Below are 57671 nucleotides of genomic sequence, written 5' to 3'. Positions count from 1 at the left end.
GAACTGAAAAAAACGAGACTGGCTAAAGATAAAATGCCGGCAGGAATTGCCGAATTGAAAACACCTGCTGAAAAAGCCAATGCCATCTTTAATTATGTTCAAAAGACATTTACCTGGAATAAAGATAAAGGAATTTATACGGAAGACGGAATTAAAAAGCTTTTAGAAACCAAACAGGGAAATGCTGCAGAAATTAATCTTTATCTGGTCATGCTTTTGAGAGAAGCTGGCCTAAAAGCCGATCCGCTGGTTATTTCAACAGTAGATAACGGATTGATCAATCTGGCATCTCCTAATATAGCAAATATGAACTATGTACTGGCGGCTGTCAATATGGGCGATGGGTTTCACATTTATGATGCGACCTCTAAACAATCTTCAGTGGATCAGATTCCTTTGAAAAACTGGAACCAGTTTGGGATTTTAGTAGGAAAAGATAAAGTGGAGCAGATCCAGATGACCAATAATAAACCTGGAAGTACATTCCTTACAGTGAATGCAAAGATTAATGATGACGGAAGCATTTCCGGAACATATTCTGACAGAGATACAGGGGTTTTTGCCATGCTTGTTAAGGAAAGCTATGACGAAAATACTGAAAAGTATAAAAAACAGTATAATGAAAATTTCTCTATAGATTTCACGGGAATTGATTCAAAAGTTTTGGATAACGGCGAATTTGAGAGTACGATGAGCTTTTCTTCAAATAACCTGATTGACCGGGTAGGAAAGAAAATGATCATCAATCCAATGTTGTTTTTAAGTAAAAGTTCTAATGAGTTTGATCAGACGGAAGAAAGAAGGTATCCTATTGATTTTGGTGCTCCGACATCAAAAGTGAAAAAGATCACTCTTGAAATTCCTGAAGGCTATGTCATAGAAGAAATGCCTAAAAATAAAAGAATTGTAACTGAAGATAAGGAAATAGAATACAGTTATACTGCCGTACAAAATGGAAATAAGCTGGAAATTACCTCTGCTACTAAAGTGATAAGTCCGGATTATCCTAAAGAATATTATCCTGCTTTCAAACAGATCTGGGGAGTTGCATCCAAACATGAAAATCAGGTGATCAGTTTAATTAAGAAGTCCTAATTGTCTTTTTGTGACTTTTATTTACAAAAAAATATTAATTTTTTTCAAAAACCATTCATCTTTTGAATGGTTTTTGTATTCATATGAAAAATTATAAATTATGAAAAATACGACTGCTGTTTTAGCGTTATCTGCATTTTTCCTTTTTGCTGCCTGTAAAAAAACGGAAACAGTTGCGGCAACAGAAAAAGCAGAAAACAAACCATCCGGAGAAATGGTTGTAGATTCTGTTAAAATCAGTGATTCTACAAAAATAACAGATTCTATAAAAGTGGCCTTTATGGCTAAACTTTTGGTTTTTCCTTCATTAAAGGATAAAAAACTTCTGGACAGTATTTACTTTCAGGAAAAGAATATTAAGGATTTTTCTAAACAGGGGCTTCAGGCTTATCTGGAAAAAGAAAAACAGAACTACTTTTCTTCTGTAAAAAATGACAGCAAAGATTGGGCTTCAGATATTACGTACGCCCAGAACTGGTATTCAAGTTCCCATATGAATCTTATTTCGAATACTAACGGTTATATGCATATCCAATATACAGGAAGCGGATACGAAGGGGGAGCACATGATAATTACGGATTTTCAGAAAGAGTATTCGACCTTAAAAATAATAAAAAACTGGAATTGAAAGACATTACCTCAATGCCCGCAGGTAAGATTGGGGATATTCTGATGAAAAATGTTAATAAAATCAACAGCGGAACGACAGATGCAGAAGGAGAAGTGAAAAACTCAGAAATGCTGTTGGTTGATAAAATTCCTGCCACTAATAATTTCTATTTTGATCAGGATCGCCTGTATTTTCATTATAGCCCTTACGAAATCGCAGCTTTTGCTGCCGGAGATATTACAATTCCCGTTTCCTGGGAAGAATTAAAGGGGACCCTCAATACAGAATTTAAAGAAAGAATGAAAATTAAATAGATTAATGCTTCCGGATCAGGAAGCATTGTTTATTTTTGCAGTAATGGAAAATGTAGCTTTTATCATCAATCCTTTTTCGGCCAAAAAGAATTATCAGCCATTTCTGGATGAACTTAAAACTAAGGTAAATAACCCTTTGTATTATGTTTCAGAATCTATTCCCGGAACAGATGAGTTTATTCAGACTCATTTTGATAATGTAGATATCTTTGTAGCTATTGGGGGGGATGGAACCATCTCTACGGTCGCCCAAAATCTGATTTCTACAGATAAAATTCTGGCCATATTTCCGGCAGGTTCAGGAAATGGATTTTCCAATGAAACCCGTTTCAGTAAAAATCTGGATGAGCTTTTGCAGAAAATAAAAGCGAAAAAATCAAGAAAGATTGATACCTTCACTGTTAACGACAGACTTTCTATTAATGTTTCAGGTACCGGATTTGACGGTAAAGTCGTTAAAGAATTTGAGAAAACAAGCCGCGGATTTAAGAATTATATCAAAGTTTCTCTGAAAACATTCTTCAATTATAAACCCATTAAAGTAAAGTTTTTTGACGAGCAGTACCAGCAATACAATGGCAGATATCTTATGTTGAATATTGCCAATACCCGTCAATTTGGTAATAATGCCTACATCGCCCCTAAAGCGAGTAAAAGTGACGGACTGGTAGATATGGTTCTGGTGAAAAAATTTCCGCTTACCTATTCAGCACTATTTGCGTTCAGAATGTTTACCAAAAGACTGAAAGACGATGAATATGTTACTTATCTTCCGGTTTCTGAAATTTCATTTCAGGTAAATACAAAGAACTGGCATCTTGACGGAGAATTTAACAAAATAAAATCACCGGTCCACGTGAAAGTGCAACCGGCAAGTTTGAATATTTTAGTTTAAAGCTTTCTTCAACCTCGTTTTAATCTATTTCTGTATGATTCAGACTATACTGGAGCTGTTCTTTATCAAGTTGCTTTTCCCAGTTGGCAACCACTATTGTAGCTACGGCATTTCCTATCACATTGGTTAGCGCTCTGCATTCACTCATAAATTTATCTATTCCTAAAATCAGGGTCATTCCCGCAAGCGGAACTTCAGGAACTACAGCTAATGTTGCAGCCAGAGTAACAAATCCTGCACCGGTAACTCCGGCAGCACCTTTGGAACTTAGCATGGCTACAAATAAAAGCATCAGTTGCCTTTCCAGGGGAAGATGTATATTCAGCGCCTGAGCGATGAAAAGCGCGGCTAAAGTCATATAAATATTGGTTCCGTCCAAATTAAATGAATATCCGGTGGGGACTACCAGTCCGACAATTGCTTTAGAGCAACCTGCCTTTTCCAGTTTTTCCATCAGTCTCGGAAGAGCCGGCTCAGAAGAGCTTGTTCCCAATACCAGAAGCAATTCTTCTTTAATATAAAGAAGCAATTTGAAAATACTGAACCCGTTATACCATGCCACAGCTCCCAGAACTAATACAACAAACAGGATAGAGGTTATATAAAAGGTAAGTACCAGATAAATCAGATTCAGTACAGAATGAATGCCGTATTTTCCTATTGTGAATGCTATCGCTCCAAAAGCTCCTACAGGAGCAAGTTTCATTAATATATGTACAATCTTGAAAATCGGAGCAGATAAATCCTGAAGGAAATCTGTAATTCTTTGACTTTTTTCTTTGGTTAATACCAATGCTACTCCCGTTAAAATGGCAACGAGAAGTACCTGAAGAATATTATCTCCAACCAACGGACTGAATAAGGTTTCCGGAATAATATTCATAATAAACCCGGTAAGAGAGGTTTCATGAGCTTGTGCCTTATACTATGATACATCTCCTGAAAGACTAGAAGGGGCAATATTCAAACCATGACCAGGATGCAGGACATTGGCTACAATGAGCCCAATGATCAAGGCCAGTGTGGAAAATGTAAAAAAGTAAATCATTGCTTTGATGGCAATTCTCCCTACTTTTTTAAGGTCTGTCATGTGGGCAATTCCCAATGTCAGCGTAATAAAAATGACGGGAGCAATGATCATTTTAACCAGTTTAATGAATCCGTCTCCCAGTGGTTTCATCTTCTCTCCCAGTTCAGGGTAGAAGTTCCCCAAAAGAATACCTGCAATGATGGCAAGAAACACCTGAAAATATAGCTGTTGAAAGAGTTTTTTTGACTTCAAAAGAAATAATTTTTTGCATCGCGAAATTATGAAATTTTTCCAAATTCATGATAAAAATCATGAATTTGTAATGAAAGAGTTAAAGCTATTAAAAAAATAGGGTCCGGAAGGGAAAATCAGTACGCATCAAAAAAGGGCTAGAACATATTTCTAACCCTTTTTTTGATGAATGTTAAGTATCAATAATTATTCAACAGCAACTGAGTCATCACCACGACCGTCTGCTACAGCATGGATGTTTCCGTTTTCATCAAGAACAATCATTTCTGTTTTACCGATCTGTTTTACTTTTTCAATAACATAATTTTTACTTTTAAGTTCGGAAATGGTACTTTCCGGAAAGTTATTTTCAACACTAATGCTTTCCGGAAGCCATTGGTGGTGGAATTTTGGTGCATTGACCGATATATTGGCATTCAGTTTAAAATCCACAACATTTACGATAGATTGATATACTGAAGTCGGAATCGTTGTTCCTCCGGGAGTTCCCACGACCATAAAAGGTTTCCCGTTTTTAAGGATAATTGTCGGAGTCATGGAAGACAGCATTCTCTTATTAGGCTGAATAGAATTAGCTTCTCCCCCTACTGCTCCAAACATATTCGGAACTCCTGGTTTGATGGAGAAATCATCCATTTCATTATTTAAAAAGAATCCGGCTCCTGAAACAAGCACTTTACTTCCGTAATAGCCGTTAAGTGTTGTGGTTACAGAAGCGGCATTTCCATCCTTATCCAATACGGAAATATGGGTTGTCTGCATAGATTCTTTAGGCTGTTCAATAATTTTACCCACTTCTGAACTTGGCGTGGCTTTATCAAAACTAAAACTTTTCCATCTTCCTTTCAGGTAATCGTCAGAGATCAGATAGGATGTTTTATCCTGAATGAAATCAGGGTCACCCATGTATTCGGCTCTGTCTGCAAAGGCTCTTCTTTCTGCTTCAGCCATGATCTGAACAGCTTTTGTAGAGTTTTGCTGGTATTTCTCAAGATTTTCGAAACTAGCCATTCTGAGCATCTGGGCAAGAAGAACTCCACCGCTTGAAGGTAAAGGCATCGTTACCACATCGTTCCCTTTATAATCAAATTCAAGAGCCTTTCTCTCTGCGACTTTATAATTTTTAAGATCTTCAAGGGTGATGATTCCGTTGCCTCTTTTCATCTCAGCTACCAAAAGATCAGCTGTTTTCCCTTCATAAAAACCTTTAGCACCTAATTTCTGGATGAGTTTCAGCGTTTCAGCCAGGTCTTTTTGGATCAAAAGATCGCCGGCTTTCCATGGAGCATCTTTTACAAAAATGATAGAAGATTTATTGTGTTTCTGGAATTTTTCTCTCTGACTATTCAGCATTTCTGCTTCTTTATCTGTGATGGTAAATCCTTTTTCTGCCAGATCAATAGCAGGCTGAATAATCTTTTCCATTGGAAGCTTACCATATTTCAGGGTCGCAAAAAAACCGGCTACACTTCCGGGAATGCCCACTGCAAGTCTTCCGTTTTGAGAAAGATCTGTATCTGCTTTTCCTTTTTTATCAATGTACATGTCACGGGAAGCTTTTTTCGGAGCTGTTTCCCTGTAATCCAGTGTAAATTTTTCACCATTATTTTTTACGCCGACTAAAAATCCGCCGCCACCAATATTTCCTGCCTGTGGATAAACAACAGCAAGTGCGTATTGGGTTGCTGTAATAGCGTCGTAGGCATTACCGCCCATTTTTAAGATTTTCGCCCCCGCTTCACTGGCTAATGGGTGTGCAGAGACTACAACACCTTTCTTTTTTACCTGTACTTCCTTGATAATATTGATATCTGTGAACTGAGCCCAGCTGAGTTGAGCTGCCAACAGCATCGAAGCAATTAAAATCTTCTTCATACTAATTGTTTTTTCTTTAGAACAAAATTATTGATTTTTTGTGTAAATCATTGTCTGTAAGGTTGGAGATAAGGTGTTTTATCCGAAATAACTATGGATTTTGAGGATTGTTATTTCTTAAGTATATATTATAAAACAGTCATTCTGTGCTGTTTACCGGATTGTATGTATTGCTCTACCCGAATGATAGATTAAAAAGATCACTGATATTAGCACAGGATATCATCTTATGAATGCAGGTCCGGATTTTACAGATAAGTTTTGATCATAATGGCAGGCCTTTTTTTTAAATACACCTTTTTTATTATGGTTGACATGTTTTTTTTACTTTTGTAGAATTCTAAAAAAATCTGAAAAATGGAATCCTATACGGAAAGAATACTGATTACCGGTGCTTTGGGACAAATCGGCACCGAATTGACGAACAGACTTGTTGAAATTCACGGAGCGGAAAATGTTGTAGCTTCAGGTCTGGACAGATGGCAGGAAGGAATTACTTCTGCCGGGCATTATGAAAGAATGGATGTTACCAATACACAATTGGTGAGACAGATTATTCAGGACTACGATATCACAACTGTGTATCACCTGGCTTCTCTGTTGTCCGGAACTTCGGAAAAGCAACCTATTTTCGCATGGAAATTAAATCTGGAACCTCTGCTTCATTTTTGTGAAATGGCGAAGGAAGGACTTATTAAAAAGATCTTCTGGCCAAGTTCAATCGCTGTATTTGGAAAAGGAATTCCAAAACATGATGTAGGGCAGGAGGTAGTACTTAACCCGACAACAGTTTACGGAATTTCCAAAATGGCAGGAGAAAAGTGGTGCGAGTACTATTTCGATAAATACGGAGTAGATGTGAGAAGTATCAGATACCCTGGACTCATTTCCTGGAAAACTCCTGCAGGTGGCGGAACAACTGACTACGCTGTTGAGATTTTTTATAAAGCGATAGAAGACGGAAAGTATACAAGTTTCATATCTGAAAATACAGGAATGCCGATGTTGTATATGGATGATGCCATCAATGCAACCCTGAAATTAATGGAAGCCCCGAAAGAAAATTTATCGGTGCGTTCATCTTATAATTTAGGAGGAATGTCATTTACTCCTAAAGAACTGGCTGAAGAAATTAAAAAAGAAATTCCGGATTTTACCATTGATTATAACCCGGATTTCAGACAGGCGATTGCAGATTCGTGGCCGGCTTCTATTGATGATTCTGTAGCGAAAAAAGACTGGGGACTGACTTATGATTTCGGAATTTCTGAAATGACGAAAGATATGATCAAGAATCTGAAAGTAAAATTGGCTAAGAATTAATCATGTAAAGTAATACTTTAATTAAAAATTGCTTTAACTATTGATTTTTAATAGATTATATAATTTATATAAAATTTAATTTAAATGGTATTATTGACTTTTAACATACTGAATATGGAGGCTGAATCAGAAAACAGCTCTTCATTTTCTGATGAAGAAAGATTAAAAATAACAGAAGATAACACAAAAGCAATTCTTAGAATTTTAGATATTCATGACATAAAAGCGAGTTTTTTTGTTGAGGTTTCTCTCACTGAAAAACTGCAGAATCTTATAAAAGCAATTTCATCCAAAGGGCATGAAATTGCTTTTTATAATAAAGGATCAAATCCGGAAGAAATTGAAAATGCCAAGAAGAATATTCAGGATCTTCTGGAAAAACAGATCCGGGGAATTCGTCAGAAAGACATGAAAGTACCACAGGAAAAATTGAAGTTGATGGAATTTAATTATGTTTCCAATATTGACAATGCGGATATTCTTTTCCCGTTCAAACGTCTCAGAAGAGATACTGAAATTACTGAAGAAGACGGATTGAGTATTGTTCCGGAAAGTATCTCTCCTTACAGCCAGTTGCCCTATAATGATTTTGTATTTCAGATTCTGCCGATGAAGTATTATCAGAACATGGTTTTAGAAACCTTGCAGAATGAGGAATTCGTTCTGATCTATCTTAATACATGGCAGTTTACAGACTTTAAGAAATATAGGTTTCAGATTCCTTTTTACCGAAGCTTATTTTCGGGCAAAAAAATGGAGGACAAATTAGATGCCCTCCTTACTTTTCTCAATGACAGGGAAATGGCTACTTCCCGAATGAAAGATTATATTTTTTAAACTGTAAATGTATAGACGGATAGTCTGTTATCCGGTAATGCGTTAACTCAGTTCAAAAAGGGTGATTTCCGGTAAGACGCCGACTCTTCCAGGGTATCCGAGTACTCCGAATCCTCTGTTTACGTACAATAGCTTGCCCTCACTTTCATAAAGATCCGCCCATTTAGGGTAACGATACTGAACCGGTGACCATTTTATATTTTTGAGATCCAGCCCAAACTGCATTCCGTGGGTGTGACCTGAAAGGGTTAAATGAACATTTGCAGGATGCTTTTTAACCACATAGTCAAAGTGAGTAGGGTCATGGCTCATTAAAATCTTAGTAGCGGATTCCGGAACGTTTTTTAGAGCATCATCCAGTTTTCCGAATTGCGGAAAAGGTTTTAGTCCCCAGTTTTCAACCCCAAGAATGTATAATTGTTCCCCATTTTTTTCAATAACCCTGTGCTCATTTCTCAGCATGTCAAAACCGGCCTGCTTTTCGTAGTTGATCAGAGTGTCCAGGTTTTTCTTTTTAGCATCAGGAGAATCCCAGGTTACATAATCGCCGTAGTCGTGATTTCCCAGTACGGCAAACTTGCCGTCTTTTGCTTTAATTTTCGAAAATAATGGAATGAAAGGTTTGAACTCTTCCGCTACATTATTAACCATATCTCCGGTGAACAATACCAGATCAGGATTTTGTTCGTTGATCAAGTCAATGGCGTGCTGTAATTTGCCGGGATCCGAAAAACTTCCACTGTGTACGTCTGAGATCTGAACGATTTTATAGCCTTTGAAGCTTTTGGGAAGATTATTGAAATTCACTCTTAGTCTTCTCACTTTGTGTCTGTATTTTCCGAAAGTGATTCCGTCTATGAATAAAGCAGACAAAACACCACTCATTCCTAAGCCGACCAGACTGAGGAATTTTCGCCTTTCCGGAAAGAAGTTTTCAGAAGGTTTGGAAAATCCGATCAGGTAACCTCCGATTCTGACAAGGTCGTCTATTAATAAAAACAGGACCACAAAAATTTTAGGAAGGATGAATATTAAAAATAATGAAATCATAATCTGAGCTCTTACCATGCTTCGGTCTGATCTCTGGTAATGAGTGACTTCATAGGCAAAGACTCCGTATATGATTAAAGATATTACCCAATAGCTGATTCTCAGCCAAAAATTATCCGTTAATGTTCTTACGGCCTGATAAATGTAAATCTCCAGAAAAAGGAAGATTCCGGCAATGATTAAAAGATTTTTTTGCATACTCTGATTTAAAAAAAGCACAAAGAATAATTTCCCTGTGCTTTTTATATTTTTAATGGTTTAAATACTTTTAAGGAAATCTGTAAACGATAGCATTGATGTTCATTCCGGCACCTACCGAAGTCATTACAATGTTACCATTATCTTTAAACGATTGACCAGCCATTTTTCCTTTAATTATTAAATCATACATGGTTGGAATAGTAGCTACAGAGGTATTTCCAAGATCCTGAATTGTCATAGGAGAGATCGAGTGGTCGTATTCTTTTACATCATAAAGTCTGTGAAGTCTCTCAATCATAGCGTAGTCCATTTTTGCATTCGCCTGATGGATAAGGATTTTGTCGATATCTTCAATAGAAAGACCTGCATCTGTAATGGTTTCTTTGATCGCAACAGGAACATTCTTTAGGGCGTACTCATAGATTTTTCTTCCTAACATTCTTACATAAAGACGTTTCTGATCAACTTCTTTATTGATGGAGGGGGCATTTTCAAGGTAATTCAGTTCAGGGCCATTATCACAGATCGTATTGTGGGCAATAATCCCTACATTTTCATCATCCGTTGCTTTTACAACAACAGCACCTGCTCCGTCGGCAAAGATCATTCTGTTTCTGTCATGTGGATCGGTAACACGGCTTAGTGTTTCACCTCCGATAACCAGAATTGTTTTAGCTACTTTAGCTTTAATTAAATTATCTGCTAAAATCATAGCTTCCACCCATCCCGGACATCCGAAAAGCATATCATAGGTTACGCATTTTCTGTTTTTAATACCCAGTTTATTTTTTACTCTCGCTGCCATAGTCGGCATAAAGTCAGCATATCCGTTTTCAGTAACTTCCCCGAAATTACTTGCGTAAATAATATAATCCAGGTCTTCACCGTCTACATTTGCATCTTCAAGGGCAATTTTTGCGGCTTCATAACCGATTTGTGAGTTAGAAAGATCATCCTCGATAAATCTCCTGTTTTCGATTTCTGTAATTTCTACAAACTTCGCAATAGTTTCTTCCACAGGCTTTTCAATTTTTACTCCGTCTTCTGTATAGAACTCGGAATTCATGAAGTAATCTCTACCAATAACTCTGTTCGGAATGTAAGATCCAGAGCCAATAATGATCGTATTCGGCATTCGTTTATATGATTTTTTTAAAGATGCAAAGTTAATAATTAATATTAATAACGGAGAATTAAAAATATTATTAAATTTGCAAAAATTGTACTTTACAATCTATGAAAAACAACTCGTCCTTAAAAGGCTTACTTATTGCAGCTGTGGCGTTTATCGTTGCCTTTGGGATCTACTTCCTTTTTTTAGCCAAGAAGAATTATTATGTTGTAGATAATCCTACCCCGAATACGTATTACTTTAAAATCAATAACGGATCTGAAGGAATCATTTCTGCGGGGCAATATGTGCATGTGGATCTGAATAAAGGGAAAAACACTATTCAGGTTTTTGATCAGAATAAAAAAATGCTTTACGATTCAGCATTTGAAGTGAATAAACTTCGTGGTTTGATCAATATCACACATCAGGATTATTATGTGAACGACCAGTATTACGGATATAATCTGAAAAAAGATTCGTTACTAATGGCACTGGATAAGACAACTATTGACGGAAAGGATTATGTCGGAGGGGCCAAGCACTTCAATAAGCTTTACACAGAAGATTTTTACTACAATGTAGATGAAGATTATGACAAAGTGATCAAGAATATCCAACAAGTGGAATCAAGATCGAAAATTTTCAGAAAGCAGGATTACCTAAATTATTATAAAGAATATTACAAGTTTTAAGTTTTGACAAAAGATATCACTAAAGTTACTCCCTACAATTCAGAGGCTACAAAAAAAAGCCAGGTAGAGGATATGTTTGACAACATTGCGCCGAAGTATGACCTTCTTAACCATGTTTTATCCATGAAAATTGACGTTTTATGGAGAAATAAACTGGTAAGATGGATGAAAAATGATAATCCGCAGGAAGTGCTGGATGTGGCTACAGGAACAGGAGATCTGGCTATTACTATTGAAAAAGGAACAGGCTCAAAAGTAGTTGGTTTAGATTTATCACAACAAATGCTGAATGTTGGCGTTATTAAAATAAAAAAACTTAAATTAGACGGCAAAATTTCCATGCAAAAAGGAGATGCAGAAAATTTACCCTTCGAGGACAATAGATTTGATGCAGTTTCCGTTGCATTTGGAGTAAGGAATTTTGAGAACCTTACCAAAGGTTTGGCAGAGTTAAGAAGAGTAGTTAAAGATAACAAAAGTGTTTATATACTGGAGTTTTCAAAGGTTGAGGGTTTCATGGGGCCATTTTATATGTTTTATTTCAGAAATATATTACCTGCCATCGGCAGATTGGTTTCCAAAGATAATAGGGCATATACATACCTTCCGGATTCTGTAAATGCTTTTCCTTTCGGGGAGAAGATGAAGCAAATTCTTTTAGATACGGGATTTAAGAAAGTTGAATATAAAAAACTAAGTTTAGGTATAGCCACAATTTATAAAGCAACAAAGTAACCTATGAATAAATTTCTATTAAAAGCACTGGTCTTAACCTCAGTAAATGTTGCCGTTTTTGCAAACGCGCAATTCAGAACCCGAAACAGAATGGACAAGCTGGAAGATTTCGACGAACAGAAATTCAGTTGGGGGTTTTATTTGAACGGGAACAGGCTGGACTACCGTATTGTACTTCACCCAAGGTATGGTATGAATGATAACCAGAATCTTGTTACTTCTAAAGACAGTTACAGTTTCGGTGCCGGGCTTATTGCAAAATGGAGACTCAATGACTATCTGGATGTAAGGGTAGAACCAGGGTTACAGTTTGCACAAAGACAGTTGACTTTTAATACGCAATCTAATGACATCTATGCAGGCGGATCTTTAACGAATCCTCCTTTCACACCGTTCCCGCTACAGGATAAAGATAAAGTAAGAGAAATCAAATCTACTTTGATCGATATACCCGTAATGCTTGAACTTCACGGGCAGAGATGGTACAATTCAAGGCCTTATATTGCTGCAGGAGTAAATTATGTAGTCAATCTGCAGTCTAATGCAGGTTCTACCGATGATAATATGCAGCAGATCTTCAGATCTACGACACACAACTTCGCCTGGTCGGCAGAAATGGGAATTCAGTTTTATTTCAACAAATTTAAACTGACGCCTGCTATCAGAGGAACTTTCTTTATGAATAACGAAAAAGTGGCTGATAATGCTACTACGCCTCCATATTGGGCTTCCGCCATCTCTACATTGCAGACAAGAGCGGTTATGTTTGTGCTGAAGTTTGAATAAGAAAATATCATAATGAAAATACATAGGAGGTGCTTCTGCATCTCCTTTTTTGTTGGCAGACCAAAATATAAGGCTTTTTATTTTTGTTAGTGTTAATATTTTTTTATTTTTGCTTCTAGTTAGAATATACAAACCTGAAATGCTTCAAGATTTAGAAAACAATTTTTCAGAAATAGAGAAAAAGATTTTGGTACTGCAGAAGAACTACAAAAATCTTACTGAAAAGTTATCGGAATTAAATACTGAGCATGAGGAACTGAAGATGAAATACGACGAGGAAAGAAGAAAGAATCAGGTATTAGCAGAAGAACATAAAAATATAAAACTTTATTCAGCAATATCAGGAAATCCTGAACACAATAGGTTAATGAAGAATCATATCAACAGATTGGTGAAAGAAATTGATTTCTGTATTGCGCAGCTTCAAAACAGTGGACTATAATGGAGGTAAGGAGAATAACCGTAAACATTGCAGGAAGGGTATATCCGCTGAACGTACCGGCAGCAGAGGAGGAAACTTTGCGTAAAGTCGGGAAGCAGATCGAGAATATGATTAAAGATTTTGAACAGAACTTCGATGTTAGAGATAAGCAGGATGCTTTGGCAATGTGTGCCCTTAAATTAGGAACCAATGCAGAAGTAGTATCTCTTAACTACGAAAAAAATATTAATTCTACCAACGACAGATTAATTCAGATTAATCAAACGCTGGATGAAATCGGGAAATAGATTTTTTTTTCCGGAACAGACTGCCTACAATAATTCTAACACATTAAAGGTAAACTCAACGCTAAACAATTGCCGAACGAATGTCCATTAAATGGCGTGCCGGATTCCCGGATTACAGATAATGGAAATCAGTTCAAATCGTGTTGATTAGGAGTTTACTCTCAATCTCTGAATTGTTGTGGGCTTTTTTATTTTAAAATATTATGAATACAATTAAAACTCAATATAAATTATGATAGAAGTTATAGTCGGTGTTGTTTGTTTAGTAATTGGAGCTGCAGTGGGAATGTTTTTTTCCAGAAGTTCTCTGAATACTAAGGCAAAATTTATTATAGATGATGCAAAGAAAAATGCCGAAAACCTTATAGAAAAAGCTAACGTACAAGCTGAATCCATAAAGAAGGAAAAAAATCTTCAGGCCAAAGAAAAATTCTTGGAACTGAAATCGCAGCATGATGCTGATATTCAGTCTCGTGAGAAGAAAATGCAGGAGGTTGAAAAGAGAACCAAAGATAAGGAGCATAAGCTTAATGATGAGCTCAGTAAAGTTGGGAAACTTGAAAAGGATTTAGATAAACAGATTGCTGATTATTCTAAGAAGAACGAGATTTTAGAAAAGAAACAACAGGAATTAGACACAGCCACTGCTAAAAAGGTGGAAATTCTTGAAAAAATCTCTAACTACACTGCGGATGAGGCTAAAGCAGAATTGGTGGAAACCATGAGAGCTGAAGCCAAAACAAGAGCACAGGCACACGTTCAGAGCATTATGGAAGAAGCTCAGATGAATGCTAAAAACGAAGCGAGAAAGATCGTTATTCAAACGATTCAGAGAATCGGGACTGAGCAGGCTATTGAAAATTCGGTATCGGTTTTCAATATTGAATCAGATGAAGTAAAAGGTAGAATTATCGGTAGAGAGGGTAGAAATATCCGTGCTTTAGAAGCCGTAACAGGAGTAGAAATTATTGTTGATGATACTCCGGAAGCTATTCTTCTTTCATGTTTTGATCCTGTAAGAAGAGAAATTGCAAGATTATCACTTCACAGATTGGTTACAGATGGAAGAATCCACCCGGCAAGAATCGAAGAGGTTGTAGAAAAAACAAGAAAACAGATCGAAGAGGAAATCATTGAAGTAGGAAAAAGAACCATTATTGATTTAGGAATCCACGGATTACACCCTGAATTGATTAAGATCGTAGGTAGAATGAAGTATCGTTCTTCTTACGGACAAAACTTACTTCAACACTCAAGAGAAGTAGCTAATATCGCGGCAACAATGGCTGCTGAATTAGGATTAAATGTAAAACTGGCTAAGAGAGCAGGTTTATTACATGATATCGGTAAAGTTCCTGAGCAGGAATCTGAACTTCCACACGCTTTATTAGGAATGCAGTGGGCTGAGAAATACGGTGAAAATCCGGAAGTAGTAAATGCTATCGGAGCTCACCACGACGAAATTGAAATGAAGTCGTTGCTATCTCCGATCATTCAGGTAGCGGATGCTATCTCAGGGGCAAGACCGGGAGCAAGAAGACAGGTACTGGAATCTTATATTCAGAGATTAAAAGACCTTGAATCTGCAGCCTTAAGCTTCGATGGAGTATCAAGTGCTTATGCAATTCAGGCCGGTAGAGAATTAAGAGTAATGGTAGAGAGCGGAAAGGTGAATGATGAAGTAGCTTCTCAGTTATCTTACGATATCTCTGAAAAAATCCAGAATGAGCTTACCTATCCGGGACAGGTAAAAGTAACAGTAATCAGAGAGACGAGAGCTGTTAATATTGCAAGATAATAACCGGATCAAGATATTTTATAAAAACCTTTCAAGAAATTGAAAGGTTTTTTATTTTTATCAAAACTTAAAAATGCAAGAACTGTCGCTGTCTTCAAAACTGAAGTACATTTTCTCTATTCCCGTTATTATTTCTGCCTTAGGCTATTTTGTAGATATTTATGATCTCCTCTTATTCGGGATCGTAAGGATCCCCAGTCTGAAGGCTTTAGGGCTGAATCCTGATGCTGACGGAACCTTTATTCTGAACTGCCAGATGGTAGGGTTGCTTCTAGGAGGTGTTTTCTGGGGGATTTTTGGAGATAAGAAGGGAAGGCTTTCCGTTCTTTTCGGTTCTATTTTAGTGTATTCTCTGGCAAATATTGCCTGCGGTTTTTTACCTTATTTCCCCAAAGAGCATTTGGTGTACCAATATGCAGGATTAAGGTTTGTTGCAGGGATAGGACTGGCCGGAGAGCTGGGAGCCGGAATTACGCTGGTTTCTGAAAGCCTGCCAAAGAATTTAAGAGCAATAGGAACATCCGTAGTAGCTGGTTTTGGATTAATGGGAGCTGTCGTTGCCCAATTAACTGTAGAATTAGCCGGCGGATGGAATATTTCTTATATCATCGGCGGAGTGATGGGAATTTTATTATTGCTCTTACGAATAAGCGTTTCAGAATCCGGAATTTATAAGAATATGGAACATAGCAGCATAGACAAAGGTAATTTTCTGTCCTTTTTCATGAATAAAGACAGACTGATAAGATATTTAAAATGTATTGCAGTAGGGCTGCCTACCTGGTATTGCATAGGGATTCTGGCTGTTCTAGCCAATCAGTTTGCACCTGAGTTCGGAATAAAGGATCTTAACCCGGGTAAAGCAATTATGTGGGCTTATGTGGGGATTTCTGTCGGTGATCTATCCAGCGGTTTTATTTCACATATCTTAAAATCACGTAAAATGGCGATTTTTTATATGCTGGTTTTTACACTGATCGGAGTAGGAATTAAGCTTTTCGGGAACACCAATACGGAAACAAAATATTACCTGTTCTGTGTATGGCTGGGATTGGGTACGGGATATTGGGCTATGTTTGTGACGCTGGCGGCAGAACAATTCGGAACCAATATCCGGAATACCGCGACGACAACTGTTCCGAATATGGTCCGGGGATTAGTTCCTGTAATGATTTTGGCTTTTGATTTTCTTAAAGGTCATTTGTCGGTAATTGGAAGTGCTGCTGTTGTTGGAACTATTGTATTTGGATTAGCATTTTATTCTTGTCTTACCATCTCGGAAACGCATGACAGAGACCTTGAATTTACAGAGTAATCGATATTGTTTAATAAATTAATGCAACGTGCACCTTGTCTTTTATAGAATAAAAAGTTTATAATCAATAAATTATTTAATTTTTAATTAAATTATGTTGCGAATAATTAATATTTGTTTAACTTTGAAAGGTAACTAAAACTATATTGTTTAATTAAAACTAAATCACATGAACATCATTAAAAATGCTAAAAAATTAAGAAAAGCAGATCTGAAAAATATCACTGGAGGAATTAGCGGAAATCCTGATTTGTCCCTTTGCGGATGCAGCTGTTCAGGTTCCGTAACCGGACCTTGGTACTGCGCTCAGTATATCGGATGTCCTCAGGTGTATACTTGTGGCCAGTCAGCTGTTTAAGATACTATTTCAATATGAAATAAACATTTCCACATTTAATAAGCGTACCCCTCTTGATTTCAAGAGGGGTACGCTGTTTTTAATGAATAATATAAAGCAGACTGCCTATACTTATGGTCACCCAAAGGAGGACGGCTGTAAGTAAAGGTTTAAAGCCTATTGTTTTCAGAGTTTGAAGAGAAAGGGTAGATCCGATAAAAAATAAAGTCAGATTCAGTCCTGATTTTGCTATAGCAGTAATAGCAGTACTGAAATGATCAAGAATAGGAAAGTATGTATTCAGCAGAATAGCAAGAATGAAATATCCGATAAACCATGGGATTTTGATTTTTGATTCTTTATTTTTGAAAATAAACATGGTGATAACGGAAACCGGAATAATCCATAAAGCCCGTGCTAATTTTACGGTAGTCGCCACTTTTAACGCCTCATCTCCATATTTACTGGCTGCTCCTACTACCGAGCTTGTATCATGAATTCCTACGGCACACCAGAGTCCGAATTGTTCCTGTGATAAATGCAGCAGATGCCCGATGGCCGGATATACAAATAATGCAATGGAATTTAAGGTGAAAACAATAGCCAGTGCCAGAGAAATCTGTTTTGTACTGGGTTTAATAATAGGAGAGACGGCTGCAATAGCACTTCCTCCGCAGATAGCAGTTCCGGCAGACAACAGATAAGATAATGGTCTTTCCAGTTTGAATATTTTACCTAAAAAATATCCTAAAACCATTACCGTCATAATACTGATTACTGTTAGCATTAATCCGGTTTTTCCGGCATGTAGCGCTTCATCCAGTTTTAACCCGAATCCTAAACCCACAATGGAAATCTGTAATAACAAATGAATATATTGATGAAGGTGCTTTTCAAAGGGATTCCTGATAAAAACAGCCAGTAAAAAACCTAGAATCAGAGCGATGGGTGAAGAAATTACCGGTGTAAGACATAAGACAGCCAGAAATATAAAAATTACTTTTCGTGTCGTTTCATTGTGAATGAAATCTTTCATAGTGCGAACTTTTAAAATAGAGTTCAAAATTCCGCAATTTATTATTACAAAGTAAATCGTATTTTGTTATATTGAATAACTATAAGTTATAAGTAAACTTAGTCCGTGAATCTTAGAAACAGTTTAATCAGTTCTGATTGTTCCCCTTTGGGAAGAATAAAATGAAAATCTCTTTCAATACTGAAGTTTTTGATATCAATAACGGTGAGTATATTATTCTTAAGTTCAGTAAGAATGGTGCTGATGGAGAGAAATGCCATACAGTCCGAATAGAGGAGGTAATTTTTAATACTTTCACTGCTTCCGAGATGGATAACGGTATGGAGCTCATTGATATGAACGCCTTCTTCTTTCAGCCGGTTCTGAATAAATTCCAGAGTTCCTGAACCTTGTTCCCGGAAGATCATATCTACATCATACAAATCCTTTAAATGTAGTGTTTTATGAGCTAGAGGATGGTTGGCTTTTGCCGCTAATACAATCTCGTCAGCTTTAAATGTTTTATAATCGAAATAAGAGGATTGGGATTCACCTTCGATAATGCCCAGATCTATTTTTTCCTCTTTTAAAAGCTGTGAAATAGCTTCCGTATTTCCGGTAAGAAGCTCTATTTTAATATCTTTATAATACGAATTGAATTTTGCCAGTATTTCCGGCAGGATATACTGGGCAACAGTGGTACTTGCTCCAATGATGAGTTTCCCTTTATGCTGCTGGTTAATCTGGCTGATCTCAAACTCAAGATCACGGTATACTCCTCTGATTTTTTCAGCATGTTCAAGAAGTATTTTTCCACTTTGGGTAAGCTGGATAGAAGTTCCCTTACGATCAAATAATTTGGCTCCCAATTGGGTTTCAATTTCCTTGATATGCTTTGTAACCGCCGGCTGAGAAATATGAAGCTCTTCTGAAGCCCTGGTAAAACTGAGCCTGGAAGCTACGGTATGGAAAACTTTTAACCTGTAATCAAACATGGGGTAAAAATACGAATTATACTTGTAAATCCCATGTTTCGTATTGGAGGAGTTTAAATTTAAAGTTCAGTGTTTACCCTATCAGACTAACTAGGTAAAACAGAAGCTGTAGCCTTATAAAAAATCCGAAATCGATCTTTCCTGCTGGTTTTCGTATCTTCTGTTCTTCGCTTCACCAATTTTCTGTCTGGTATAAATACTGTTATGCCCTGAAAGAAGGTAAGAAACGACACAGGCTATAGCTACATACACCCCGCATTCTGCTCCGAAGAGTTCAATTCCCATGAGCATGCAGGCCAATGGAGTATTTGTTGCGCCTGCAAATACTGCAACAAATCCCATTCCTGCCAGTAAACCGAAAGGAAGCGGAATGAAGAGTGATAAAGCGCTTCCCAGCGTAGCTCCGATAAAGAACAGGGGAGTTACTTCTCCACCTTTGAATCCCGCAGATAAGGTTACAATGGTAAAAATCATTTTGAAGGCAAAGTCGTAGAAAGGAAGCTGTTTTTCAAAGGACTCCACAATAACCGGTACCCCTAATCCGATGTATCGGGTACTTCCCATAATTAAAACGGCTAAAGCGATAACCGTTCCTCCGATTACAGGGCGGAGCGGGGGATATTTTATTTTTGATTTAAAAACGGAACCTGCCCAATGAATGATTTTACTGAAGGCAGCAGCACAGATGCCAAACGCAATCCCGGCAAGAATACTATACAGAATAGGTAAGAATTCCAATTTAGGGATAAAATCAATAGGGTAATGGGTATGTTTAACATTCCACAAATTGGTAGCCCAATCTGCTAATATGGCAGAAGCAAAAGCAGGAAAAATAGCATTATAGCGAATTCTTCCGATCAGAAAGACTTCAAGTCCGAAAACGGCACCGGCCAAAGGAGTTCCGAAAACAGAGCCAAAGCCGGCAGCAATAGCAGCAATAATTAATATTTTTCGCTCATTCCGGTTAAGTTTAAAAGGTCTGGTAAGCTGATCTGCAATAGCTCCGGCCATTTGTAGAGCGGTACCTTCACGCCCTGCGGAACCTCCGAAGAAATGGGTGACCATAGTTCCCAGATACACGAAAGGAGCCATTTTAAAAGGAATGATTCCTTTGGGATCATGAATATTATCAATCAGTAGGTTATTTCCTGCTTCAACATCTTTCCCCAGATAGTAGTATAAGAGACCAATTAAAAAACCGGCAACCGGCAACCATGCAATGAGCCATAAATGATTTTCTCTGAAGTCGGTAGCCCATTGCAGAGATTGTAAAAAACCTGCTGAGGCTGTTCCTACAAGTCCCCCGATAATAATACTGATCAACAGCCATTTAAAAATATAAGGCAGCGCCGGAAATTTTCTGAAGAAAAAATAAGTATGAAAAAGGGCTTTGTTTCCAAGTGTTCGTTGATTTTTTGACATAATAATCCTGATTAGTTATTGTTAATAATCTCTCAATCAGGCGTCATCAGCTTTTATAAAGCGGTTGGGTAAGGAAGAACACCATTTCCTTTTATACTGCAAATATAGGAATTAAGCTTAAAAGATACAAGATACAAGATACAAGATACAAGATACTTCTGCTAAGTTTCTATATGTACTTGGCCGGATCAATAGAAGTGGGCTTTAGCCCGCTTTCATAATAAATAAATCATTTATTAATTTGCAAACTCTCAATACCTACTATTGCGGATAATGCATTGCTTTATCAACCTCAAGAGGATTGTTGTATCTTCTGATCACTTCCTGCATACTTTTCGTCTGTGTATTGAGTTCATCAATATTGTGAATTTCTTTTCCGTTGATATTGATTTTTAAATTATTATCAGTCTTGCTGAAATTATTTCTCTCAAAAGCAAATGGGTCATTATAAAATTCCATGAGCAGCTTATGCTTTTGCTTTTCATTAATGAGAACGGCTTTATTTCCGAAGTTAGATTCGAGAAAGTCATCAGTAGAATAGGTTTCCGGAAGTTTTTGGTGTTTTATAAGATTATAGATGAAATTTTTCCTAGCATCTGATAGTTCGAAAATCAAACCAGGAAGTCCACGAAGTTTAAAAGGACCTTCATTAAAGGGTATATCCTTGCAAAACCAGGCTGTCCAATTTCTGCCACCAAATCTTGTACCGGCTTTTTGCAGAGTATATGGGCCTAACTTTTTAGTTTCATCAGAAATAGTCCAGTTGATTTTATCCGTGGTTTTAAAAATATAATATCCTTGCTTGATATTGATATAGTTTTCATTGTCAAAAGAATTGATCTTCCTTTTAACAACTTGTCCGGACATGTCAGTATAGTCGGAACTCATTCCGAATTTTTTATTTAAAGAATCTGTGATCGCCAGATTTTGTCCATAGAATTTTACTTCTTTTGGGCTGATATCCAGAATCATATTCAGTTTTTCAAGATGAGCATCTGTAGAGTCCATCCTGTACTGTAATTCATAAATAAACCTATTGGTTTGTGCCTGAATAAAAACCATCAGCAATAAAGCAGATAGTGTAAAAATAGCTCTCATATTATCGTTTAAATGGTGTATGTTTTAAAAAGTTAGAGATGAAATATAGGAAGATGAAATCTGGAAATGATGCCTTCCAGAGACCTTACTTTCAAATTTCAGTTTCGGGCGCTACAAAAAAGGTTTCATTTCATCCTCGATCTGGGTTCTTAGCTCCATCAGGCGTTTAGCATATTGTTCGAGTTGTTTTTCTTCCTCTGTGGTAGGAACCCATTTGGGAACAGGTAGCTTTTTCCCGTTTTCATCTACAGAAACGAAAACAATAATACAATGGGTTTTCTTATCAAAATTGGGTTGTTTCAGATTTCTTGAAAAAACATTGATGGCAATATGCATACTTGATGTCCCGGTATAGATCACCTGTGCATCTACTTTTACCACTTCCCCGATTTTAATTGGTTCGTAAAACCTGATTCCGCCTACATAAACCGTTACAGAATAATTTCCGCTCCAGGTTGTAGCACATGCATATCCCGCCTGATCAATCCACTTCATAACGCTTCCTCCATGTACATTTCCACCATAGTTAACATCTGAAGGCTCCGAAATAAACTGAAAAGTAATAGGTTTGTTCTCCATCTTTTTAAAATTTGAATAAAGTTATTTAATAATTTCCAAAGTTTTAGATTAAATCCTACTTTTGAAAGACGAAATCAGAATGAAAGAGAATTTTAACATTAATAGATTTAAACAACAATGAAGAAAGTATTTCATCTCAATACATGTGATACCTGCAGAAAAATTTTAGCACAGTTTGATCTTACGGACTGGGAGCTTAGAGAAATTAAAAAAGCTCCCATTACCAAGGAAGAGCTGGAAGAAATGTATAAAAAGACCAAATCATACGAAGCTTTATTCAGTAAAAAATCTACTCAGATTAAACTGAGAGGGCTGGATGTAAAGTCTTTAGCGGAGAAGGATTTTAAAGAATTGCTGCTGGATCATTATACCTTTTTAAAAAGACCTGTTTTTCTGACTGATAAAGAAATATTTGTAGGAAATGACAAGAAAAATGTAGAAGAATTACAACACTTTTTTGACGTAAAATAAATAAAAGTGTTTGATTTAATTAGATTTCATATTTATTGTAGCCAGAGAACAATAATATGAAAACAGCTTTTTAAAACAAAAAATCTGAACCGATCCGTTTGCTGCACCTGTTATTCAGTAATAAGGAGACTGTAATGAGTCTCCTTTTGTTTTAACGGACCAGTGATGGAATCATATATATGAATAAAAAAAGATGTCCCCGATTGGGAACATCTTTTTATCAGTATTTTTAAACAATTATACAAAAGGAGCTTTTACTACTTTTGCAGGAATGTTTTTATTTCTTACCTGAATAAAGATTTCAGATCCTAGTTTAAAGTGAGGTTTGTCTACATAAGCCAGACCTAATCCTATTTTTTTCATTGGAGACTGCGTTCCCGAAGTTACTTTTCCGATCACATTACCTTCTGCATCTACAACAGGGTAATCGTGTCTTGGAACTCCTTTGTCTGTAAGCTCGAAACCTACTAATTTTCTGCTGACTCCCTCTTCTTTCTGTTTTGCAAAGATTTCTTTAGATACAAATTCTTTATCAAACTTGGTAATCCACCCTAAGCCGGCTTCAATCGGAGAAGTTGTATCGTCGATATCATTTCCGTAAAGGCAGAATCCTTTCTCTAGTCTTAAAGTATCTCTGGAAGCCAAACCACAAGGAATAATACCTTCCGTTTCACCAGCCTGGATGATTGCATCCCAAAGTTTCTCTGCATTTTCGTTGTTGAAATAAATCTCAAAACCGCCGCTTCCGGTGTATCCTGTGTTGGAAATGATGATATCATTAACTCCGGCTACACTTCCTACTGTGAAATGGTAGTAAGGGATTTCTGAAAGATTAACCTCTGTAAGCTTTTGAAGTATTTCCGTAGCTTTTGGTCCCTGAACAGCCAATAATGACATATCATCAGATGCATTGGTCATTTTTGCTCCGAAAGTATTGTATTTTGAAATATGGTTCCAGTCTTTATCTATATTTGAAGCATTGACAACCACGAAATATTTGTCATCTTCCATTTTGTAAACGATAAGATCATCCACGATTCCTCCATTTTCGTTCGGAAGACATGAATATTGAGCTTTTCCGTTTTCCAAAGCATCCACATTGTTTGTCGTAACCAACTGTAAAAGATCTTTTGATCCCGGACCTTCAATGAAAAACTGTCCCATATGGGAAACATCAAATAATCCTGCTTTTTCTCTTACGGCAAAATGTTCTTCCGTTACACCTGAATATTGTACAGGCATTTCAAAACCTGCAAAAGGTACGATTTTGGCTCCCAAAGAAACGTGTTTGTCGTACAAGGCTGTTTTCTTCATATTTAATTTTTATTTCTTTATTTTAAAACTGTTAAAAGTCTCTTTTAAAAAGGATGATCGTTTTTATTCCGGAAAGCCGGTGTATTAAAAGTGATGTTTGTATTCTTCAAGGATAATTTTAAACCATTCCGTAAAGTTTTCAGGATTTTCCGCTATTTCCTGATCCAGATCTTCCGGAGCAATAAATCGCACTTCTTCCACTTCCTCTTTGTTTAAATTAAAATCAGATTCATGTTTTCCTACGAATACATGATCCAGTTCGTGTTCCCAAAGTCCTCCGCCTACATCTGCTTTATAGATAAAATTGAATTTTTCTGAAAGTTCCGAATCAATACCTAGCTCCTCCTTCAGCCTGCGTTTGGCTCCGTCAAGATAAGTTTCACCATTTCTCGGGTGAGAGCATACGGCATTAGTCCATTGGTTAGGAGAGTGATATTTTCCTGAAGCTCTTTTTTGAAGAAGCATTTCCCCTTTGCTGTTGAATAGAAATACTGAAAAAGCACGATGTAACAACCCATTGATGTGAGCCTGTTGTTTTTCCATCAGACCCAAAACCTCATCCTCAGGATTCACTAATACTACAAATTCTTCCATTTCTACAAATGTAAGTGTAATTAATGTATTTTGGAAATTTTTAGATAAACATCATGTTTTTATCAATAGAATTGTGAATTGATTCCCAAGATAGCCTATATCATACACGGCTTTTAATTGATATCCACTCTCTTTTTACGTATTATTCTCATTATTTAATCATTAAAATTAAATAATGAAACGTAAATTTTTAACCATAAATAGTAAAATAGTGAATGAAATGTTTATATTATTTATTAAATAGTGGTTTTTATAGTAAATTTTTAACTTAAACTAAGATTAATGTACCTGATAGGTGTAAAAACGCTAACTTTGTTACTTAATGTTTAGAGATGGAATTAGAATACATAGAACACATCAGTCCTATTCTTAAGGATGGTGTAAAAAATTACTTAATAGACATAGACGGAACCATTACAGAAGATGTTCCGAATGAAGAACCTGAAAGAATGGTTACCTGCGAACCTTATCCTGATGCTTTAGAAACCGTTAATAAATGGTATGACGAAGGACATCAGATCTGTTTTTTCACTTCAAGAACCGAAAATCTGAAACAGATTACCATCGACTGGCTGAACAAACACGGATTCAAATATCATAGTGTACTTTGCGGAAAGCCAAGAGGAGGAAACTATCACTGGATTGATAACCACCTGGTAAGAGCAACACGATATAAAGGCAGATTTACGGATTTGGTAGAAAAACAGGTGACGATTGAAGTATTCAAAGAAGACGGCGAATAAAAATATAATTCAGAGATTTAAAGATTGAACGGGAGAATATCCCTTTAATTTTTAAATCTTTCAATTTTTAATATACGAGTATTTATGAAAGTTTTAGCAAACGACGGACTGGATCAATCTGGAATTGATGCATTACAAGAAAAAGGTTTTGAGGTTATTACAACAAAAGTTCCACAGGAATATTTAGTGGATTATATTAATGAACATAAAATCCGTACTCTGTTGGTGAGGAGTGCAACACAGGTAAGAAAAGATATTATTGACGGCTGCCCATCCATTGATATCATTGGCAGAGGTGGTGTGGGTATGGATAATATTGATGTAGATTATGCAAGAGAAAAAGGGATACATGTCATCAATACCCCTTCGGCTTCCTCGGAATCTGTAGCGGAACTGGTTTTTGCACACTTATTCTCAGGAGCAAGATTTCTTCAGGATTCCAATAGAAAAATGCCTCTGGTAGGAGATACAGACTTTGCAGGACTTAAAAAAGCATATGCTGCAGGGATTGAATTGAGAGGAAAGACCATCGGAATTATAGGGATGGGAAGAATAGGACAGGAGGTAGCAAGAATAGCACTGGGTCTTGGAATGAGAGTGGTAGCCGCAGACAATAATGTAGGAAGAGCCAGTATTAAGGTGAAATTCTATAACAATCAGTTTATCAATGTTGACATAGAAACAGAACCTTTGCAGGAAGTTTTAAAACATTCGGATTTTATTACCCTGCATGTACCGGCTCAGAAAGAAGGGTATATGATTGGTAAAAATGAATTTGATGTTATGAAAGACGGTGTGGCTATTGTCAACTGTTCCAGAGGAGGGGTCATCGATGAAGCCGCTCTTATTGAAGCATTGGATTCGGGTAAAGTGAGATTTGCAGGACTGGATGTGTTCATTAATGAACCTACACCTTCTAAGGAAATTCTTTCACACGCTAAAATCTCTCTGACTCCTCACACGGGAGCCTCTACTCTTGAAGCCCAGGACAGAATAGGATTGTCTCTGGCGGAGCAGATTTCAAGTATTTTACAGATCCATTAATTTAAGGATTGTATATAAAAACAAAAAGCACCTCTTTGAGGTGCTTTTCTATTTTTTTAACGTAAGTTATCAGACTATAAAGTGTTCTTGTTTTTTAACAGGTCTCTGATTTCTGTCAATAATTTTTGATCTTCTGTAGGACCAGCAGGAGCCGGAGCCTCTTTTTTGCTGATTTTGTTAGCCCCTTTAATGATCCAGAAAAGTACCATAGCAATACACAGAAAGCTGATCACTGCTGAGATAAAGTTTCCGTAAGCAACACCGTTCCATGTAAGTTTTGAAATGTTTTCTGCACCCGCTGCTTTCAATGCCGGATTCAATATCAGAGGAGTGATGACATCTTCTACTAAAGACGAAACAATTTTACCAAAAGCTGCACCGATGATTACACCGACAGCCAGATCAAGCACATTGCCTTTAAAGGCAAACTCTTTAAATTCTTTGACAAATCCCATAATTTATATTTTTTTAATTAGTATATACACAAAAATATAATTAAAAAATGTAAAAAACACTACTCTTTATGGTTTTTTTATTTCAAAAAGATGGAGATTTTCTCTGATCTTGTCTTCCTTTTTATGTTTAAAAGAAATTTTATTTTCAACCTTATCCTGCTGATAATGATGCTCTGTTTTGGCTTAATTTGTATCAGACTAATAAAAAATCTTTTGTAATTTGCTTAAAAGTTTAGCATCGTATGAAAATTTTTACAGCAGAACAAATACGGAACTGGGATCAGTTTACTATTTCACATGAACCCATTTCTTCCATTCAGCTTATGGAAAGAGCATCTATGGCGGTAGCCAACTGGATTTCAGAACACTGTAAAAGCCACAAAAAAATTGCTGTATTCTGTGGTGCGGGAAATAATGGCGGAGACGGATTGGCTGTTTCAAGGATTCTTTATCAGAAAGGATTTGATGTTGAAATATTTGTACGGGATCCTAAAAGTAAATTTTCAGCGGATGCTTCAGTCAATCTTAAAAGACTCCGGGATTTTTCCGGAATTTCTGTCAGAAAATTTAATGATGTTGATGAATATCATTTTGATGAGAAAACCATTATTGTGGATGCACTTTTCGGAACAGGATTATCAAGGCCGTTGGAAGGGAATTATAAAGAGCTTGTTGAACAGCTGAATCTGAAAAGTAATACCAGAATTTCGATAGATGTTCCTTCGGGAATGCTTTCGGATTCTGTATCCGAAGCAGGAGCTGTTGTTATGAAAGCAGATTATACCCTTAGCTTTCAATGCTGGAAAAGAAGCTTTCTTCATCCTGAAACAGGAAAATATACCGGAAAGACGATAATTCTGGATATTGGTTTAGATAAAAAATATTCTGAAATTACAGAGACTGAATATATTGTAATCGATGATCCTTTGATTGATTCTGTTTTTAGGGCGAGAGATGAGTTTTCCCATAAAGGGAACTATGGTAAAGTTGCTATTGCAGGAGGTAGTTACGGGAAGATAGGGGCTGTTGTGCTTGCTACAAAATCTGCTTTAAGGGCAGGAGCCGGTTTAACGTTTACTTTAGCACCTGATTGTGGTTATGAAATCCTGCAGACTTCATGCCCTGAAGCGATGTTTATTAAAGGAGGAGAGGCACTGATTGAAGAATTTAAATTTGATGCTGATATGGTTTGCGGGATTGGTCCCGGATTGGGAACTCATGCCGAAACGGGAAAAAGCCTGATTGACTTTTTGAAAAATTATTCGCAACCACTGGTTTTGGATGCAGATGCTTTAAATATTATCTCACAGAAACAGAGTAATATTGAATTGATTCCGAAACGATCTATTATCACCCCACATCCGAAAGAGTTTGAGCGATTGTTTGGAAGTACAAAAAATTCTTTTGAAAGATTGGAGCTGGCAAGAAAGAAAGCGAAGGAATTAAATATTTATATCGTTTTGAAAGATCACCACACTCAGATTGTGAGTCCGGAAGGAAAAGTGTATTACAATATCACTGGAAATGCCGGATTGGCAAAAGGTGGAAGCGGAGATATTCTTACCGGTGTTTTGACCTCACTTCTTGCACAGGGATACTCTCAAGAGCACGCATGTATTTTTGGAGTATGGCTGCACGGAAAGGCTGCTGATTTTTCCATAAAAAAGCATTCAAAAGAATCCATGCTGCCCACAGATGTCATTGATGAATTCGGGCAGGTTTTTGAAGATGTGAACAAAAGGACTGTAAAATATTTATAAATATAAAAAAAGGCAAATCTGTAATCATACAAATTTGCCTTTTTTATGATGAAGCAAGCAGTCTATATGCTGTCTTCATTTTTTTATTTCAAAATTATTATTCCGGTTTTTCGTTTTCTGCCTCGGTGATTTTAAACTTTTTGGAAACAAACATGATGACCACTCCGGCTATCATAAATGGAATCGAAAGCACCTGTCCGGTATTTAAGCCTCCAATCTGGATAAATTCGTCTCCCTGAGGTTCTTTCAGGAATTCAACAAAGAATCTGATGGCCCAAAGAATAATGAAAAATAATCCGAACAGCCATCCCTGCTGATATTTTTTATTTGTTTTTCTATATAAAATCCATAATAAAATGAAAAGAGCAACATAGCCTATTGCCTCAAACATCTGGCTTGGAAAACGGGGAACAGTAAGTCCGTATTCGCTGCTTTGCTGTGGGAAAAGCAGTGCAAACGGAGAATTTGGATCTGCCGGTTTTCCGACAATTTCAGAATTGAAGAAATTTCCCATTCTTACAAAAGCACCACCAAGAGCAATAACAATTCCTAATCTGTCATATACCCAGAAAGGATTTTTCTTAATGATTTTAAATGAATAATATAGAGTGGTAAAGATCAGAGCAATGGTAGCTCCGTGGCTTGCAAGTCCTGAAAATCCTGTGAATTTTATTCCGTTTTTTGTACTAATCGGCAAAAATACACTCCAGAAGTCTTCCTTAAACAGTTCTGGCTGGTAGAAAATAACATGTCCTAATCTTGCTCCGAGAATGGTTCCTATTAATGTCCAGGTAAAAAGAGGATCCAGGTATTTTTGATTTACATGGTCGATTTTGAAGATTCTGGTCATTAAAATATATCCGAATCCAAATGCAAATACAAACATTAGGCTATAAAAATGCAGGGTAACAGGACCTAATTTAATCCCTTTTGAAGGATCCCATATTTTAAAAGAAGTTTCTAGTTCTACCTTATCAGAAGCTGTAATAGGTTTGTCAGATTTTACAGCATATTTAAAACCGGTTATGTTTTTTTGAGTAACAGAAGCATCAATCAGTTTGAAATTTTTATCGAAAAACTGATACTTTGAATCTTTGAATCTTGTTAAAGTTGCTGCACTATATGGAGATTCAAAATTAGAATCATTAAGGATAATCAGAACATTGTCTTTGATTCCTCTGTCCGGAAAAGCTTCAAGATCACCCAGCTCTGTAGTGGAGTAGATCTTCACGGGAATGCCGCTTCCGTTTATTTCTAAAGTTCCGTCAGATAAACCTCCGGGATATTCCTGTGCAAAAAGAGATTGTGCAACGAAGGCAAACATGATGAGATAAATTCTGAAAAAAGTAGTACTCATTTCTATTGATTTAATAGTTTGTTTATTCATTTTTATGCTTAGGGGGAACAGGATCATAGCCGCTTCCTCCCCAGGGATGACATCTTAAAATTCGTTTGAATCCCATCCAGAATCCCTTAAAAATACCGTGTGTCTGCAGGGCTTCCAGCATATAATGAGAGCAGGTAGGCTGATAACGGCAATTTTTGGGAAGTAATGGCGAGATGAACCATTGGTAAAATTTTATCAAAATTACCAGCGGAAATGTAATGATTTTATTGAGTGTAAGCTTCAAAACAATGCAAAAATAGGGTAAAAAAATTAAAATTAGTTTAATTTTGTTATAAGTTTCGGGGATCTGAAATCCGAAGCACTGACCTTAAAAATAAAATTACCTTGAATCAAAATATTCCATTAGCCGAAAAATTAAGACCTAAAACCCTGGGTGAAGTATTAGGGCAGGAACATCTTACCGGTGAAAAAGGGACGATCAGAAAAATGATCGAGAATAATACCCTGAATTCCCTGATTTTATGGGGGCCACCAGGTACAGGAAAGACCACCTTGGCAGAGATTATCTCTGAACAGTCCGGAAGGAAGTTTTATAAACTTTCAGCGGTCTCTTCAGGGGTAAAGGATGTGCGTGACGTAATTGATGACGCTAAAAAACAAAATCTGTTTTCAGGAAAATCGCCCATACTATTTATTGATGAAATTCACCGTTTCAATAAATCCCAGCAGGACTCGCTTCTGCATGCAGTAGAAAAAGGGTGGATTGTGCTGATAGGGGCAACTACTGAAAATCCAAGTTTTGAAGTGGTTTCGGCCCTGCTTTCGAGAAGTCAGGTTTATATTCTTAAAGCGTTGAGCTACGAAAAACTGGAAGAACTTATTGATATTGCTTCCGGGAGATATAATCAGGATGAAAAGACTGATTTTAAAATTCTGGAAAAGGAAGCTTTCATTCAATATTCCGGAGGAGACGCCAGAAAACTGATTAATTCTGTGGAGTTGGTTTTAAACCAATATAAAAATTCAGGGATGAAAGAAATCACAAATGCCAATGTAATGGAGATTCTTCAGGAAACTATGGCACTTTATGATAAAAATGGAGAACAGCATTATGATATTATTTCGGCATTTATCAAGTCTATGAGAGGGGGTGATCCTAATGGTGCAGTTTACTGGCTGGCCAGAATGATTGCAGGAGGTGAAGATATTAAATTCATTGCAAGGAGAATGCTTATTCTGGCTGCTGAAGACATTGGGCTGGCTAATCCCAATGCACTGGTTATTGCCAATAATTGCTTTCAGGCCGTAAATGTCATCGGAAATCCAGAAGCGAGGATTATTCTAAGTGAAACAGCGGTGTATCTTGCTGTTTCCCCTAAAAGTAATTCTGCCTACATGGCTATTAATGAAGCATTAGCACTGGTAAAACAAACCGGAAATCTTCCTGTACCTCTTCACCTGAGAAATGCACCAACTAAACTGATGAAGGATCTGGATTATGGTAAGGAATATAAATATGCTCATTCTTATGAAGGTAATTTTGTTAAACAGGATTTTCTTCCCATCGAAATCAAGGATGTGAAGCTTTACGAACCGGGGAACAATTCTACAGAAAAGAAGATTTACGAAGAACTTAAAAAGAAATGGAACAATAAATATTAAAATAGAAAAGGATACTGTGCAGTATCCTTTTTTATGATGATTGTGTTGAAATTATCTCGCTGTAGAAATAAATAATGTTTTCCTGCCGTTTTGATCTTTTACTTCTGAAGCTGCCAGAATATCTCCATATACCAACGTATTGGTGTCCGTAAATTCATATCCTTCTATAAATACAGGAGTGTCTTTTGGAAGGTTATTCTGCTCGTTCAGACTGGCTAATGAAATTCTGTCTAATCCGCTATAAGCCGGTTTTATCTTATATTCAGTAATTCCGTTTGCAGAGATTGCACTGTATTTTTTCAAATTCTGGGGAAGATTTGCTGCAGTGTAGACTTTAGAACTTTGTATAAAGTTTTTTCTAGCACTAAACATGTCTGCTGTTCCGACAATATCATTAGCAATAACAAATTTTACAGAAGTATTTTTCTGAGCCAATAAAGTCACTGATGATAGGAGTAAAAAAGAGTATAGAATTTTTTTCATAATCAGAATATGTAACTGTTAAAAACGTGATAAATATAGTTATTTTTTGTAAAATGTGAATAGGATTTCAAAATGTTTTACATTTTATTTATAAATAAAAATATTTATTGAGATAATGTATCGGTTTCTTCTTTGTTTTCATCTTTCTGGTCTACCATCTTTCTGATCATATTTTTAAGCCGCTGAAATGTAAATGAACTTAATAATAAAATAACTCCAAGGATAATGAATGCTATCACTCTGGAGATATTGTCCATTTGCCAGACATCATAAGCATATAATTTCAGAACCATAATTCCAATAAGAACAAAGCCGATTTTGTTGTATTCCTGAATGTCCTTTTTTAAACCTGTATAAATAAAAATAATAGCTAGGATCGTCCATATAATCGGTAAATAAAGAATGTCGAAATGTTCTTTTACTTTATAGGAATGAGGGATGTCCTGAGAACAAACCAATACATAGGTATGGTGGAGTCCGCAACTTACTGCAACAATAAGGGTGAGTGCGGAAATCCAGTAAGAGATTTTGGTTGTATTAAACTCTGAAGAGGGGATTATTTTTGCATATACATATATATAAGGAAGCCATTGAAGAAATTGTAACAGGTAAAAACCAGCCTGAAGTTTTTTAGATAAGACTGCAATAACGACTGAAAAAGTGGAAAACGAAGCGTTGATTACCACTAAAGAAAGGAAAGCATAGATTAGTATGATCTGTACGGTTGTATGGATATTTATTTTCTTTCTGAAAAGTAATACAATAAAGATATAGTAAATGCTGAATAATAATGCAATATTGAGTACGGCTTCCCATGGCATACCGGAAATCTGGTATATAAGTTCGGATAATAATGCCGTGTAGATAATTCCGTAACTGGCAATAGTGATGAGTTCTTCCGGAAAATTAGTTTTTTGCTGTTCCGTGGAGTTTTTTAATAAAAACAAATTAGCAAGTGTTGAAATAATAGTAACCAGACTTGTTAAGAATACGGGATTAATAATAATGTTCAGATTTTTATCATTACAATATTCTGTCCAGGTAATGATCTGTGCAAAAACAACTAATGGAAAAAGAAGATAGAAAGAATTTTTAAAAATTCTGTGTCCGGTTTTTTTCCATATATACAGAAGTAAGGTTGCTTCTATAGCCCATACACTTGTAATAAGGTGGGCTTTGAACTGAAGCGCAAATGCTATAGTGATCAGACTCACGGTTATTCCCGCAAAAACGGAATAGGAGGTTCCGAAATTCTTTCTGCTGTATTCTCTGAATAAAAGAAAGGCGTTAACCACCGCAAAAGCAAGCGGGAAAATAATAACGGGTTCGTATTCCAGGGTGTCGAATATATAAACCAATCCGATAATGCTGGAAAAGTTGATTAAAGCAAGCATTAAAATGCCGGAAGTGGTAAGTATATTTTTTTTAATATAATCCTGCAATGCAAAAATGTAGAAGATGATATAACTGATCATATAAAATGCAATGCTTAAAAGCTCAGGTTTCTCGGAAGTCCAGGAACATAAATATAAAGCTGTAAAAACAAAAGCAGTCCAGCCGACACTTTTCCAGTGTTGAAGAAAAGTTACCACAAGCATCCCTGTATTTAACAGTGATAAATAAATGAAAAGGAAAAGATAATTGCTTGGTCCCGTACTGATCATTAAAGGAGCAGCGAATCCTCCCAGTAATGAAAAAATAATCAATATCTCACTTTTGTAATAATAGGAGAGGATGATAGAAACGGCGGTAATGAGGGTTGTAATAACAAACGCAGTGTTTTGCGTAAAAAGATGATATTCTCTAAAGGCTATTGTCGCGGTAAAATACAGGACGGCAATACCTCCTCCCGTTATAATAGAAGCGAATGTAGCGTAGTTTTTCCTTAAAAAGTGGCCGATAAAGATAATGACGGCGCCGATACAAAGACCAATGGCGGCTCTTGCTGCTTCTCCTATCCAGTTTTTATCGATGGCATATTTTACAAAATAGCCTACACCGAGAACCAGAGTGAATATACCAATAATAGTAAGGGCATTTTGTTTTAAAAAATCAAAAAGAGGTCCGGACCAGTCTTTTTGCGGATAAACGGGAAGGTCTTCCTTGATATCGGAAGTGGTATTCTTATCAGGATGAGGTTTGTCGGCTGTTGAAGGAGATAACACTATTGTCTTCTCTGTCGGAATTTCTTCTTTACCAGGGGCCGTGTTTTGAGACGTCTTGCCTATTTTCGTGTTAAGGTCGGAGATTTCTTTCTCAAGTTTTCTGATTTTTGTGTTCAGATTATTAAAAATGAGGGCGATGATAATTATTAATATGACAAAGACATATTCATCCATTATATAGTTTTTTATCAAATATATAAACAATGATTGAAACTACCTGAAAAAATTAATCCACCACAAGGATGTGATGGATCAACTGTATAAATAACTAACAATATGTTTTTCCTAATTGGATATCTGGTAGATATAGAATGAAGCTACACTGGATCCTAATAATCCTACGTCCAGCGCTGAAGATCCCACAAGTCCGAATGATATCTTATCACCGGCCTGAAATGAATAGATTGAGCTGAGTGTGCTTTCTGAGATTGTTAAACTTAATAGAATTAAGTTCGCCCCACTGAATGCACGGCTGTCAACAGTTGTGGCTACTCCGCCTCTTGTTCTTACAATACCGACTCCCGGGCTATTAGCCAATATGGATGCCTGTAAACCTGTTCCGTAACGGAAAGAAAATCCTACAGCGTAAACACCTGTGTTGGGAATGGTATAGGTATTATCTGTATCACTGAATAAAGCTGCAGATCCTATTGTTCTTTCTGCTACCAGGAAGTTAACAGCTCTGAATCCTGTAGGAAAAAGCCCAAGACTTAGTAAGCTGATTCCTGCTGTTTTTTTAGCAGCATACAATGTTGTATTGGTATTGGCGGCGGCAGTTATTAATGCCGGGTCCATGGTGAATACCTGGTCGCTTCCGCTATTACGGGCCAGGATCATATATCCCGGTAATGCAGTAGCAGGTGGTGTATCTCTAACGATTAATGTTCCGTTTACGTCAAGGGTTGCTGCCGGCGTGGCGGTGTTAATACCAACTTGTGAAAAGAGGGATAAGCTGGCACAAGCTAATAATAAGCTGTAGATTTTAGTTTTCATGATCGAATTTTTTTAATTAGTTTCTAAGTTTGATATCAAGCAAGGAGAATGCTCTGTGTTTGTGAATTACATATATTTACTAATAATTATTTGTTGAATTATTAAACATATGTTTATATTTCATTTTGATGTGTTTCATAATTTGGTTACGGTTTGGGATTTATAAATTTTTTTTCTGAATCAAATTTAATAAAAAATATATTATATCTCTCATTTTTGAATTGTAAATTTTTAATATTAATTTTTTAATCATATTAAAATATGTCTGTAATATCGATAAACATTGGGTTTTTATAGATTTTAAATAAAAAAAACACTGCCGTAATGGCAGTGTTAAATTATTTTAATATTATGATGTCAAATTCTAGCTTTCTAGTAAGAATTCCTTATAATTTCCTAAAAAATCTACTTCCGCATGAATGGACTGAAGCTCCTTTAACGCGTTTCCATGCAGGGTTTCCTGCCATTCGCCTACTACGTTGATAAAGAAAAAATAATTTCCTAATCCCGTCTTTAATGTTCTGGATTCAATTTTACTGAGATTCATCTTTCTCCACGCAAAAACTGACAAAACCTGATGTAAACCACCCGGATGATCTTCCGGAAGAGTGATCAGCATACCGGATTTTTCACCCAGAAGCTCAAGATGATCATTATTGTATGGCGTTTGTTGTTTCGATATAATAATAAACCGGGTATGGTTTTGCTCAAAATCCTGAATATTACGGTTGATGATTTTTAATCCGTACAGGTTCGCTGCAAACTGATTGGCTACGGCTGCAATGGTAAGGTCTTTATTTTCCGAAACAAATTTTGCGGCTGCCGCTGTAGAAGAAAAATCCTGTTTAATGATTTTCTTATAATGGGTGTCCAAAAAATGGAAACTTTGCGCCAGTGCCTGCGGGTGCGAGTATATTTTTTCTATATCCTCTATCGTGTTTTCCGGGTGGATCATCAGATGGTGGGCAATGGGCATTACTGCTTCCGCCTCTATTTTGATGGACGGGGTCTTATATAAATAATCCAACGTCATGGAAACGGTACCTTCAATAGAATTTTCTAAAGGTACAACCGCTTTCGCCACCTCTCCGTTTTCCACTGCACTGAAGCAGTCTAAAATACTTGCCTGGGGTAAAAGCTCTTCTTTCGGGAAAAGCTGTGCCGCGGCAAGCTGTGTAAAACTGGCGTGAGGTCCTAAAAATGCAATCTTCATAAATAGTAATATAAGGTGTTGTTTTAGAATTGAACTGCAAAGTTGCAAATTAATTCAGAAAAACAGGGGATAGATAGCTGTTTTTTAACAATGGGTAAAAAAGGAAACTTTTATGGGGTATCTGCATGATCCTTCTCTGTCCAGTTGGCTTCTATAAGCTTCATTAATGGTTCTGGACATTTAATTATTTTATTTGTTCCGGCATCCAGAAAGAAAAGGGTAGTGGAGGCTTCTGTGATCTTAACCTGTTCTTCATTGTAAATTTCATATTCGAATTCAATTTTTACTCCCGGAATTTTTTTTATAAACGTGTGGATTTCTAATTTTTGATCATATAAAGCCGGTCGGAGATATTTGATTTTATATTCCGAAACAGGTAACCAAATTCCTTGATTTTCAATTTCATCATATGACATTCCTATGCTTCTGAAGAGTTCAACTCTTCCTACTTCAAAGTATTCCGCATAGTTGCCATAGTATACATATTTCATAGGGTCTGTTTCTCCGTAACGTACTCGTATTGAGTGAGTTGTGTGTATCATTTTTAACTGTAAATTATACATACAAATATATTTTTAAATAATCAATACCTGCAATATTTTTTTTTAAAAAGAAAAAATTGGACCTTTGTCATCCTTCTAAAAAACAATACTAACAAACAACTAATCGGGGCCCAAATATGGACGAAAATTTAATGATGATATGGCAGAGGTGTCTTCAGTTCATGCGTGATAATTTAAACGCAGCTGAGGATGATTCTGATTTGAAAAAGCTTGAAAAATCTTTCGATCTGTTATTTGATAAAGTACAGCCCCTTTCACTTGTTGATAACAACCTTACTTTAATTGTGCCAAGTGACTTCTATAAAGAATATATAGAAGATAATTATTTGTCACTTCTTTCTGCTGCTCTTAAAAAGAACATCGGAAAAGGAGTTAAATTATGGTATTCGGTAATGGAAAACAGACCCAGCGGTCTTGAAAAGCCTGTTACAATGAATATGAAGGGAAAGAGTGTTCCCACTCCGAAAGTTCAGGAAACAATGCCTCAGGGTTTTTCTTCAAACATCGTTAATCCATTTGTTGTTCCGGGAATTAAAAAAGTTAATATTGATTCAAATCTGAAGGCCGATTTTTCTTTCGATAATTATGTAGAAGGGGAAAGTAATAAATTTGCTGCTACAGTAGCGAGATCTATTGCAAAAAGACCGGGTGCTACAGCCTTTAACCCGTTATTCTTATACGGAGGATACGGAGTTGGAAAAACGCACTTAGGGCAGGCCGTTGGTTTAGAGGTAAAGAGCCAGTTTCCTGATAAAGTGGTCCTTTATTTATCATCAGAAAAATTTATCCAGCAGTTTATTTCTGCGGCTAAAGCGCATAAGCAGACAGAATTTGCCAACTTCTATCAAATGGTAGATGTATTGATTATTGATGATATTCAGTTCTTATCCGGAAAATCAGCAACCCAGGACAGTTTCTTCCATATTTTTGATCACCTGCATCAAAACGGAAAACAGATTATCCTTACTTCCGATAAAGCACCGGCAGATATCATGGATATTCAGGACAGAATTGTTTCCCGTTTCAAATGGGGACTTTCTGCAGAAATCAAATCTCCGGATTTAACAACCCGTAAAAGAATTATTGAGAATAAATTAAGCAGAGACGGAATTGTACTTCCGGATGATATGCTTGAGTTCCTTGCTTCAGAAGCTAAAACAAATGTTAGGGAGCTTATCGGTATCATCAACTCTGTGATTGCATATTCTACGATTTATAAAACAGATCTGAGCTTAGAATTATTAAAAGAAACGATCAACAGAATTGCAGCCAACCAGAAGAAGGTAATCAATATTCCTTATATTCAGGATGTAGTATGTGATTATTTCGGAATTAAAAAAGAACAGCTCCTGTCCAAAACAAGAAAAAGAGAAATTGCCCTTCCGAGACAGCTGGCGATGTATTTCTCAAAAGAATTCACTAATTCTACATTCAGTAAAATCGGTGAAGAAATGGGAGGAAAAGATCATTCAACTGTAATGTATGCTTGTGATACCATTAAAGACGTATCAAAGATTGATAAAGAGGTGAAGAAGTATGTAAAAGACCTTACAGAAAGAATTAAACAGTAAAAAATAATAGTTTAGTTGAAATAATGAAAATGAAGAATATTTTTTATTCTTCATTTTTTATTTAGTTTTGTTAAGACAAAAAGTTTTATAATTAATTTTCAAAAGAAATACGATGAAAGTACTGATGGTCTGTCTGGGTAATATATGCAGAAGTCCTTTGGCAGAAGGGATTATGAAAAAAAAAGTACCTGAAAATTTTTTAGTGGACTCGGCGGGTACTATTTCCATGCATGAAGGAGAGCATCCTGATAAAAGAGCGATCAAAACAGCTGCGAATCATGGTATTGATATTTCAAGACAAAGATCAAGGCCTATAACAAGAGCCGATTTTAAAACTTTTGATAAAATCTACTGTATGGATATTGATGTATTTGAAGATGTGGTTTCTAAAGCTGCAAATGAAGAAGAGCGCCGGAAAATATCTTTATTTCTGGAATCTGCCGGTAATCATAAAGATACAGAAGTTCCCGATCCGTACTGGGGCGATATGAAAGACTTTGAAGATGTCTTTCAGTTGTTAGACAAGGGTTGTGATGCTATCGCAGCTCATGTAAGAATTTCGCAATAATTTATATTTTAATTTATAATTCAAATCTCATGCTTTTTTTACTTCCTGCTTATTTATCGGAAAATACTCCTGTGACTCATTTCTCTCCCGTTTTGAAAGACTATATCATGCAAACGGATTATTTCTTCGTAGAAAATGAAAAAACGGCGAGAAAGGTCATTAAATTCTTTGCTCCGGAAAAAAAACAGGCTGATCTGAAATTGTTTTTACTGGATAAATATACAGAAAACGCTGACATTAAAGAGGCACAGGAACTGATGATGAAAGGTCAGGATTTTTGTCTGCTTTCGGAGGCCGGGCTACCCTGTATTGCTGATCCCGGAAATCTTATTGTCAAATGGTGTCATGAAAAAAATATCAGAGTGATTCCTGTTTCAGGGCCTTCATCGATTATTTTAGCGCTGATTTCCAGTGGATTCAACGGGCAGGAATTTACTTTTCATGGCTATCTTCCTATCGATAAAGGTGAAAAGAAAAAACAGGTGATGCACCTGGAAAGCCTGGTTCAGAAAACAGGCTATTCACAGATTTTCATGGAAACACCTTACAGAAATAATCAGCTTTTTGAAGATCTAACTAAATTTTTATCTCCCAATACAAAGCTTTGTATTGCTGCCAATATCAATGATCAGGAGCATGAATTCATTAAAACAAAAACCATAAAAGACTGGCAGAAACAAAAGCCGGAACTTCATAAAATTCCCGCAGTGTTTGTTTTGGGGAAATAGTTTTTCTCTACCCGGTTAAATTTTAAAACAATATTTTAAAATTTATCTTTTTACCGGGTAATATTTAACAGCTCTTAACATCTGTTTTGCATTGTTCTTGTCTTTTATGAGAGGTAACTTAAAGGCATATAAAGATGAAACATTTTTAGAGTTTAAAGTTATTTTAATGATTAAATTGTGATAATACAATAAGAATCCGGACATTAATCAATGTCCGGATTTTTATATATAATTATTTGAAGTACAATTTAGCTGTTTTGAATACTTATTTTTTTTTTCGGGATTTCCATTTTCTCCAAAGAAACACAATAATTGGAATCAATAAAAAGAATGGCCAAAGAGAAATCAGCCCAAGGAAAAAGCTGACAAAGCTGTTCCATCCTTCAGTAAGGGAATCTCCAAACCGGTTTCCAAAACCTATTCTGGAGGTAGCGGAACTCCTTATTTTTTCTTTATATAAACCCAGTTCCAGAGTACTGTAGTGTACCCTGTCATCAATAAAACGCAATCTGCCTTCGGCCACGTCAATTTCATCCTCCAGATTCCGGATGTTTTCCTGAATTTCAAGAATATCTTTTGTAGTCGTGGCACTTTTTAGCATGTCACGGTATTTTTCAAGATACACTTTCTTATTGGCCAGTTTTATAGAAACATCCGTATATTCTTCGGTGACATCATTAGTGGTGATATTTTTGGAAAGAACAGAGCCGATTCCATCGGAAAATGAATGGATAAGCGGATCAAAATTCTGATGAGGAACTCTGATGACCAGATCAAGGTTTTCATTCATATCAGTATTTTGAAATCCTTCCTTCTGGATGTAGGCATTATTCTTTTTCAGAATATCATTGATTTGGTTCTGGGCTTTTTTGATATCCCCGACCTGGATTCTCATCTCTCCGTTTTTGATGATTTTTCTGGAGATTGTATCTGCTGATTTTAAATTTCCGGTAACGATTACTGTAGAATTCTTCTGAATTTCCTCCATTGGCGGCGGTGGCGGTGGTGCTTTGTCTTCAGAAATGATTTCTGCCAGATCAGCATTTACCGATAGCTTTTTCTCGGGGTTACTGCAGTTAATCAAGATAAGGCTGGAAAATATTAATAATAAATGTCTCATGAATAGTTTTTATGAAATATTACGCTATCAAAAACTGTGCTTAAATGCTTTACCTACAAAATATTCTCATATGCTATAAGAAATAAGATGCCTCCATCCGAACAAAGGTTGGATCAACTATGGCTGAAACAAAATTGAAATACTTGCAAAAGACTAATACCGGATTCCTGATTTTTTAAGAATAAAGCTCAGTAACCATATGGGACCAACCAGTAAAAACTGCAGGTCTTTAAGGAAGGATGGCTTTTTGCCTTCTATTTTATGGCCTATAAACTGAAAAATCCATGTGATTGCAAAAACCATGAGATAAATAATCCACGATTGTTTTCCGAAATGAATATTGGTAAGGTAGATAGAATGTTCCATCATCAGCATTGTGAAAATCATAATGATACTGATTCGTAATGAAAGCCTTACATAGAAAATAGTGATGAGAATCACAGCAATACTACTTACAATGCTGATGCATCCAAAATAGGAGATGCAGAAATGCGGTGCAGGAATAAAAGAGATAAACCCCAGAATTGTCCAGAAAATCAGAGGCACACAAATCCAGTGGATGAATTTGTTGGTTGCGTTTCTGTGGCTTTTACTGTATTCCGCAAATAATAAATCAACCTTTCTCATATTGATAATGAATTTGACAGATGCTAAAATAATAAAATTTTGTAATCACTGGTAAGATTGCTTACATTTGTCTCATGTCTGCCTTAGAAAAGTTCGGAGTTGATATTTTTACGGAACGCAATATTTTCGAAAGAATAGCTGTTGATAAGCCATTCCGTCCTGATAATCCGGCATTTATCTTTATTAAATCAGGAACCATAAAACTCCGCCAGCATTTCAGTGATCTCGAAGTTTCTGCTAATATGTTTATGGTAACAGACCCCCAGACAATTTACGAAGTGGTATCGGTGAGTGAAGACTTTCAGTCCAGAATGGTTTCTTATAAAAGAGAATTTATTTCTGCATTATCTTTAAAATTTAACCGGCTGATTACCTATCGTTATTTCAGGCAACAGATGAACAAAGGCGTTCCGTTTCCTGAGGATGAAATGGAAGTGGTCTGGAAAAGCGTTAATTTTCTGAAATATATTCTGGATTCTGAGACCGAAATGTTGTACAAAAAAGAAATGGTAGAGCATCTTTTTTCTGTTTTCTGTTATCAGATGGCAGGGATTATTTCCAAAGAAGATAATAATTCGATGAATCAGATGTCCAGACAGGAGGAAATTGTTTTCGTTTTTCTTACAGACCTTGCAGAGCATCACCTTACGGAAAGATCCGTGGAGTTCTACGCAGAGCGGCAATCCATTACAACCAGACATCTTTCATCGGTCGTAAAATCTATTACCGGAAAAGCAGCCAGCCAGATCATTGCTCTGATCGTTATTAACGAGGCAAAAGTACTCCTTAATTCTTCCAATAAACCTGTTTCGGAAATTTCATCGATTCTTGGATTCAGTGATCAGTACTCATTTTCTCACTTTTTTAAAAAACATATCGAACTAAGTCCTACCCAATACAGACATCAGTTTGAAAATTAAAATCTTACATTTGAACATCTTTTTCCCAGAATCAAACATTTGATTGATTTTGTTGTTGCCCTAACTTTGCATCTGTAAAACAAGGTAAAATGACAAAGAAAATAAAAACAGCACTATCTCTTCTGATAGCAGCTTTTCCTGCGCTGTTTTTTTCACAACAAATGAAACAGATGACTGCAGGTGAGGTTGCCGAAATGGCAGTCCGAAATCATCAGCAGTTGAAAGTTTCTGCTCAGAATATTGATATTGCCAAACAGAATACCAATGTTGTAAAACTTCAGAAACTTCCCACTATTACAGCTTCTACAAGCCAGTTCTATTTGGGAGACGCCGTAGCGATTGATAAAGATTTTTCAAATTCTACAACCATCCCGATGCCGCATTACGGAAGTTCTTATGCAGTACAGGCCACACAGCTGATTTTCAAAGGAGGACTGGTCAATAAGTCTATTGAAATGGCAGGACTTCGTGAGCAGATTTCCGAACTGGATCTTGAAAAAAATAAACAGGATGTGAAATTTTTGGTGATTTCGAATTATCTGGATGTTTATAAAATCCTGAACCAGGAAGATGTATTCCGGAATAATAAAAAACTGGCTCAGGAACGCCTTAAAAATATTCAGAAGTTTTATCAGCAGGGAATGGTAACCCGGAATGAGGTAATCCGTGGTGAACTGGCGATTAAAAACCTGGATCAGGGAATTCTGACGCTTTCCAACAATAAAAAAATCCTTAATTATAATTTAAATATTGCCTTGGGCTTATCGTCTGATACGGAAATCATCCCTACTGAAAGTCTGGACAATAAAGCCGCGGGAATCGGAATGGATTATTATCTGGATCTTGCTCATGAAAGCAATCCTATGCTGAAGTCTGCCAATAAAAATATAGCTATAGCGGATAAGAATATTGAAATTATTAGAACAGATAATATGCCTACTGTAGCCGGATTTGGAGGATATACACTGCAAAGACCGATTACGACCAGAAATCCTGTTCTCGATATGTATTCCGGAGGATGGCAGACCGGTGTTTCTCTTAGTTATAATATAGATAATCTGTACAGAACGAAAGAAAAAATAAAATTAGGTGAACTGCAGAAGAATCAGGCCAGTGATGCCAGAACTTTAACCGAGCAGAATATCGATATGGGAGTGAATGCTGCCTATACCAAATATCAGGAAGCAATTCAGCAGGCAGATATTCTTAATGATTCCAAAAGACTGGCCGAAGAAAACTATAAGATTACAGAAGCCAAATATCTGAATCAACTGGCAGTACAGGCTGAAATGATTGATGCACAAAATCAGAAACTGCAGTCGGAGCTTGATTATGCGAATGCTGAGATCAATGTTTTGTATCAATATTATAACCTTTTGAAATCTACAGGAACACTTTAATTTTTAAAACTGAAAATCAACACAATGGAAAACAAGGAACAAACTACTCAAAATACAACCCAAACTCCGGCAAGACCAGGCGGAGAGGGCAAGAAAAAACAGAACAGAAAAAATAAGATCAGAGCCATCATTTCCAATATCATCGTTTTTCTGGTGATAGGATTCGGACTATTCTGGCTGATCCGTGAATATTTCCATATCGGAAATAAAACATATACAGAAGCTGCTCAGGTAGAGGAGTTCATTAACCCTATCAATACAAGGGTTTCTGCTTATATTAAAGATATCAAATTTATAGAGCACCAGAAAGTAAAGAAAGGAGATACGTTGGTGATTTTGGATAACCGTGAAATCATTACTCAGTTGGGACAGGCTGAAGCAGCGTATCAGAACGCAATGGCCCAAAAAACGGCGACAAGTTCTTCTGTGAATACAGTTTCCAATAATGTGAGCGTAATGGAGTCTAATATTGCCGGAGCGAAAGCCCGACTTTGGAATGCTGAACAGAACCTGAACCGATACAAGAACCTCCTGACTGCGGAAGCGGTAACAAGACAGCAATATGACCAGGTGAAAACAGAATATGATGCCCAGAAAGCAGCCTATGAAACTTTAGTGAATCAAAAGCAGTCTGCTCATCTCTCCACGACGGAGGTAAAAAGCAAATTAGGAATCAATGATGCTGAAATTAAAAGAACAAAGTCTGCTCTGGATATGGCAAGAATCAATCTTTCTTATACGGTAATTACAGCTCCTTATGACGGGATAATGGGAAGAAGAACAATTTCCGAAGGGCAACTGATCCAGCCGGGACAACAGGTCGCCACGATTGTATTGAACGGACAGAAATGGGTAACCGCCAACTTCCTGGAAAGCCAGATGCCGAATATCAAAATTGGAGAAAAAATTTCCATGACAGCGGATGCTTTAGGAGGTAAACAATTCGAAGGTGTGGTCACTGCGGTTTCTGCGGCTACCGGATCAAGATATTCAAGCGTACCAACGGATAACTCTACCGGAAACTTCATTAAAGTACAGCAGAGAATACCAGTGAGAATAGAGTTTACAGCTTCCAATAAAAAAGAAGATCTTAATAAACTGAGTGCAGGAATGAACATGAACGTGAATATTAATAAAGACTAGAAGACACAGGATATCGGACTCCGGACATGATACGGTATGGAAAGCTGAGGCTGAAAATTGAAGATCTGCCGTCTGTTATCTGTTATCTGAAATCTAATGAGCTAAAAACATGTACAATAAAGGATTATATAACGACTGGGTGCCAAAACCCGTACAGCTTCTGCTGATTGTATTGCTGCTTGCCGTAGTAATGCCTCTCGGTGGAGTGTATACAGGAAATATAAGCTATTTGGTAAGCGGTACCGGTGCGCTGACAGAATATTTTATGTGGGCTAATTATGCAACCACTATTGGAATGGGGGCGTGTATGCCTGTCGTTCTCAGAATGAAGATGAGATTTAAGGTAAGAGATAAAATGGTAATGTTGCTGGTTCTTTTAGGCCTGTTGAGTTACATCAATGCCACTACTTTACAGCCCATGATCTTCGTTTTTACTTCTTTGCTGATCGGATTTATGAAAATGATGATCACTATAGAGCTTTTCCTGCCCCTGATGGTTATGATTGGAAACCGCGGTATGTTTTATGGCGCTTTCTATACATTCGTTCTTGTGATGAATCAGGTGGCTACTTATTATGCAGCAGAGTTTGCCCTGGTTTATAACTGGCAGCAGTTTTATCTGTTTACAGCTGTTTTATGCTTTATTTTAGCATTGATACACTGGATTTTTATGCACAATAAATATTTTGCGTTAAAAGTTCCTCTTCATTATATTGACTGGTTGAGTATTTTGCTTTTCATTTCAACGTTCATGTTTTCAGCATACGTTTATTCTTTTGGAAGACAACAGGACTGGTTCAATTCGAAGAATATCATGAATGCCAGTATTGCTGCTTTTGTAAGTTTTGCATTGCTTTCTATTCGCCAGCTGACATTAAAACGACCATATCTTTCGTTTAAAATTTTTAAAAAGAATAACGTACAGCATGGTTTGTTTATGCTTTTCTGGCTGGGAATGTTTCTTGGAACAGCCTCTATACAGAATACTTTTGCGGTGGGAGTTTTGGGTTATGATCAATTGACCAATACCAGACTGAGTTTACTCATGATTCCCGGAATTATTCTGGCCGGAATTCTTGCAATTTTCTGGTTTAAAAAAGAGAAACCCTTGAAGATGTATATTTTCTCAGGTTTTGCCGGTATGATGGGATATGCCATTATTATGTACTTTTCTATGGTACTGGAGTTCAATTATGACAACTGGTATCTGCCTATGTTTTTAAAAGGGTACGGAATGTGTTCCCTGTTCATCTCCGTATGGTTTTATACACTGGATAAGCTGGAAATGGATGAGATGCTGGCTGCCATCGGACTTGTATTGGTTTGGAGAACTTTCCTTGCAGTAGGAATTTTTTCAACACTGTACTCTTGGTTTCAGTACCGGTTTCAGGTGACAGCAATTGGAGATCTTGCCGTTTATATGGATGGAATGACCGTTACTCCTCAGAATGTAGCTGCCAATATGAAAACAATTCAGTTGAATGCCATTATTGTAGCGACCAAAAAAATATTCGGATATATTATTTTAGTTGGATTTGGAGTGATGATTTATATTGCTTCCCATCACTTTGGAGCCAAACGTTTTCAATATTTCAGATTTGTAAGAGTTCTTGGGGGGAAATCTGTCATTGCAAGAAGAAGACTTCGAGAAAGGAAAAAATTATTAGAAGAAATAAAAGATGCTGCAGGGCCTGCAGTATAAAAGATACCTTGTTTTTCACTAGTAAAATCCCGGATCTGATACAGACCGGGATTTTACGCTTTTGAGGAGAGTTGTATGTTCGGTTTTTAATGCAGGGTATCCATAGAAATAGGCTTTAGCTTACATTCATCTGAACTTTGATGGTCCGGTTCTTTTTTATTAAAACAGTGAAAAAATTCATTGATAGTTGTTTTTATTTAGAAAGAATAAAAATTATATTTGCAGTATTATAAAACTTCGAATAAAAAGAATGAAAAAGCAGTATGCATTTATAGGTCTGCTGGTTTCGGGATTATTTGCTTCCCAGACCGTTAAAGATTCTATAACCTCCAAAGGTATTGATGATGTTGTCATTGTGGCGTCCAGAAAGCCCACCAAAATTTCTGAAATTCCTGGTACGGTTTGGGTTGTACAGAAAGAAAAAATTCAGGAGCAGGCAAAAAGCGGGGTTCCTATTAAAGAAATGCTTTCTATTTTAATTCCGGGTATGGATGTCGGGCCTCAGGGCAGAACCAACTACGGGCAGAATATGAGAGGACGCTCTGCTTTAGTGATGATCGACGGAGTTTCTCTGAACAGCATCAGAGCCATCAGTCGTCAGCTGGACGCTATTGATCCTTTTAATATAGAAAGAATTGAAGTGCTTTCCGGAGCCAGTTCCATTTATGGCGGAAATGCAACCGGAGGAATCATTAATATTATTACAAAAACCCCTTCCAAAAAAGGAATCAGCGGGGAGACTGAACTGGGAGTACGTACGGGCTTTATGGGAAAAGATGACCATGATTTCCGTGCGGCACAGTCTATTGCGGGAAAAGGAGAGAAATTCTTTGGCAGGCTAGGCATTGCTTATCAGCAAAACGGCGGGGTATATGGTGCGGATCAGAAGCAGCTCTTTACCGATATTACCCAGACCGATCTTCAGTACAACCAGTCGGTTGATATCCTGGCAACAGGAGGCTATCAGTTTAATAATAAACATAAAATTACGGCATCTCTTCAATATTATAATTCTAAATTCAATGGAGACAGGAGTTTATTTTTAGGGGAAAATTTAAGTGCTTTCACTACAAAAAATGCTTCCTTGCTGGAAATGAGAGATGGCTTTTCTTCAGATAAAAACGTAGGAACGGAGCGCTATATGGGAACGGTAGCTTATACCGGAAATGGAATTCTGGGCGGACAGGACCTGTATGTACAGCTGGCGACCCGTGGCGAAAAATTAGGATTTTATCCTTTCCCGGGCAATGTAACTTTGCAGACCGGTAAAATTGCCTATATGTCATCTTCACAGCAGGATACATACTATTCAGGGATTAAGGCATTATTGTCAAAATCATGGCGGGGGCTGAATGTTACCTACGGAGCAGATATAGATTTTGAAAAATTTGAAGGAGCTCAGTCGGTTTATGATATTACCAAAACAATGGCAAGCGGCGGACTGGTGAATGAAACAAAGTACCGTCTGGGAAGATATCCTACGAATCATTCGCAGAGCTATGCAGGATATGTTCAGGCAAAATATAATATTCTTCCGAAGTTACAGCTTAATGCGGGAGTCCGTTATCAGAACATTAATGTTAAAATGGATGATTTTGTCGGTTCCGAACAGCAGACTCAGGTCGCTATGGGATACGGAAAGTCGGCGTCTGTAATTCCGGGAGGGAAGAGTTCTTATAATGTCTCTCTGTTTAATGGGGGATTATTGTATAAATTCAATGAACAGCATCAGGTTTGGGGAACATTCTCTCAAGGAGCCAGCTTGGCAGACCCGGCTAAATTTTACGGAATCGGAAGTTATAAGCTGATCGGAACAAACTGGGATGTCATATCAAGCCTGAATGTACAGGATCAGCCTTTACAGGCTGTCAAAACAAACCAGTTTGAAGTGGGATACCGTATCAATAAAGGCGGTTTAAGGGCTCAGATTGCAGGATTTTTGAGCAATTCAGACAAAACGGTTACGGTAGATAAAAAAACATTTCAGATTCTGGTCAATGATCTTAAGTTAAGAAATATGGGTATTGAAGCTGAGGTTTCTTATGCTTTCACCAACGGGGTATATTTCGGAGCAAGCGGACTTCTGATTAAATCGGAAGTTGGCAATAAAGGGGAATGGCAGAAACAGGAAATTTATAATGCCTCTCCTTCAAAGCTGGTAACGTATATCGGGTATCATATTCAGAACTGGTCGTTCAGATTCCAGTCTCTGCAGAATTTTAAGCAGAAGGATGAGCTTCAGAATGTTGTGGAAGGATACAATACTTCAGATCTTATGATTGCTTACAGGTTCCATTGGGGAAAATTTAATCTGGGAATCCAAAACCTGTTTAATACGGATTATCAGACTATATGGAGTAAGCGCTCTCAGGTTCTTTATTCTTCTTACGGTCTTCCTGAGTTGTTTAATTATAAAGGAAGGGGGAGAACATTTAATCTGTCTTATACATTTGAGTTTTAAAATAGATTGGGGCCAAGGGTTCTAATCTGAACTATACTTTCTATTTCATCCGGTTTCTGATCATTATTGGAAGCCGGATATAATTAAAAAAAATCAGTTATGGCAAAAATTTCAACAGGGCAGATCGTGGCCGAAGTGACCAGAAAAGAATACATTACTGATCATTTCATCAGGGTTTATCTCTATTCACCGGAAGTTCATGTATTTAAAAATACGGTGGTAGGAGATAATAATAAAATTGCAATTCCTCCTGTGGGCTTAAATGAGATTCATTTTCCTACACTGGATAGCAATCATGAGTGGGTATATCCGGCGAAAGAGCTTGCTCCTGCAATCAGGACCTATACCCATAGAGGAATCGATCTGGAGAAGAATGAACTGGTGATTGATTTTGCGGATCACGGAGACGGAGGACCGGCTTCCAGATGGGCCAGGGATGCTGAAGCAGGCTCAAAGCTTGGCGTGATGATGCGTCTGGACGGAAAAGAGCTGTATCCTGAAGCTGAATGGTATTTATTGGCAGGAGATGCTACTGCAATTCCTGTGTTGAGTACTATTTTGGAAACTTTGCCGCAGACAGCAAAAGGAGTGTGTATCATTGAAGTACATGGAAAAGAAGATGAGCAGGTTTTGCAGACTCAGGCAGATATTGAAATTCAATGGCTTTATAATGCGACTCCTCATTTGGGGAGCGGGATTGCTGAAGCTGTTAAAAGTCTTGCTATTCCTGAGAAAAGCAGATTCGGGTATGTGGCCTGTGAATTTTCAAGTGTCAAGGAAATCCGTATGTATCTTAGAAAAGAAAAGAGCTGGACTTCACAGGAGCTGTACGCCTATTCTTACTGGAAAGCAGGAGTCGCTGAAAATGAGTCACAAACAGACAGGCATAAGGAGAAGGATTCGATAGCATAGTACAGCGCCTGAGGTCCGGACTTATCGTTGTGAAAGCCGGAATAATTAATCTGATATGTTAAACTTTGAACTTTGTGTTCCGAAGCTGTATCTTTGCATCTATGAAAGATTTAATGGGCCGAGCGATCTGGGATTATTATCACAACGAAAATCCTGAAGATTTGCAAACCGAAACTTCGATTTCTGAACTGGATGAACTTCCGGTAGACTATTTGTTCAGAGATTTTGAGGAGATGAACAAAATTGAACAAAAAGCTTTGCAATTATCTGAGGGAAAAGTGCTGGATATTGGTGCGGGTGCGGGATCTCATGCTTTATATCTTCAAAATGAAAAGGCTCTGGATGTTTTAGCACTGGATATTTCACCGAAATCTATCGAAGTATGTCAACTGAGAGGTGTTAAGAAAGCAATCAGTAATAATATTCTTGATTTTTCAGGGGAAACCTTTGACACCATTATCTTATTGATGAATGGGACCGGGATTTTTGAAAGCCTGGCTAAAATTGATACTTATTTTCAAAAATTATATACCTTATTAAATGAGAATGGACAAATTTTAATTGACAGTACGGATATTCTCTATATGTTTGACCGCGATAAAGATGGGGGAGTTTATATTCCAGCCGGAGGGTATTACGGAGAACTGGACTATGTTGTTCATTACAAAGGGGAATCTGAAGAGCCTATCACATGGCTTTACCTTGATTTTAATACCTTGAAAAATGCAGCAGAGAATAATGGCTTTAAGATAGAGAAAGTTGTAAAGGACGAAGATTCTTTTCTTGCCAAACTAACTAAATAATAAAGAGAGACTCGCTGTGTGCTGAAAGAGAGGTCATCTCAATACCTATATAATGTCATTCTGTAGACCGGAATGACATTTTTTGTATACCCAACTTTCTCCTAGCCCCGATAGGAGCGGTTACCCCACAGCAGGCCCGGGTTGTAAGGGTTAGCGCGAGGAGTAAAAGCAGATAGCGGGATTCAGCTCCTAAGTGTCCGAATCATTCTGGCTAACGGAAAATAGGAAAACCACTCTTCATAATAAAAAAACATAAGAACAGCAGTACCTGCACATACAATGACAGGAAGCAGGTAGGATTTCGGACGGTAGGGTAGTTTTTTGGGAACACTTATAACCCATATAATGAGCATGCCGATTGCACCTGCTGCAATAACTCCCATTTCCGGGCTGTACCGGGAAGTTGCACCGGAATCAAAATGCGATGACAATATATATTTCTGGAAAATAAAGAAAAGTAAACCGAATGTCAGGCTGGCAAAAGCAGCTGTGTATTTTTTTAATTTAATTAAATTCAGCGAGAGTAAAACGGCACCGGGAATCGGGGTGAAAAAAATACTGCTGATGAGGATGGTGGTTCTTGAATACAGTCTTACTGCATTGGGATCTTCTGTGATGTGATCTTTCCAGACTTCCTGCTCTTCGGCAATTTTTGCTTCTTGGGCTTCTTTTTTATGTTGAATCAGCTGCTGAATGGCTGTTTTTTCCTGTCCGGTGAATACACGTCCTCTTTCTTCTAAAATTTCAAAAGCGATCTGCACGGCTTCCGGAACAAAACGATTGCCCGCTTTGAGATAGTATTCCAGTTCAGAATCGGAGAGTTTCTTTAATACGCTTCTCTTGACCATAAATATTATAGCGGCAAATGTAAAATAAATATATATACAATATGTGAAATCATTTCAAAGAGAGCAGATAAGATTTAAAAAGGCTGCTTCTGATAGAAACAGCCTGTGTTATTTGTACGGGACTTTAATTATCCGATTTCAATACCGTTTTCAACATTGCTGTCGTCCGGTGTTACGAAAGATAATTTTCCGTCTGGTTTTGTTGTTAATAATAACATTCCCTGAGATTCAATGCCTCTGATTTTTCTTGGAGCAAGGTTGAGTAAAATCATCACCTGCTTACCGATTAGTTCTTCCGGAGTGAAGCTTTCTGCAATTCCTGAAACAACAGTTCTTACGTCTACACCGGTATCAACGGTAAGTTTTAATAATTTATCTGCTTTTTCTACTTTTTCGGCTTCTGTAATGGTAGCTGTTCTAAGGTCTATTTTAGTAAAATCATCAAAAGTGATCTCTTCTTTCATAGGATTTGCGTTAGGATTTGTTTTTTTATTGTTTTGTTTAGTGTCTTCAAGTTTCTGAATCTGCGCTTCAATCACGTCATCTTCGATTTTTGAGAAAAGAAGGGATGATTCGTTGATTTTGTGGCCTGTTTCAATTAAAACCGACTGGTTTTCGATAGTTTCCCAGCTTTTCTTTTCTACATTGAACATGTTCAATAGTTTTTCGGAGCTGAACGGCATAAAAGGTTCACATAGCTGCGCCAGAGCTACCGCGATCTGGGCTCCAACAAACAGGGACTGCGCTGCTTTTTCAGGATGTTCTTTGATGGTCTTCCACGGCTCTTCTGTCTGGAGATACTGGTTTCCGAAGCGGGCAAGATTCATTAAAGCTGTTAATGAATTTCTGAATTCGTAGTTTTCAAGGAAGGTGGAAATTTCTTTCGCTGATTTGCGTATTTCCTGTAATTCAGGACTGTTTGCGTCTCCCTGAGGAACAATGCCATCGTAATATTTATGGATAAGAACAGCAACTCTGTTGATGAAGTTTCCGAAGATTCCTACTAATTCGGAATTGTTCTTCGTCTGGAAATCTTTCCATGTAAAGTTGTTATCTTTTGTTTCAGGCGCTGAAGAAAGAAGCGCATATCTTAAAACGTCCTGTTGTCCCGGGAAGTCTTCTACATATTCGTGTGCCCATACTGCCCAGTTTCTTGACGTTGAGATTTTGTCATTCTCAAGGTTCAGGAATTCAAATGCAGGAACATTTTTCGGCATGATATAGTCTCCGTGTGCTTTCATCATGGCAGGGAAGATGATACAGTGGAATACGATATTATCCTTTCCGATAAAGTGTACCAGATCACTGTTTTCATTTTGCCAGTAATCTTTCCAGTCTTTTCCGTTTTTCTCTGCCCATTCCTGAGTAAAAGAAATATAGCCGATGGGAGCATCAAACCAGACGTAAAGTACTTTTCCTTCTGCATCCGGAAGCGGAACCGGAACACCCCAGTTCAGGTCTCTGGTCATGGCACGTGGTTTTAGACCGTCATTAAGCCATGATTTCACTTGTCCGTACACATTCGGTTTCCAGTCGTCTTTATGACCTTCAATAATCCATTCATTGAGGAAATCTTCATATTCATTTAAAGGCAGATACCAGTTTTTGGTTTCTTTAAGAACCGGCACATTTCCGCTTAACATGGATTTAGGGTTGATCAGCTCTGAAGGAGAAAGGGTAGAACCGCATTTCTCACACTGGTCTCCATAGGCGTTTTCATTTCCACAATTCGGACATGTTCCTACAATATATCGGTCCGCAAGGAATTCTCCTGCCTGCTCATCGAAATACTGTTCGGACATTTCTTCAGTGAATTTTCCTTTTTCATATAAAACCTTAAAGAAATCCTGGCTGGTTTCATAATGTTTTTTAGACGTTGTTCTTGAGTATTCATCAAATGAGATTCCAAGGTCAGAAAAGGATTTTTTGATGATTCCGTGATATTTATCCACGATATCCTGTGGAGTAACTCCTTCTTTTTTAGCTCTTATGGTGATAGGAATCCCATGTTCATCTGAACCACAGATAAACGCTACATCTTTTCCTAATCTTCTCTGAAATCTTGCGTAAACATCCGCAGGAATATAAACACCTGCCAAATGTCCTATATGAACCGGTCCGTTTGCATAAGGCAAAGCTGCCGTAATCATCTTTCTGTTTGACATTTATAGTAAAGTTTTGACTGCAAAGATAAGGATTATCTGTTGAATACCGCTCTTTGTGGAGTTATTATGATTGTAGAGCCCTTTTTTAGCGGTTGAAAGTGAAATAAAGTTAAACATTTGTTTAACTTTATGTTAAAGCTGTGTTTATATTATGCAAAACATAGCGTCTGGTAAATTGTTGAAATTTAGATAATTAATTTAATAAAGTATCGTAATATACATAATTTTATCCTAATTTATATTAATTTTATGATAATTATATTTTTTTTATAAATTGCAAAACTGGCTGCAAGCCAGAATGAACAAAAACGAAACTATATAAAAATAAGATTGTGAAGAATTTTACAACGGTATTAAAAGTTGCGCCCGCTTTTTTATTGGCCAGTACAATAATGCACGCGCAGACAAAAGACTCTGTCACAAAGGAAAAGAAAATTGAAGAGGTTGTTTTAGTAGGGTATGGAAAACAGAAAAAATCTGATCTTACGGGATCTATTACTGCTGTTTCTGAAAAGGATTTTAACAAAGGGGCAATTGTATCTGCAGATCAATTAATTACAGGTAAGGCTCCCGGAGTAAGGATTACAAATGCCGGTGGATCACCGGATTCTGCTCCAAATATCAGAATCAGAGGAGGTTCTTCCTTTAGTGCTAATAACAATCCCTTAATTGTAATCGACGGAGTGCCGCTGGATACCAATAATCCTGCAGGTGTAGGTAATCCCCTAAATTTGATAAATCCTAATGATATTGAATCTTTTTCAATATTAAAAGATGCTTCTGCAACGGCAATTTACGGAAACAGAGGTTCAAATGGGGTTATTATCATCAAGACGAAAAGAGGAGGCGGAAAGCTTAAGGTGAATTTAAGTACGAATGTCTCTGTGGGTACGGTAACAAGGTATATTGATGTGATGAATGCCGATGAATTTACAAAATTCGTCAATCAGAATTACCCTAATTATAATTATTTACTGGGTGTAGGAGGCAATTCAGCAAACCCAACCCAGCCGGGGAAGATCTATAATACAGACTGGCAGAAAGCGATTTACAGAAATTCTGTTTCTTCAGATAATAACCTAAGTGTTTCCGGGAGTCTATTTAATAAGGTTCCTACAAGATTATCAGTTGGATATAACAGAACTGAAGGGGTGATTAAAACCAGTGATTATGAAAGATTTTCAGCCGGTTTAAATATTACACCTTCTTTTTTTGATAATCATTTAAAAGTGGATGTCAGTTTGAAAGGGTTATTTTCAAATCTGAATGCAATTGATGATGGCGGAGCAATCGGAGGCGCTATTAATATGAATCCAACATTACCGATTTATCAGGCTCAAACCAGTTTAACGGGGGATCCGTATAACAGATTTGGCGGATATTATCAGAATACTGTTCTGAAAGGGAATCAATACCTTATTCAGGGACAGAGCAATCCTTTGGCAATTCTTATGCAGAGGACTTCTCCTCAGAAGATTGCTAAGTTTCTAGGAAATGCTGAGATTAATTATAAATTTCATTTTTTGCCTGATTTAAGAGCTATTGTTAATTTAGGTTTGGAAGCTTCGAGATCTAATCTGAAAACAGTGTATTCAGACAATGCAATTGCAACGTACAGGAATCCGCAAAATCTGTTTGTTCCGAACGATTATGTGTTCAGTCCGGGTGTTGATTATGCTGAACATCAGAATATTGTCAATCAGACCATGGATGCTTATTTAGTATATGAGAAAAAATATTCAGGTTTTCTTTCTCATTTTCTGGTTCAGGGAGGGTATTCTTATCAGAACTTTAAAAATGATGGTTATAAGGAGCAATACAGATATGATGATGTGACCGGAAAAAGAGTTTCCAATCCGGGGACTGCTTTAAACCCAACCAACAGATATTATAATGTACTGAACTTACAGTCTTTCATAGGAAGAGCAAATATTGACTTCTATGATAAATATTTATTTACCCTGAACTTCAGAGCAGATGCTTCTTCTTTGTTTCAAAAGGGGGAAAGATGGGGGTACTTTCCCGGAGTAGGATTTGCCTGGAAGATTAATAAAGACTTCTTTACTGATTCTTCATCTGTAAGAGATCTTAAATTGAGATTAGGCTGGGGTAGAACAGGAAATGCTGATATTGTAAGTGTTGCAGGATTCTATCCTTCAAGTCCATATTTTTCTATTGGTGGGGCAAACTCCCAATATTTTCCCGGTGTTGGAACATATAGTGCATTACCGTTCAATCCAGGTCTGACATGGGAAACTACAGATACCTGGAACGGAGGTATTGATTTTTCATTCTTCAGACAAGAGAGAGTAACAGGTAGCATTGATGTTTATAAAAGAAAAACTACAAATCTTTTAGCAAAGGTACCGTTGCCTGCAGGACAGGGTTTAAGTAATGAGTTTACCACTAATGTCGGCTCTCTCGAAAATAAAGGAGTTGAATTTAATGTAACGGTAGTTCCTGTAAAGAATGAGAATGTAAACTGGTCGGTATCAGGTAATATAGGATATAATGATTCTAAAATATTAAGCCTGGGAGATGTCAGTTATTTCCCTGATAATTCCAGTACTCTTCCTATTGGAACAGGTATTAAGATTGCCAACAATGCTATAGGATATCAGCCTTATTCTGCATGGGTATTGGAACAGGTTTATGACGCTAACGGCAGACCTCTTGATAATGTATATGTAGATAGAAATAATGATGGAGTTATCAATGAAAAAGATAGATATTATAAAGCAATAAGACCTAGATGGACCTATGGTTTCAGTACTTCTTTAACTTATAAAAACTGGGATTTTAATGCTGCATTCAGAGGACAGATAGGAGGATTGATTTATAATACAAGAAAATTAGCACAAGGTTTTAAGAGTTATACGGTACCTCAAAATTCACAAAACTTAAATAATGTTTTAGCTTCCACTGCAGATTCTCCATTTACATTGTCGGATAACCTTTACTTCTCAGACTATTTTTTAGAAGATGCAACATTCCTGAAACTTGATAATGTAACAGTAGGTTATTTATTTAAAAATGTGTTTAAAAATACAAATGTAAGAGTATACGCTTCTGTCAATAATGTCTATACTTGGACAAATTATTCAGGACAGGATCCTGAAAACTTTACTGGTATTGATAATAATTTCTATCCAAGACCACGAACGTATACTATTGGATTTAATTTTAATTTCTAAAAGCATTAAAAATGAAAAATACTAAATATAAAGTACTGGTTCTTCTGGCTTTCTTGGCTGTGAATACATCTTGTCTTAATGATTTAAATACAGAACCTAAAGTAGAACAAACTTTAGAAAACCTATTGGCAGCAGATCCAAATGCAGTAGAGGGCTTATTATCAAGGTTATATGCTAGTTTTGCACTTTCAAGTGTGGAAGGACCAGATAAATCTGATATTTCAGGAGCTGATCCGGGAGAGTCACCATTCGTAAGAGGGCTCGTCAACCTGCAGGATTTTACTGCAGATGATATGAAAAATAGATGGGGTGATAATGGGCTGGACCAGTTAACAACAACTACCAACTGGACTTCGAATAATAAATTTTTCAAGTATGTTTATGACAGAATCTATTATACAATTCCACAGGCAACGAATTTAATTCTTATTATGAAAAGTGATAAGGTGAATTATGCAAATAAAAATCAAGTTGTAGATGAATTGAGATTTTTAAGAGCTTTATCTTATTATTATTTAATAGATTTATTTGGAAAGGGAGTATTGGTAAATGATGACAATTTCAATACAAGTGCACTTTTACCGGAAATGTCAAGAAAAGATC

52 protein-coding genes, 1 pseudogene and 1 riboswitch (2 of these 54 running past the window's edge) are annotated in these 57671 nt (G+C 36.9%); of the genes and pseudogenes, 30 read left to right on the top strand and 23 right to left on the bottom strand.

All coding sequences use genetic code 11. The features are described from left to right. The 3 genes from JO178_RS03665 to JO178_RS03655 all read left to right on the top strand — a co-directional run. Window positions 1-1095, top strand: partial view of a DUF3857 domain-containing protein gene (locus JO178_RS03665; RefSeq protein ID WP_291931771.1) — the 3' portion only. The gene continues 840 nt to the left of window position 1, outside the view; the window shows 1095 of its 1935 coding nt (coding positions 841-1935); the start codon falls outside the window, past its left edge; it ends in the stop codon at window positions 1093-1095. Window positions 1096-1195: 100 nt separating this feature from the next. Further along, entirely contained in the window at window positions 1196-2020 is an 825-nt protein-coding gene (locus tag JO178_RS03660; protein WP_291931769.1) for an RsiV family protein, read from the top strand. 43 nt (window positions 2021-2063) lie between these two features. Continuing rightward, window positions 2064-2915: a YegS/Rv2252/BmrU family lipid kinase gene (locus JO178_RS03655; RefSeq protein WP_291932150.1), complete on the top strand. Its 852-nt coding sequence runs from the start codon at window positions 2064-2066 to the stop codon at window positions 2913-2915. Between the two features lie 19 nt (window positions 2916-2934). Here JO178_RS03655 and JO178_RS03650 read toward each other — a convergent pair. Both JO178_RS03650 and ggt read right to left on the bottom strand, forming a co-directional pair. Next, window positions 2935-4158: pseudogene (locus tag JO178_RS03650) on the bottom strand (dicarboxylate/amino acid:cation symporter). Between the two features lie 225 nt (window positions 4159-4383). Continuing rightward, the gene (gene ggt / locus JO178_RS03645) at window positions 4384-6072 is read right to left on the bottom strand and encodes a gamma-glutamyltransferase (RefSeq protein ID WP_291931766.1); all 1689 of its coding nucleotides are present in this window, start codon (window positions 6070-6072) and stop codon (window positions 4384-4386) included. 357 nt (window positions 6073-6429) lie between these two features. Here ggt and JO178_RS03640 point away from each other — a divergent pair, with 357 nt between their 5' ends. Together JO178_RS03640 and JO178_RS03635 are read left to right on the top strand one after the other, a co-directional pair. Continuing rightward, window positions 6430-7395, top strand: coding sequence for an NAD-dependent epimerase/dehydratase family protein (locus tag JO178_RS03640; RefSeq protein ID WP_291931763.1), 966 nt, complete (start codon window positions 6430-6432; stop codon window positions 7393-7395). 114 nt (window positions 7396-7509) lie between these two features. Beyond that, the gene (locus JO178_RS03635; RefSeq protein WP_365865766.1) at window positions 7510-8232 is read left to right on the top strand and encodes a polysaccharide deacetylase family protein; all 723 of its coding nucleotides are present in this window, start codon (window positions 7510-7512) and stop codon (window positions 8230-8232) included. A gap of 42 nt (window positions 8233-8274) precedes the next feature. Here JO178_RS03635 and JO178_RS03630 read toward each other — a convergent pair whose 3' ends face one another. Both JO178_RS03630 and JO178_RS03625 read right to left on the bottom strand, forming a co-directional pair. After that, a complete protein-coding gene (locus JO178_RS03630) occupies window positions 8275-9480 on the bottom strand; it encodes a metallophosphoesterase (RefSeq protein WP_291931758.1) in 1206 nt (401 codons plus the stop codon). Between the two features lie 70 nt (window positions 9481-9550). Continuing rightward, window positions 9551-10618, bottom strand: a complete 1068-nt coding sequence (locus JO178_RS03625; RefSeq protein ID WP_291931756.1) for a ketoacyl-ACP synthase III — start codon at window positions 10616-10618, stop codon at window positions 9551-9553. A gap of 101 nt (window positions 10619-10719) precedes the next feature. On the opposite strand from JO178_RS03625, the gene JO178_RS03620 reads away from it, so the two are divergent. The 8 genes from JO178_RS03620 to JO178_RS03585 all read left to right on the top strand — a co-directional run bounded on the left by JO178_RS03620 (window position 10720) and on the right by JO178_RS03585 (window position 17010). Continuing rightward, window positions 10720-11289, top strand: coding sequence for a hypothetical protein (locus tag JO178_RS03620; RefSeq protein WP_291931753.1), 570 nt, complete (start codon window positions 10720-10722; stop codon window positions 11287-11289). A 3-nt stretch (window positions 11290-11292) separates the two neighbouring features. Continuing rightward, window positions 11293-12024 (top strand): bifunctional demethylmenaquinone methyltransferase/2-methoxy-6-polyprenyl-1,4-benzoquinol methylase UbiE, encoded by a 732-nt coding sequence (gene ubiE / locus JO178_RS03615; RefSeq protein WP_115929010.1) that lies wholly within the window; start codon window positions 11293-11295, stop codon window positions 12022-12024. 3 nt (window positions 12025-12027) lie between these two features. Then, complete coding sequence (locus JO178_RS03610; protein ID WP_291931743.1) at window positions 12028-12810, top strand: porin family protein; 783 nt, start codon at window positions 12028-12030, stop codon at window positions 12808-12810. Between the two features lie 139 nt (window positions 12811-12949). After that, window positions 12950-13252: a hypothetical protein gene (locus JO178_RS03605; protein WP_291931740.1), complete on the top strand. Its 303-nt coding sequence runs from the start codon at window positions 12950-12952 to the stop codon at window positions 13250-13252. Next, window positions 13252-13539 carry a cell division protein ZapA gene (locus JO178_RS03600; RefSeq protein ID WP_291931737.1) on the top strand — a complete coding sequence of 96 codons (288 nt, stop codon included), beginning with the start codon at window positions 13252-13254 and terminating at the stop codon, window positions 13537-13539. Before JO178_RS03605 ends, JO178_RS03600 begins: the two co-directional genes overlap by 1 nt. A gap of 232 nt (window positions 13540-13771) precedes the next feature. After that, on the top strand, window positions 13772-15337 hold the full coding sequence (gene rny / locus JO178_RS03595; protein WP_291931734.1) for a ribonuclease Y: 1566 nt from the start codon (window positions 13772-13774) through the stop codon (window positions 15335-15337). 73 nt (window positions 15338-15410) lie between these two features. Next, window positions 15411-16652, top strand: coding sequence for an MFS transporter (locus JO178_RS03590; RefSeq protein ID WP_291931732.1), 1242 nt, complete (start codon window positions 15411-15413; stop codon window positions 16650-16652). A gap of 169 nt (window positions 16653-16821) precedes the next feature. Further along, the gene (locus JO178_RS03585; protein ID WP_291931729.1) at window positions 16822-17010 is read left to right on the top strand and encodes a hypothetical protein; all 189 of its coding nucleotides are present in this window, start codon (window positions 16822-16824) and stop codon (window positions 17008-17010) included. Window positions 17011-17089: 79 nt separating this feature from the next. On the opposite strand, the gene JO178_RS03580 is transcribed toward JO178_RS03585, so the two are convergent. The 5 genes from JO178_RS03580 to JO178_RS03560 form a co-directional block, all read right to left on the bottom strand. Beyond that, on the bottom strand, window positions 17090-18025 hold the full coding sequence (locus JO178_RS03580) for a putative sulfate exporter family transporter (RefSeq protein ID WP_291931726.1): 936 nt from the start codon (window positions 18023-18025) through the stop codon (window positions 17090-17092). Between the two features lie 98 nt (window positions 18026-18123). Beyond that, window positions 18124-18999, bottom strand: a complete 876-nt coding sequence (locus JO178_RS03575) for a LysR substrate-binding domain-containing protein (protein ID WP_291931723.1) — start codon at window positions 18997-18999, stop codon at window positions 18124-18126. A 114-nt stretch (window positions 19000-19113) separates the two neighbouring features. Further along, complete coding sequence (locus tag JO178_RS03570; protein ID WP_291931720.1) at window positions 19114-20421, bottom strand: voltage-gated chloride channel family protein; 1308 nt, start codon at window positions 20419-20421, stop codon at window positions 19114-19116. Between the two features lie 30 nt (window positions 20422-20451). Beyond that, window positions 20452-20519: riboswitch (Fluoride riboswitch) on the bottom strand. Between the two features lie 163 nt (window positions 20520-20682). Beyond that, window positions 20683-21519: a GLPGLI family protein gene (locus JO178_RS03565; RefSeq protein WP_291931718.1), complete on the bottom strand. Its 837-nt coding sequence runs from the start codon at window positions 21517-21519 to the stop codon at window positions 20683-20685. A 111-nt stretch (window positions 21520-21630) separates the two neighbouring features. Next, on the bottom strand, window positions 21631-22098 hold the full coding sequence (locus JO178_RS03560; protein WP_291931715.1) for an acyl-CoA thioesterase: 468 nt from the start codon (window positions 22096-22098) through the stop codon (window positions 21631-21633). A 117-nt stretch (window positions 22099-22215) separates the two neighbouring features. On the opposite strand from JO178_RS03560, the gene JO178_RS03555 reads away from it, so the two are divergent. Next, complete coding sequence (locus JO178_RS03555) at window positions 22216-22569, top strand: ArsC/Spx/MgsR family protein (RefSeq protein WP_291931711.1); 354 nt, start codon at window positions 22216-22218, stop codon at window positions 22567-22569. 237 nt (window positions 22570-22806) lie between these two features. Here the strand turns inward: JO178_RS03555 and gcvT are convergent, their stop codons facing one another. After that, window positions 22807-23883, bottom strand: coding sequence for a glycine cleavage system aminomethyltransferase GcvT (gcvT, locus tag JO178_RS03550; protein WP_291931708.1), 1077 nt, complete (start codon window positions 23881-23883; stop codon window positions 22807-22809). Window positions 23884-23967: 84 nt separating this feature from the next. Next, on the bottom strand, window positions 23968-24477 hold the full coding sequence (idi, locus tag JO178_RS03545; protein ID WP_291931705.1) for an isopentenyl-diphosphate Delta-isomerase: 510 nt from the start codon (window positions 24475-24477) through the stop codon (window positions 23968-23970). A gap of 332 nt (window positions 24478-24809) precedes the next feature. On the opposite strand from idi, the gene JO178_RS03540 reads away from it, so the two are divergent. Both JO178_RS03540 and JO178_RS03535 read left to right on the top strand, forming a co-directional pair. Beyond that, complete coding sequence (locus JO178_RS03540) at window positions 24810-25220, top strand: phosphoheptose isomerase (RefSeq protein WP_291931702.1); 411 nt, start codon at window positions 24810-24812, stop codon at window positions 25218-25220. An 84-nt stretch (window positions 25221-25304) separates the two neighbouring features. After that, window positions 25305-26264 carry a D-2-hydroxyacid dehydrogenase gene (locus tag JO178_RS03535; RefSeq protein ID WP_291931699.1) on the top strand — a complete coding sequence of 320 codons (960 nt, stop codon included), beginning with the start codon at window positions 25305-25307 and terminating at the stop codon, window positions 26262-26264. A 74-nt stretch (window positions 26265-26338) separates the two neighbouring features. Here JO178_RS03535 and mscL read toward each other — a convergent pair whose 3' ends face one another. Beyond that, window positions 26339-26719 (bottom strand): large conductance mechanosensitive channel protein MscL, encoded by a 381-nt coding sequence (gene mscL, locus JO178_RS03530; protein WP_291931696.1) that lies wholly within the window; start codon window positions 26717-26719, stop codon window positions 26339-26341. Window positions 26720-26961: 242 nt separating this feature from the next. On the opposite strand from mscL, the gene JO178_RS03525 reads away from it, so the two are divergent. After that, window positions 26962-28479, top strand: a complete 1518-nt coding sequence (locus JO178_RS03525) for an NAD(P)H-hydrate dehydratase (RefSeq protein ID WP_291931693.1) — start codon at window positions 26962-26964, stop codon at window positions 28477-28479. A 97-nt stretch (window positions 28480-28576) separates the two neighbouring features. On the opposite strand, the gene lgt is transcribed toward JO178_RS03525, so the two are convergent. Then, window positions 28577-29425, bottom strand: a complete 849-nt coding sequence (gene lgt / locus JO178_RS03520; RefSeq protein ID WP_291932147.1) for a prolipoprotein diacylglyceryl transferase — start codon at window positions 29423-29425, stop codon at window positions 28577-28579. 433 nt (window positions 29426-29858) lie between these two features. Beyond that, on the bottom strand, window positions 29859-30110 hold the full coding sequence (gene yidD / locus JO178_RS03515; RefSeq protein ID WP_291931690.1) for a membrane protein insertion efficiency factor YidD: 252 nt from the start codon (window positions 30108-30110) through the stop codon (window positions 29859-29861). Between the two features lie 101 nt (window positions 30111-30211). On the opposite strand from yidD, the gene JO178_RS03510 reads away from it, so the two are divergent. After that, on the top strand, window positions 30212-31489 hold the full coding sequence (locus JO178_RS03510; protein ID WP_291931687.1) for a replication-associated recombination protein A: 1278 nt from the start codon (window positions 30212-30214) through the stop codon (window positions 31487-31489). Window positions 31490-31540: 51 nt separating this feature from the next. On the opposite strand, the gene JO178_RS03505 is transcribed toward JO178_RS03510, so the two are convergent. The 5 genes from JO178_RS03505 to JO178_RS03485 all read right to left on the bottom strand — a co-directional run bounded on the left by JO178_RS03505 (window position 31541) and on the right by JO178_RS03485 (window position 36885). Further along, window positions 31541-31972: a hypothetical protein gene (locus JO178_RS03505; protein ID WP_291931685.1), complete on the bottom strand. Its 432-nt coding sequence runs from the start codon at window positions 31970-31972 to the stop codon at window positions 31541-31543. Window positions 31973-32076: 104 nt separating this feature from the next. Continuing rightward, complete coding sequence (locus JO178_RS03500) at window positions 32077-34311, bottom strand: DUF2339 domain-containing protein (RefSeq protein WP_291931682.1); 2235 nt, start codon at window positions 34309-34311, stop codon at window positions 32077-32079. Window positions 34312-34422: 111 nt separating this feature from the next. Further along, window positions 34423-35130 carry a hypothetical protein gene (locus JO178_RS03495; RefSeq protein WP_291931679.1) on the bottom strand — a complete coding sequence of 236 codons (708 nt, stop codon included), beginning with the start codon at window positions 35128-35130 and terminating at the stop codon, window positions 34423-34425. A gap of 364 nt (window positions 35131-35494) precedes the next feature. Then, window positions 35495-36343 carry a prephenate dehydratase gene (pheA, locus tag JO178_RS03490; protein ID WP_291931676.1) on the bottom strand — a complete coding sequence of 283 codons (849 nt, stop codon included), beginning with the start codon at window positions 36341-36343 and terminating at the stop codon, window positions 35495-35497. A 110-nt stretch (window positions 36344-36453) separates the two neighbouring features. Next, window positions 36454-36885 (bottom strand): thioesterase family protein, encoded by a 432-nt coding sequence (locus JO178_RS03485; protein WP_291931673.1) that lies wholly within the window; start codon window positions 36883-36885, stop codon window positions 36454-36456. 137 nt (window positions 36886-37022) lie between these two features. Here JO178_RS03485 and dnaA point away from each other — a divergent pair, with 137 nt between their 5' ends. The 3 genes from dnaA to JO178_RS03470 all read left to right on the top strand — a co-directional run bounded on the left by dnaA (window position 37023) and on the right by JO178_RS03470 (window position 39773). Then, window positions 37023-38477, top strand: a complete 1455-nt coding sequence (gene dnaA / locus JO178_RS03480) for a chromosomal replication initiator protein DnaA (protein ID WP_291931670.1) — start codon at window positions 37023-37025, stop codon at window positions 38475-38477. 112 nt (window positions 38478-38589) lie between these two features. Further along, window positions 38590-39045, top strand: coding sequence for a low molecular weight protein-tyrosine-phosphatase (locus JO178_RS03475; RefSeq protein ID WP_291931667.1), 456 nt, complete (start codon window positions 38590-38592; stop codon window positions 39043-39045). A 29-nt stretch (window positions 39046-39074) separates the two neighbouring features. Next, on the top strand, window positions 39075-39773 hold the full coding sequence (locus JO178_RS03470) for an SAM-dependent methyltransferase (protein WP_291931664.1): 699 nt from the start codon (window positions 39075-39077) through the stop codon (window positions 39771-39773). A gap of 265 nt (window positions 39774-40038) precedes the next feature. Here the strand turns inward: JO178_RS03470 and JO178_RS03465 are convergent, their stop codons facing one another. Together JO178_RS03465 and JO178_RS03460 are read right to left on the bottom strand one after the other, a co-directional pair. Beyond that, complete coding sequence (locus tag JO178_RS03465; protein WP_291931661.1) at window positions 40039-40893, bottom strand: DUF4349 domain-containing protein; 855 nt, start codon at window positions 40891-40893, stop codon at window positions 40039-40041. Between the two features lie 153 nt (window positions 40894-41046). Then, a complete protein-coding gene (locus JO178_RS03460) occupies window positions 41047-41520 on the bottom strand; it encodes an Mpo1-like protein (RefSeq protein ID WP_291931658.1) in 474 nt (157 codons plus the stop codon). Between the two features lie 74 nt (window positions 41521-41594). Between JO178_RS03460 and JO178_RS03455 the strand changes: the two genes are divergently transcribed. The 7 genes from JO178_RS03455 (at window position 41595) to JO178_RS03425 (ending at window position 50861) form a co-directional block, all read left to right on the top strand. Next, window positions 41595-42440 (top strand): AraC family transcriptional regulator, encoded by an 846-nt coding sequence (locus JO178_RS03455; protein WP_291931656.1) that lies wholly within the window; start codon window positions 41595-41597, stop codon window positions 42438-42440. A gap of 89 nt (window positions 42441-42529) precedes the next feature. Beyond that, window positions 42530-43840 carry a TolC family protein gene (locus JO178_RS03450; protein ID WP_291931653.1) on the top strand — a complete coding sequence of 437 codons (1311 nt, stop codon included), beginning with the start codon at window positions 42530-42532 and terminating at the stop codon, window positions 43838-43840. A gap of 24 nt (window positions 43841-43864) precedes the next feature. After that, window positions 43865-44983: an HlyD family secretion protein gene (locus JO178_RS03445; RefSeq protein WP_291931650.1), complete on the top strand. Its 1119-nt coding sequence runs from the start codon at window positions 43865-43867 to the stop codon at window positions 44981-44983. A gap of 109 nt (window positions 44984-45092) precedes the next feature. Continuing rightward, window positions 45093-46685, top strand: a complete 1593-nt coding sequence (locus tag JO178_RS03440) for an MFS transporter (RefSeq protein WP_291931648.1) — start codon at window positions 45093-45095, stop codon at window positions 46683-46685. Window positions 46686-46935: 250 nt separating this feature from the next. Continuing rightward, the gene (locus JO178_RS03435) at window positions 46936-49146 is read left to right on the top strand and encodes a TonB-dependent receptor (protein ID WP_291931645.1); all 2211 of its coding nucleotides are present in this window, start codon (window positions 46936-46938) and stop codon (window positions 49144-49146) included. Between the two features lie 99 nt (window positions 49147-49245). Beyond that, window positions 49246-50058: a siderophore-interacting protein gene (locus tag JO178_RS03430; RefSeq protein ID WP_291931642.1), complete on the top strand. Its 813-nt coding sequence runs from the start codon at window positions 49246-49248 to the stop codon at window positions 50056-50058. Window positions 50059-50159: 101 nt separating this feature from the next. Continuing rightward, window positions 50160-50861 (top strand): class I SAM-dependent methyltransferase, encoded by a 702-nt coding sequence (locus JO178_RS03425; protein ID WP_291931640.1) that lies wholly within the window; start codon window positions 50160-50162, stop codon window positions 50859-50861. A 182-nt stretch (window positions 50862-51043) separates the two neighbouring features. Here JO178_RS03425 and JO178_RS03420 read toward each other — a convergent pair whose 3' ends face one another. Next, window positions 51044-51709 (bottom strand): hypothetical protein, encoded by a 666-nt coding sequence (locus JO178_RS03420; protein ID WP_291931636.1) that lies wholly within the window; start codon window positions 51707-51709, stop codon window positions 51044-51046. A gap of 128 nt (window positions 51710-51837) precedes the next feature. Beyond that, window positions 51838-53874 (bottom strand): methionine--tRNA ligase, encoded by a 2037-nt coding sequence (gene metG, locus JO178_RS03415; protein WP_291931633.1) that lies wholly within the window; start codon window positions 53872-53874, stop codon window positions 51838-51840. 332 nt (window positions 53875-54206) lie between these two features. On the opposite strand from metG, the gene JO178_RS03410 reads away from it, so the two are divergent. Both JO178_RS03410 and JO178_RS03405 read left to right on the top strand, forming a co-directional pair. Next, window positions 54207-57068, top strand: a complete 2862-nt coding sequence (locus JO178_RS03410) for a SusC/RagA family TonB-linked outer membrane protein (protein WP_291931630.1) — start codon at window positions 54207-54209, stop codon at window positions 57066-57068. Between the two features lie 11 nt (window positions 57069-57079). Then, a protein-coding gene (locus JO178_RS03405) for a RagB/SusD family nutrient uptake outer membrane protein (RefSeq protein ID WP_291931627.1) crosses the window boundary here: on the top strand, window positions 57080-57671 show its beginning. Its footprint extends 968 nt past the window's final position; 592 of the gene's 1560 nt are visible here — the first part of the coding sequence; the start codon lies at window positions 57080-57082; its stop codon lies off the right edge, out of view.

This window comes from Chryseobacterium sp. (genome assembly GCF_019236175.1).
Taxonomy (GTDB): domain Bacteria; phylum Bacteroidota; class Bacteroidia; order Flavobacteriales; family Weeksellaceae; genus Chryseobacterium.
The sequence above is the reverse complement of the archived record's forward strand: the minus strand, read 5'-3'. Positions and strand labels throughout refer to the sequence as shown.

Bases quoted from the DNA above. Each gene is read 5' to 3' on its own strand.
- JO178_RS03660 (WP_291931769.1), top strand. From the start codon at position 1,196: ATGAAAAATACGACTGCTGTTTTAGCGTTATCTGCATTTTTCCTTTTT.
- JO178_RS03655 (WP_291932150.1), top strand. From the start codon at position 2,064: ATGGAAAATGTAGCTTTTATCATCAATCCTTTTTCGGCCAAAAAGAAT.
- ggt (WP_291931766.1), bottom strand. From the start codon at position 6,072: ATGAAGAAGATTTTAATTGCTTCGATGCTGTTGGCAGCTCAACTCAGC.
- JO178_RS03640 (WP_291931763.1), top strand. From the start codon at position 6,430: ATGGAATCCTATACGGAAAGAATACTGATTACCGGTGCTTTGGGACAA.
- JO178_RS03635 (WP_365865766.1), top strand. From the start codon at position 7,510: ATGGAGGCTGAATCAGAAAACAGCTCTTCATTTTCTGATGAAGAAAGA.
- JO178_RS03630 (WP_291931758.1), bottom strand. From the start codon at position 9,480: ATGCAAAAAAATCTTTTAATCATTGCCGGAATCTTCCTTTTTCTGGAG.
- JO178_RS03625 (WP_291931756.1), bottom strand. From the start codon at position 10,618: ATGCCGAATACGATCATTATTGGCTCTGGATCTTACATTCCGAACAGA.
- JO178_RS03620 (WP_291931753.1), top strand. From the start codon at position 10,720: ATGAAAAACAACTCGTCCTTAAAAGGCTTACTTATTGCAGCTGTGGCG.
- JO178_RS03610 (WP_291931743.1), top strand. From the start codon at position 12,028: ATGAATAAATTTCTATTAAAAGCACTGGTCTTAACCTCAGTAAATGTT.
- JO178_RS03605 (WP_291931740.1), top strand. From the start codon at position 12,950: ATGCTTCAAGATTTAGAAAACAATTTTTCAGAAATAGAGAAAAAGATT.
- JO178_RS03600 (WP_291931737.1), top strand. From the start codon at position 13,252: ATGGAGGTAAGGAGAATAACCGTAAACATTGCAGGAAGGGTATATCCG.
- rny (WP_291931734.1), top strand. From the start codon at position 13,772: ATGATAGAAGTTATAGTCGGTGTTGTTTGTTTAGTAATTGGAGCTGCA.
- JO178_RS03590 (WP_291931732.1), top strand. From the start codon at position 15,411: ATGCAAGAACTGTCGCTGTCTTCAAAACTGAAGTACATTTTCTCTATT.
- JO178_RS03585 (WP_291931729.1), top strand. From the start codon at position 16,822: ATGAACATCATTAAAAATGCTAAAAAATTAAGAAAAGCAGATCTGAAA.
- JO178_RS03580 (WP_291931726.1), bottom strand. From the start codon at position 18,025: ATGAAAGATTTCATTCACAATGAAACGACACGAAAAGTAATTTTTATA.
- JO178_RS03575 (WP_291931723.1), bottom strand. From the start codon at position 18,999: ATGTTTGATTACAGGTTAAAAGTTTTCCATACCGTAGCTTCCAGGCTC.
- JO178_RS03570 (WP_291931720.1), bottom strand. From the start codon at position 20,421: ATGTCAAAAAATCAACGAACACTTGGAAACAAAGCCCTTTTTCATACT.
- JO178_RS03565 (WP_291931718.1), bottom strand. From the start codon at position 21,519: ATGAGAGCTATTTTTACACTATCTGCTTTATTGCTGATGGTTTTTATT.
- JO178_RS03560 (WP_291931715.1), bottom strand. From the start codon at position 22,098: ATGGAGAACAAACCTATTACTTTTCAGTTTATTTCGGAGCCTTCAGAT.
- JO178_RS03555 (WP_291931711.1), top strand. From the start codon at position 22,216: ATGAAGAAAGTATTTCATCTCAATACATGTGATACCTGCAGAAAAATT.
- gcvT (WP_291931708.1), bottom strand. From the start codon at position 23,883: ATGAAGAAAACAGCCTTGTACGACAAACACGTTTCTTTGGGAGCCAAA.
- idi (WP_291931705.1), bottom strand. From the start codon at position 24,477: ATGGAAGAATTTGTAGTATTAGTGAATCCTGAGGATGAGGTTTTGGGT.
- JO178_RS03540 (WP_291931702.1), top strand. From the start codon at position 24,810: ATGGAATTAGAATACATAGAACACATCAGTCCTATTCTTAAGGATGGT.
- JO178_RS03535 (WP_291931699.1), top strand. From the start codon at position 25,305: ATGAAAGTTTTAGCAAACGACGGACTGGATCAATCTGGAATTGATGCA.
- mscL (WP_291931696.1), bottom strand. From the start codon at position 26,719: ATGGGATTTGTCAAAGAATTTAAAGAGTTTGCCTTTAAAGGCAATGTG.
- JO178_RS03525 (WP_291931693.1), top strand. From the start codon at position 26,962: ATGAAAATTTTTACAGCAGAACAAATACGGAACTGGGATCAGTTTACT.
- JO178_RS03505 (WP_291931685.1), bottom strand. From the start codon at position 31,972: ATGAAAAAAATTCTATACTCTTTTTTACTCCTATCATCAGTGACTTTA.
- JO178_RS03500 (WP_291931682.1), bottom strand. From the start codon at position 34,311: ATGGATGAATATGTCTTTGTCATATTAATAATTATCATCGCCCTCATT.
- JO178_RS03495 (WP_291931679.1), bottom strand. From the start codon at position 35,130: ATGAAAACTAAAATCTACAGCTTATTATTAGCTTGTGCCAGCTTATCC.
- pheA (WP_291931676.1), bottom strand. From the start codon at position 36,343: ATGAAGATTGCATTTTTAGGACCTCACGCCAGTTTTACACAGCTTGCC.
- JO178_RS03485 (WP_291931673.1), bottom strand. From the start codon at position 36,885: ATGATACACACAACTCACTCAATACGAGTACGTTACGGAGAAACAGAC.
- dnaA (WP_291931670.1), top strand. From the start codon at position 37,023: ATGGACGAAAATTTAATGATGATATGGCAGAGGTGTCTTCAGTTCATG.
- JO178_RS03475 (WP_291931667.1), top strand. From the start codon at position 38,590: ATGAAAGTACTGATGGTCTGTCTGGGTAATATATGCAGAAGTCCTTTG.
- JO178_RS03470 (WP_291931664.1), top strand. From the start codon at position 39,075: ATGCTTTTTTTACTTCCTGCTTATTTATCGGAAAATACTCCTGTGACT.
- JO178_RS03465 (WP_291931661.1), bottom strand. From the start codon at position 40,893: ATGAGACATTTATTATTAATATTTTCCAGCCTTATCTTGATTAACTGC.
- JO178_RS03460 (WP_291931658.1), bottom strand. From the start codon at position 41,520: ATGAGAAAGGTTGATTTATTATTTGCGGAATACAGTAAAAGCCACAGA.
- JO178_RS03455 (WP_291931656.1), top strand. From the start codon at position 41,595: ATGTCTGCCTTAGAAAAGTTCGGAGTTGATATTTTTACGGAACGCAAT.
- JO178_RS03450 (WP_291931653.1), top strand. From the start codon at position 42,530: ATGACAAAGAAAATAAAAACAGCACTATCTCTTCTGATAGCAGCTTTT.
- JO178_RS03445 (WP_291931650.1), top strand. From the start codon at position 43,865: ATGGAAAACAAGGAACAAACTACTCAAAATACAACCCAAACTCCGGCA.
- JO178_RS03440 (WP_291931648.1), top strand. From the start codon at position 45,093: ATGTACAATAAAGGATTATATAACGACTGGGTGCCAAAACCCGTACAG.
- JO178_RS03435 (WP_291931645.1), top strand. From the start codon at position 46,936: ATGAAAAAGCAGTATGCATTTATAGGTCTGCTGGTTTCGGGATTATTT.
- JO178_RS03430 (WP_291931642.1), top strand. From the start codon at position 49,246: ATGGCAAAAATTTCAACAGGGCAGATCGTGGCCGAAGTGACCAGAAAA.
- JO178_RS03425 (WP_291931640.1), top strand. From the start codon at position 50,160: ATGAAAGATTTAATGGGCCGAGCGATCTGGGATTATTATCACAACGAA.
- JO178_RS03420 (WP_291931636.1), bottom strand. From the start codon at position 51,709: ATGGTCAAGAGAAGCGTATTAAAGAAACTCTCCGATTCTGAACTGGAA.
- metG (WP_291931633.1), bottom strand. From the start codon at position 53,874: ATGTCAAACAGAAAGATGATTACGGCAGCTTTGCCTTATGCAAACGGA.